This is a genomic window from Dorea sp. YH-dor226 (assembly GCF_039832105.1).
Taxonomy (GTDB): domain Bacteria; phylum Bacillota; class Clostridia; order Lachnospirales; family Lachnospiraceae; genus Dorea_A.
Genome location: NZ_JBDOHS010000002.1, coordinates 173,015 through 230,685, shown reverse-complemented (window position 1 = coordinate 230,685; position 57,671 = coordinate 173,015). Strand labels below are relative to the sequence as shown.

Annotated in this window: 47 protein-coding genes and 2 tRNA genes (2 of these 49 running past the window's edge); 43 read left to right on the top strand and 6 right to left on the bottom strand. The window is 43.4% G+C overall.

All coding sequences use genetic code 11. The annotated features are described in order from the left end of the window. Both nifJ and ABE547_RS02900 read left to right on the top strand, forming a co-directional pair. A protein-coding gene (gene nifJ, locus ABE547_RS02905; protein WP_347377364.1) for a pyruvate:ferredoxin (flavodoxin) oxidoreductase crosses the window boundary here: on the top strand, nt 1-3,287 show its 3' portion. The gene continues 250 nt to the left of window position 1, outside the view; the window shows 3,287 of its 3,537 coding nt (coding positions 251-3,537); its start codon lies beyond the left edge, outside the window; the stop codon is at nt 3,285-3,287. 134 nt (nt 3,288-3,421) lie between these two features. After that, nucleotides 3,422-4,894, top strand: a complete 1,473-nt coding sequence (locus tag ABE547_RS02900; protein ID WP_347377363.1) for a sodium-dependent transporter — start codon at nt 3,422-3,424, stop codon at nt 4,892-4,894. Between the two features lie 41 nt (nt 4,895-4,935). Here the strand turns inward: ABE547_RS02900 and ABE547_RS02895 are convergent, their stop codons facing one another. After that, nucleotides 4,936-5,385: a hypothetical protein gene (locus ABE547_RS02895; protein ID WP_347377362.1), complete on the bottom strand. Its 450-nt coding sequence runs from the start codon at nt 5,383-5,385 to the stop codon at nt 4,936-4,938. Nucleotides 5,386-5,535: 150 nt separating this feature from the next. Between ABE547_RS02895 and ABE547_RS02890 the strand changes: the two genes are divergently transcribed. Both ABE547_RS02890 and ABE547_RS02885 read left to right on the top strand, forming a co-directional pair. Next, nucleotides 5,536-5,709, top strand: coding sequence for a hypothetical protein (locus tag ABE547_RS02890; protein WP_347377361.1), 174 nt, complete (start codon nt 5,536-5,538; stop codon nt 5,707-5,709). 124 nt (nt 5,710-5,833) lie between these two features. Further along, nucleotides 5,834-7,219, top strand: coding sequence for an alanine/glycine:cation symporter family protein (locus ABE547_RS02885; protein WP_347377360.1), 1,386 nt, complete (start codon nt 5,834-5,836; stop codon nt 7,217-7,219). A gap of 95 nt (nt 7,220-7,314) precedes the next feature. On the opposite strand, the gene ABE547_RS02880 is transcribed toward ABE547_RS02885, so the two are convergent. Continuing rightward, nucleotides 7,315-7,845, bottom strand: coding sequence for an ECF transporter S component (locus tag ABE547_RS02880; RefSeq protein ID WP_347377359.1), 531 nt, complete (start codon nt 7,843-7,845; stop codon nt 7,315-7,317). Between the two features lie 122 nt (nt 7,846-7,967). After that, the gene (locus ABE547_RS02875; protein WP_347377358.1) at nt 7,968-8,855 is read right to left on the bottom strand and encodes an AraC family transcriptional regulator; all 888 of its coding nucleotides are present in this window, start codon (nt 8,853-8,855) and stop codon (nt 7,968-7,970) included. A gap of 141 nt (nt 8,856-8,996) precedes the next feature. Here ABE547_RS02875 and ABE547_RS02870 point away from each other — a divergent pair, with 141 nt between their 5' ends. From ABE547_RS02870 to htpG, 20 genes are all read left to right on the top strand, one after another. Continuing rightward, the gene (locus ABE547_RS02870; protein WP_347377357.1) at nt 8,997-10,163 is read left to right on the top strand and encodes a galactokinase; all 1,167 of its coding nucleotides are present in this window, start codon (nt 8,997-8,999) and stop codon (nt 10,161-10,163) included. A 28-nt stretch (nt 10,164-10,191) separates the two neighbouring features. After that, complete coding sequence (gene galT, locus ABE547_RS02865; RefSeq protein ID WP_347377356.1) at nt 10,192-11,682, top strand: UDP-glucose--hexose-1-phosphate uridylyltransferase; 1,491 nt, start codon at nt 10,192-10,194, stop codon at nt 11,680-11,682. Nucleotides 11,683-12,040: 358 nt separating this feature from the next. Continuing rightward, nucleotides 12,041-12,781 carry a TVP38/TMEM64 family protein gene (locus tag ABE547_RS02860; protein WP_347377355.1) on the top strand — a complete coding sequence of 247 codons (741 nt, stop codon included), beginning with the start codon at nt 12,041-12,043 and terminating at the stop codon, nt 12,779-12,781. Beyond that, nucleotides 12,756-14,108, top strand: coding sequence for a TIGR04283 family arsenosugar biosynthesis glycosyltransferase (locus ABE547_RS02855; protein ID WP_347377354.1), 1,353 nt, complete (start codon nt 12,756-12,758; stop codon nt 14,106-14,108). The genes ABE547_RS02860 and ABE547_RS02855 overlap by 26 nt, the downstream gene beginning before the upstream one ends. A 23-nt stretch (nt 14,109-14,131) precedes the next feature. After that, nucleotides 14,132-15,145 carry an aminoglycoside phosphotransferase family protein gene (locus tag ABE547_RS02850; RefSeq protein ID WP_347377353.1) on the top strand — a complete coding sequence of 338 codons (1,014 nt, stop codon included), beginning with the start codon at nt 14,132-14,134 and terminating at the stop codon, nt 15,143-15,145. Nucleotides 15,146-15,236: 91 nt separating this feature from the next. After that, nucleotides 15,237-16,223, top strand: a complete 987-nt coding sequence (locus ABE547_RS02845; RefSeq protein WP_347377352.1) for a rhodanese-like domain-containing protein — start codon at nt 15,237-15,239, stop codon at nt 16,221-16,223. A gap of 25 nt (nt 16,224-16,248) precedes the next feature. Beyond that, nucleotides 16,249-16,959 (top strand): TVP38/TMEM64 family protein, encoded by a 711-nt coding sequence (locus ABE547_RS02840; protein WP_347377351.1) that lies wholly within the window; start codon nt 16,249-16,251, stop codon nt 16,957-16,959. Nucleotides 16,960-16,981: 22 nt separating this feature from the next. Then, nucleotides 16,982-18,235 (top strand): ABC transporter substrate-binding protein, encoded by a 1,254-nt coding sequence (locus tag ABE547_RS02835; protein ID WP_347377350.1) that lies wholly within the window; start codon nt 16,982-16,984, stop codon nt 18,233-18,235. Then, a complete protein-coding gene (locus ABE547_RS02830; RefSeq protein ID WP_347377349.1) occupies nt 18,235-19,104 on the top strand; it encodes an ABC transporter permease subunit in 870 nt (289 codons plus the stop codon). The genes ABE547_RS02835 and ABE547_RS02830 overlap by 1 nt, the downstream gene beginning before the upstream one ends. After that, nucleotides 19,101-19,913: an ABC transporter permease subunit gene (locus tag ABE547_RS02825; RefSeq protein ID WP_347377348.1), complete on the top strand. Its 813-nt coding sequence runs from the start codon at nt 19,101-19,103 to the stop codon at nt 19,911-19,913. Before ABE547_RS02830 ends, ABE547_RS02825 begins: the two co-directional genes overlap by 4 nt. A 17-nt stretch (nt 19,914-19,930) precedes the next feature. Beyond that, nucleotides 19,931-20,947: an ABC transporter ATP-binding protein gene (locus tag ABE547_RS02820; RefSeq protein WP_347377347.1), complete on the top strand. Its 1,017-nt coding sequence runs from the start codon at nt 19,931-19,933 to the stop codon at nt 20,945-20,947. Then, complete coding sequence (locus ABE547_RS02815; protein WP_347377346.1) at nt 20,944-21,840, top strand: nucleoside hydrolase; 897 nt, start codon at nt 20,944-20,946, stop codon at nt 21,838-21,840. Before ABE547_RS02820 ends, ABE547_RS02815 begins: the two co-directional genes overlap by 4 nt. A 386-nt stretch (nt 21,841-22,226) precedes the next feature. Next, nucleotides 22,227-23,561 carry an aspartate--tRNA(Asn) ligase gene (aspS, locus tag ABE547_RS02810; RefSeq protein WP_347377345.1) on the top strand — a complete coding sequence of 445 codons (1,335 nt, stop codon included), beginning with the start codon at nt 22,227-22,229 and terminating at the stop codon, nt 23,559-23,561. A gap of 32 nt (nt 23,562-23,593) precedes the next feature. Beyond that, nucleotides 23,594-23,887, top strand: coding sequence for an Asp-tRNA(Asn)/Glu-tRNA(Gln) amidotransferase subunit GatC (gene gatC / locus ABE547_RS02805; protein ID WP_347377344.1), 294 nt, complete (start codon nt 23,594-23,596; stop codon nt 23,885-23,887). A gap of 14 nt (nt 23,888-23,901) precedes the next feature. Further along, on the top strand, nt 23,902-25,371 hold the full coding sequence (gatA, locus tag ABE547_RS02800) for an Asp-tRNA(Asn)/Glu-tRNA(Gln) amidotransferase subunit GatA (RefSeq protein WP_347377343.1): 1,470 nt from the start codon (nt 23,902-23,904) through the stop codon (nt 25,369-25,371). 2 nt (nt 25,372-25,373) lie between these two features. Beyond that, entirely contained in the window at nt 25,374-26,807 is a 1,434-nt protein-coding gene (gene gatB, locus ABE547_RS02795) for an Asp-tRNA(Asn)/Glu-tRNA(Gln) amidotransferase subunit GatB (RefSeq protein WP_347377342.1), read from the top strand. Nucleotides 26,808-26,932: 125 nt separating this feature from the next. After that, a complete protein-coding gene (locus ABE547_RS02790) occupies nt 26,933-28,345 on the top strand; it encodes an amidophosphoribosyltransferase (RefSeq protein WP_347377341.1) in 1,413 nt (470 codons plus the stop codon). Nucleotides 28,346-28,579: 234 nt separating this feature from the next. Further along, complete coding sequence (locus ABE547_RS02785; RefSeq protein ID WP_347377340.1) at nt 28,580-29,284, top strand: ABC transporter ATP-binding protein; 705 nt, start codon at nt 28,580-28,582, stop codon at nt 29,282-29,284. Between the two features lie 9 nt (nt 29,285-29,293). Further along, on the top strand, nt 29,294-32,596 hold the full coding sequence (locus ABE547_RS02780) for an FtsX-like permease family protein (protein ID WP_347377339.1): 3,303 nt from the start codon (nt 29,294-29,296) through the stop codon (nt 32,594-32,596). Nucleotides 32,597-32,767: 171 nt separating this feature from the next. Next, entirely contained in the window at nt 32,768-34,819 is a 2,052-nt protein-coding gene (gene htpG / locus ABE547_RS02775; RefSeq protein WP_347377338.1) for a molecular chaperone HtpG, read from the top strand. Between the two features lie 68 nt (nt 34,820-34,887). Here the strand turns inward: htpG and ABE547_RS02770 are convergent, their stop codons facing one another. Next, nucleotides 34,888-35,361, bottom strand: coding sequence for a DUF5721 family protein (locus tag ABE547_RS02770; RefSeq protein ID WP_347377337.1), 474 nt, complete (start codon nt 35,359-35,361; stop codon nt 34,888-34,890). A gap of 138 nt (nt 35,362-35,499) precedes the next feature. Between ABE547_RS02770 and ABE547_RS02765 the strand changes: the two genes are divergently transcribed. From ABE547_RS02765 to ABE547_RS02710, 12 genes are all read left to right on the top strand, one after another. Beyond that, nucleotides 35,500-36,285: a GDSL-type esterase/lipase family protein gene (locus ABE547_RS02765; protein ID WP_347377336.1), complete on the top strand. Its 786-nt coding sequence runs from the start codon at nt 35,500-35,502 to the stop codon at nt 36,283-36,285. Continuing rightward, the gene (locus ABE547_RS02760) at nt 36,285-36,770 is read left to right on the top strand and encodes a DUF4358 domain-containing protein (protein ID WP_347377335.1); all 486 of its coding nucleotides are present in this window, start codon (nt 36,285-36,287) and stop codon (nt 36,768-36,770) included. Before ABE547_RS02765 ends, ABE547_RS02760 begins: the two co-directional genes overlap by 1 nt. Before the next feature lie 17 nt (nt 36,771-36,787). After that, nucleotides 36,788-38,194 carry an MBOAT family O-acyltransferase gene (locus ABE547_RS02755; RefSeq protein WP_347377334.1) on the top strand — a complete coding sequence of 469 codons (1,407 nt, stop codon included), beginning with the start codon at nt 36,788-36,790 and terminating at the stop codon, nt 38,192-38,194. An 8-nt stretch (nt 38,195-38,202) separates the two neighbouring features. Continuing rightward, the gene (locus ABE547_RS02750) at nt 38,203-39,381 is read left to right on the top strand and encodes a DHHW family protein (RefSeq protein ID WP_347377333.1); all 1,179 of its coding nucleotides are present in this window, start codon (nt 38,203-38,205) and stop codon (nt 39,379-39,381) included. Continuing rightward, entirely contained in the window at nt 39,365-40,111 is a 747-nt protein-coding gene (locus tag ABE547_RS02745; protein ID WP_347377332.1) for a pseudouridine synthase, read from the top strand. Before ABE547_RS02750 ends, ABE547_RS02745 begins: the two co-directional genes overlap by 17 nt. Next, nucleotides 40,059-42,035, top strand: coding sequence for an NAD-dependent DNA ligase LigA (ligA, locus tag ABE547_RS02740; protein WP_347377331.1), 1,977 nt, complete (start codon nt 40,059-40,061; stop codon nt 42,033-42,035). The genes ABE547_RS02745 and ligA overlap by 53 nt, the downstream gene beginning before the upstream one ends. Before the next feature lie 15 nt (nt 42,036-42,050). Then, nucleotides 42,051-43,481, top strand: a complete 1,431-nt coding sequence (gene clpX / locus ABE547_RS02735) for an ATP-dependent Clp protease ATP-binding subunit ClpX (protein WP_347377330.1) — start codon at nt 42,051-42,053, stop codon at nt 43,479-43,481. A gap of 96 nt (nt 43,482-43,577) precedes the next feature. Beyond that, nucleotides 43,578-44,936 (top strand): sodium:proton antiporter, encoded by a 1,359-nt coding sequence (locus ABE547_RS02730; RefSeq protein WP_347377329.1) that lies wholly within the window; start codon nt 43,578-43,580, stop codon nt 44,934-44,936. A gap of 12 nt (nt 44,937-44,948) precedes the next feature. Next, complete coding sequence (locus tag ABE547_RS02725; RefSeq protein WP_347377328.1) at nt 44,949-45,992, top strand: cytidylate kinase-like family protein; 1,044 nt, start codon at nt 44,949-44,951, stop codon at nt 45,990-45,992. Nucleotides 45,993-46,051: 59 nt separating this feature from the next. Then, the gene (locus tag ABE547_RS02720) at nt 46,052-47,755 is read left to right on the top strand and encodes a S8 family peptidase (protein ID WP_347377327.1); all 1,704 of its coding nucleotides are present in this window, start codon (nt 46,052-46,054) and stop codon (nt 47,753-47,755) included. Between the two features lie 26 nt (nt 47,756-47,781). Further along, nucleotides 47,782-48,072, top strand: coding sequence for a hypothetical protein (locus ABE547_RS02715; RefSeq protein ID WP_347377326.1), 291 nt, complete (start codon nt 47,782-47,784; stop codon nt 48,070-48,072). After that, nucleotides 48,073-48,552, top strand: coding sequence for a signal peptidase II (locus ABE547_RS02710; protein WP_347377325.1), 480 nt, complete (start codon nt 48,073-48,075; stop codon nt 48,550-48,552). A gap of 82 nt (nt 48,553-48,634) precedes the next feature. Here the strand turns inward: ABE547_RS02710 and ABE547_RS02705 are convergent. Both ABE547_RS02705 and ABE547_RS02700 read right to left on the bottom strand, forming a co-directional pair. Next, nucleotides 48,635-48,705 (bottom strand) — tRNA-Gly (locus ABE547_RS02705). Nucleotides 48,706-48,715: 10 nt separating this feature from the next. Then, nucleotides 48,716-48,790 (bottom strand) — tRNA-Pro (locus ABE547_RS02700). Between the two features lie 217 nt (nt 48,791-49,007). Here ABE547_RS02700 and ABE547_RS02695 point away from each other — a divergent pair. From ABE547_RS02695 to ABE547_RS02665, 7 genes are all read left to right on the top strand, one after another. After that, the gene (locus ABE547_RS02695; RefSeq protein ID WP_347377324.1) at nt 49,008-49,922 is read left to right on the top strand and encodes a C39 family peptidase; all 915 of its coding nucleotides are present in this window, start codon (nt 49,008-49,010) and stop codon (nt 49,920-49,922) included. Nucleotides 49,923-49,943: 21 nt separating this feature from the next. Further along, nucleotides 49,944-51,155, top strand: a complete 1,212-nt coding sequence (locus tag ABE547_RS02690; RefSeq protein ID WP_347377436.1) for an aminotransferase class I/II-fold pyridoxal phosphate-dependent enzyme — start codon at nt 49,944-49,946, stop codon at nt 51,153-51,155. Nucleotides 51,156-51,250: 95 nt separating this feature from the next. Next, on the top strand, nt 51,251-52,417 hold the full coding sequence (locus ABE547_RS02685) for an FprA family A-type flavoprotein (protein ID WP_347377323.1): 1,167 nt from the start codon (nt 51,251-51,253) through the stop codon (nt 52,415-52,417). Nucleotides 52,418-53,036: 619 nt separating this feature from the next. Further along, the gene (locus tag ABE547_RS02680; protein WP_347377322.1) at nt 53,037-53,486 is read left to right on the top strand and encodes an Hsp20/alpha crystallin family protein; all 450 of its coding nucleotides are present in this window, start codon (nt 53,037-53,039) and stop codon (nt 53,484-53,486) included. A 115-nt stretch (nt 53,487-53,601) separates the two neighbouring features. Then, nucleotides 53,602-54,621, top strand: a complete 1,020-nt coding sequence (locus tag ABE547_RS02675; RefSeq protein WP_347377321.1) for a J domain-containing protein — start codon at nt 53,602-53,604, stop codon at nt 54,619-54,621. Nucleotides 54,622-54,732: 111 nt separating this feature from the next. Continuing rightward, nucleotides 54,733-57,327, top strand: a complete 2,595-nt coding sequence (clpB, locus tag ABE547_RS02670) for an ATP-dependent chaperone ClpB (protein WP_347377320.1) — start codon at nt 54,733-54,735, stop codon at nt 57,325-57,327. Next, nucleotides 57,318-57,671: the start of a DNA polymerase IV gene (locus ABE547_RS02665; RefSeq protein WP_347377319.1), read on the top strand. Its footprint extends 855 nt past the window's final position; 354 of the gene's 1,209 nt are visible here — the first part of the coding sequence; it begins with the start codon at nt 57,318-57,320; its stop codon lies off the right edge, out of view. Before clpB ends, ABE547_RS02665 begins: the two co-directional genes overlap by 10 nt.

Below are 57,671 nucleotides of genomic sequence, written 5' to 3'. Positions count from 1 at the left end.
TTACAGCATCTCAGGGATTATTGTTGATGATTCCTAACTTATATAAAGTAGCAGGTGAACAGCTTCCGGGAGTATTCAACGTATCAGCTCGTGCACTTGCAAGCCATGCATTGTCAATTTTCGGAGATCATTCGGATGTATATGCATGTCGTCAGACAGGTGCTGCTATGCTCTGTGAATCCAGTGTGCAGGAAGTTATGGACCTGACACCGGTTGCTCACTGTGCAGCATTAAAAGGAAAACTTCCATTTATCAATTTCTTTGACGGATTCCGTACATCTCACGAGATTCAGAAGATTGAAACATGGGATTATGAAGATCTGAAAGATCTGGTAGATATGGATGCAATTGATGAATTCAGAAACCACGCTCTGAATCCAAATCATCCATGCCAGAGAGGTTCCGCTCAGAATCCGGACATCTTCTTCCAGGCAAGAGAAGCATGTAACCCATATTACGATGCTATGCCGGCTATCGTTCAGGAATACATGGACAAAGTAAATGCTAAGATCGGAACAGATTATAAGCTGTTCAACTATTATGGAGCACCGGACGCTGAGAAAGTAATCGTTGCTATGGGTTCTGTATGTGATACAATCGAAGAGACTATTGATTACCTGACAGCAGCAGGAGAAAAAGTTGGTGTTGTTAAAGTTCGTCTTTACAGACCGTTCTGTGCACAGGCACTGATCGATGTAATTCCGGATACTGTAAAATACATCAATGTACTTGACAGAACAAAAGAACCAGGAGCTCAGGGAGAGCCATTATATCTGGACGTTGTTTCTGCACTGAAAGGATCTAAGTTTGACGCTGTTCCGGTTAACTGTGGACGTTACGGATTAGGTTCCAAAGATACAACACCTGCACAGATCGTTGCAGTATTCAACAATGTTGATAAGGAAAGATTTACGATCGGTATTGAAGATGATGTAACAAATCTTTCACTGGAAGTTGGCGCACCTCTCGTTACTACACCGGAAGGAACAATCAACTGTAAGTTCTGGGGTCTTGGAGCAGACGGTACTGTTGGTGCAAACAAGAACTCTATCAAGATTATTGGTGACAATACAGATATGTATGCACAGGCTTACTTCGATTATGACTCTAAGAAGTCTGGTGGTGTTACAATGTCTCACCTGCGTTTCGGTAAGAAGCCAATCAAGTCTACTTACCTGATTCACAAAGCAAACTTTGTAGCATGTCACAATCCTTCTTATGTAAATAAATATAATATGGTTCAGGAATTGGTTGACGGCGGTACATTCCTTCTGAACTGCCCATGGGACATGGAAGGTCTGGAGAAACATTTACCTGGACAGGTTAAGGCATTTATCGCTGACCACAACATCAAATTCTATACAATTGACGGTATCAAGATTGGTAAAGAGATCGGACTTGGCGGACGTATCAATACAGTGCTTCAGTCTGCATTCTTCAAACTTGCTGCTATCATTCCGGAAGAAGAAGCAATTGATCTGATGAAGAAAGCTGCAAAGGCTACTTACGGAAGAAAAGGTGACAAGATCGTACAGATGAACTACGACGCAATCGATGCTGGTGCAAAACAGGTGGTTGAAGTAGAAGTACCGGAATCCTGGAAGTCCTGCACAGACGAAGGTTTATTTGCACCGGAAGTTAAGGGTGGAAAAGATGATGTCGTAGCATTTGTTAAGAATATTCAGGCAAAGGTTAATGCACAGGAAGGTAACTCACTTCCGGTATCTGCATTCAATGATTATGTAGATGGTTCTACACCGTCTGGTACTGCAGCATACGAGAAACGTGGTATCGCAGTAGATATCCCGGTATGGAAATCTGAGAACTGTATCCAGTGTAACCGTTGTGCATATGTATGTCCGCACGCAGTTATCCGTCCGGTAGCATTGACAGAAGAAGAGCTTGCTAAGGCTCCGGAAGGAACACAGGCAATTCCTATGATCGGTATGCCGGGACTGAAGTTTACAATGACTGTATCAGCTCTTGACTGTACAGGATGTGGTTCTTGTGCAAATGTCTGCCCGGGCAAGAAGGGTGAGAAAGCTCTTGTTATGGAAAATCTGGAAGCTAATGCAGCATCTCAGGATGTCTTTGATTTCGGAAGAGAGATCGAGGTAAAACCGGAAGTTGTTGCGAAGTTCAAACCAGAAACTGTTAAGGGAAGTCAGTTCAAACAGCCATTGTTAGAGTTCTCAGGAGCATGTGCCGGCTGTGGTGAAACACCTTACGCTAAATTAATTACACAGTTATTCGGTGACAGAATGTACATTGCAAATGCAACAGGATGTTCTTCTATCTGGGGTAACTCTTCACCGTCTACACCATATACCGTAAACGGAAAGGGACAGGGTCCTGCATGGGCAAACTCCTTATTCGAAGATAATGCTGAGTTTGGTTATGGTATGTTACTTGCTCAGAAAGCAATCAGAAAGAGATTAAAAGAGCAGGTAGAGACTGTTGCAGCATCTGATGCAGCTCCGGCAGAAGTAAAAGCAGCATGCCAGGAATATCTGGATACATTCAACTGTGGTGTTATGAATGGAGATGCTACAGATAAATTAGTTGCAGCATTAGAAGGATGCGATTGTGATACATGCAGAGATATCGTTAAGAATAAAGACTTCCTCGCTAAGAAATCCCAGTGGATCTTCGGTGGTGACGGATGGGCTTATGATATCGGATTCGGTGGTGTTGACCACGTATTAGCAAGTGGTGAAGATATTAACATCATGGTATTCGATACAGAGGTTTACTCTAACACAGGTGGACAGTCTTCTAAGGCTACTAAGACTGGTGCAACAGCTCAGTTTGCAGCAGGCGGAAAAGAGACGAAGAAGAAAGACCTTGCAGGTATTGCAATGAGCTATGGTTATGTATACGTAGCACAGATTGCTATGGGTGCTGACTTCAATCAGACTGTTAAAGCAATTGCAGAGGCAGAGGCTTATCCGGGACCATCACTTATCATTGCTTATGCTCCATGTATTAACCATGGTATCAAGAAAGGTATGAGCAAAGCTCAGACTGAAGAAGCATTGGCAGTAGAATGTGGATACTGGAACAACTTCAGATTCAATCCTGCAGCAGAAGGCGGCAAGTTTACACTTGACAGCAAAGAGCCTAAACAGGAAGATTACCAGGCATTCCTTGACGGAGAAGTTCGTTATAATGCACTGAAGAGAGCTAATCCGGAAAAAGCAGCTAAGCTGTTTGCTAGAAACGAAGCAGAAGCAATGGAAAGATATGCATATCTGAAGAAGCTGGTAACTCTGTACGGAGAAGAATAAGAATCAGTTTTAGGAAAATAAAAGGGCGGTTGCGAAAGCAGCCGCTCTTTTTTTTCGTGCGTAATTATTCCTTGCCATCTTACATCTATATGAGTATACTTGTTGTTATATGATGTGAAAAGAGAGGGTAATACATGAAAAGAGAGAATTTTGGCTCACGTCTGGGATTTATTCTTGTTTCTGCAGGATGTGCAATTGGAATTGGAAATGTATGGAAGTTCCCATATATGTGTGGAGAGTTCGGAGGAGCGGCATTTATATTGATTTATTTGCTTTTTTTAATAGTTTTGGGGATTCCCGTTCTGGTCTGTGAATTTGCAGTAGGTCGCGCAAGTCGTCACAGTGTTGCTGCGGCATTTGAAACACTGGAACCGGAGGGCACCCATTGGCATATTACGAAATGGATTGGCATTATAGGAAGTTATCTTCTTATGATGTTTTATACAACGGTTGGCGGATGGATGATGTATTATTGTTTTCGCAGTGTCAGAGGTGACTTTGTCGGAGCGGATGCAGGTCAGGTGGCGAAAGCTTTTTCGGAAATGCTGGATAATCTTCCAACCATGGCTTTTTGGACCACTCTTATCTGTGTAATTGGCTTTGTGGTTTGTCTGTTTGGAATTCAAAAAGGGATAGAACGTGTTTCGAAGGGGATGATGTCAGCTCTTCTGGTGATTATGGTTGTGCTGGCAGTTCACTCTGTTTTTATGGATGGTGCAGTAGAAGGAATCCGCTTTTACCTGGTGCCGGACTTTTCAAGAATGTTGGAAATCGGCATTGGCAATGTGGTATTTGGAGCAATGAGTCAGGCGTTTTTTACGCTTTCTATTGGTATTGGAGCAATGCTGATCTTTGGAAGTTATATGGATGATTCCAGAAGTCTGACTGGCGAGGCAATCAGTATTACGGCACTAGACACATTTGTTGCATTGATGGCAGGGTTTATTATTATTCCTGCGTGTTTTTCGTTTGGAATAGAGCCGGGAGCAGGACCGAGTCTGATATTTATCACTATTCCGAATATTTTTGCGCAGATACCAGGAGGCCGGATCTGGGGAGCTTTATTTTTCCTGTTTTTGACATTTGCGGCTTTTTCAACGATTGTCGCAGTGTTTGAGAATATTATTTCGTTTGATATGGATCTGTTTCAGTGGTCCAGAAAAAAGAGTACATTTGTGAGTGCGATTCTGATTATTTTGCTTAGTATGCCATGTGTACTGGGCTTCAATGTATTAGCCGGATTTGAGCCACTGGGAAACGGTTCGAATATCATGGATCTGGAAGATTTTATAGTATCCAATAATCTTCTTCCTTTGGGAAGCCTGGGGTATGTATTATTCTGTACCGGAAAAAATGGCTGGGGATGGGAACCGTTTCTGAAAGAGGTCAATACCGGAAAGGGAATCCGATTTCCAGCGTTGATGAGAGGGTATACTGCATATATATTGCCACTGATTATTATTGTGATATATTTGAAGGGGTATTATGATAAGTTTGCCGGTATGGGAAAAATGACAATGAGTATCTGGATGGCAATCGCCGTATTTCTTTTGGGATTTGTGCTGTGTTGTGCATGGTTATCGGGGAAAAGAAAATCTGATAAGTAGAAAGGACTGGTGTAATAGTTGCGAGATTATTACACCAGTTTTTATGATATTTTTTCTTCGATTTGGTCAACTCGTTGTTCCAGATGTGATATTCGACGTTCCAGAAGAGGAATCGTATCAGCATCGAGTTTTATAGTTCTCATTGTTGCTTCCAGACGATCCAGGCGTTCTTCAATACGAGCAAAGTGAAGATTAGTTTTTTCCTGTACCAGATCTACTTCTTTCAGGATTGTGTTTAAAAGATATTGATTATTTGCTTCAAAACGTTCGTCCAGGAAATCCTTGAGCCGAAAATCCTGTTCGGCAAATTTCTGATCAAATCTGGCGTCCTGCTCGGCAAACTTTTGATCGAATCTGGCGTCCTGCCCGGCAAACTTCTGATCGAATCTGATTTCCTGCTCGGCAAACTTCTGATCGAACCTGGCCTCTTGCTCAGCAAACTTCTGATCGAGTAGAACGGTAAGGGATTGTAATAGTTCGTTGTTGGTCATTGTATCACCTCCTGCTATTATTGATTGTGTAAAAAAATTATATCAGGAAGTATACAGTGTTTCAACTGTAAAATTAAATTCTAAACATTCTGTCAATTCTGAGCTTATTCAAGATTTTCATAACTCCATTGCTTTATGTAATCTAAAAATTTGAGTGTAGCAGGAGATCTTGGAAATGTGATCAAAGGGGAACTGGCAGGACGTGAAAACGACGATGAGATCATTGTATTCGAGACGGCTGGAGTGGCAACACAGGATCTGGTGGCTGCAAGAGAGATTTATGATAAAGCAGTGGAAGCAGGCGTAGGAATTCAGTGGGGTTAATAGCTGTACAGCAATAGCAGGTTATGTTATTATGTTCTTATATTTTGTCTGAGCTGTGTCTTTCATTGAAGGAGAGCAGGAATATCATGTTTGGGAATGATGAAAAAGGAGTATAAGAGATAAGATGACAATACTAATTGAAAAAATATATGCATTATTGTGGGGAGATATTGTATCGATTCCACTTCCGGGAGGCGAAAGTCTGGGACTTTCGCTTCTGGTTATTTTACTGATACCGACAGGGATTTATTTTACGGTTCGTACCAGATGTCTTCCGATTCGACTGTTCCCGGATATGGTCAGGTCTCTGACAGGGAAAAAGCAGCAGAACAGTGCCCTCTCATCGCTGCAGACGTTGATTGTGTCGACGGCTACAAGGGTTGGAATGGGAAATCTGGTTGGAGTTGTTGCAGCAATATCCGCCGGAGGGGCAGGTGCAGTCTTCTGGATGTGGCTGACAGCACTTCTGGGATCATCGACGGCATTTGTTGAGGCGACGCTTGCACAGCTGCATAAAGAAGAAGATCCGTTATATGGAGGTTACCATGGAGGACCGGCTTATTATATTCATCATTATGCAGAACAGAAGAAGGGAAAAAAGCTGAAACATTCTGTGCTTGCAGTTTTATTTGCGGTGTCCGGTCTGATCTGTTGGTGCGGAATCAGTCAGGTGATCAGCAATTCTGTTACTTCTGCGTTCGCCAATGCATTTCAGATTCCACCGATTTATACGACAGTTCTTCTGGTGATTCTGGCAGCAATTATTGTATTGCGAAAAGATGCTACGGTGAAAGTACTGGATATTATGGTTCCGGTTATGGCGGGATGTTATTTTCTGATTACGCTGTTTATTATTGTGACGAATTTTTCACATCTTCCGGTTGTATTCGAAAGAATATTTTCAGAGGCTTTCGGAATCCGACAGGCGGTGGCAGGGGGATTCGGAGCGGTGATCATGAACGGAGTGAAGCGTGGATTGTTTTCCAATGAAGCGGGCTCCGGATCAGCGCCCTGTGCGGCAGCAGCGGCTCAGAGTGATCATCCGGTGGAAATTGGCCTGGTTCAGGCACTTGGAGTTTTTATCGATACAATTGTGATCTGCAGCTGTACAGCAATGATCATGCTTCTGGTTCCGGAAAATGTGACAGATGGACTTGCAGGAATGGATCTTTTGCAGGCAGCCCTACAGTACCATCTTGGGAATTTTGGAGTTATTTTTATTGCAATTACATTAGGATTATTCAGTTTTTCCACATTTATAGGGATTTTGTTTTATGCCAGATCAAATGTTGCTTATCTGTTTGGCAACAAATGGAGTTTCCAGACAGCTTATAAAATTCTTGCGCTGATTATGCTATTTGTCGGAGGACTTGCAGCTTATACAGTTGTATGGGATCTGGGAGATGTAGGAATCGGGCTTATGACAATTTTTAATCTGATTGCCCTGTATGCAATGTCCGGACAGGCGCTTCAGGCCCTGAAAGATTATGAATCGAGTAAAAAAATATAGAGGAAACGGAAAAGGGACTGCCGTAAAAGACAGATGTTGTTTTTTACGGCAGTCCCTTCTTCCGGGGATTCAAACGTATTGTAAAGAAGAATCTTTTATTGATGAACTTCATATGCTGTACGTCGGATATCAGGGATCGAAATCAGTGCAGGATAGAGTATGCAGGCAATGATCAGACCACCGACTCCCTGGATGATATTGGCAGGGATACTTGCCGCAGCGCCTGAAACACCGTACATAAAGGATTCGCACAGGAAATATCCGCCGGCAACCAGAATGATATCTGTTACGCCGCCAAGAATCACTGCAGTATAACGGCTTTTTGATGTTTTACCGATCCTCTGGTAGATGACTCCTGCAATCAGAGCAATCAGACCCTTGATCACAAGTGTGATAGGTACATAGATAAAATATCCGCCGATCAGATCAGCAAGGGCCGATCCGATTCCGCCTGCAACCATCCCCCATACAGGTCCAAGGATCACACCGGACAAGATGACAACTGCGTCACCTGGATGAATATATCCGTTGGTTCCTGGGGTCGGGATCCGTATAGACATGGTTGCAACACAGGCAAGTGCTGCAAACAGTGCAGTCATTATAATTTTCTTTAAGTTCGTATTCATGGTTCATTCCTCTTTTCTGTTAAGTAATTCTGTAATTGAGGATACTTTACAATAATTCTGGAATGAGATAAAGGGCCAATTATGTGGAAAATGACCAGTCCAGTTTTTGGGAAAAGATATTGTTATGGAGATAAATGATTTTTACGATACTGACTGGGAGAACAGCCCATGTATCTTTTGAATATCTGTCCATAGTAAGCAGGGGTGGAAAACCCGACCGTATCAGCGATTTTTGTGATACTATCTCCACTCATCAGCAGTGGAAGACTGTTCTGGATCCGAAGCGAAAGCAGATAATCGAATATCGTCATTTTCATGTGTTTTTTAAAGAACCTGCAGCATTCGCTTTTGCAGATATTTACATGGTCCGCAATATCGTCCAGACAGAGATCTTCCATGGAATGCTCCTGAACGTAAGACATAATACTGCGGAGACGGTCCAGGTGTTTTGAATCAGGAGAGACATCAGAAGGGATGGAGGAGTAATAGTGATAAAGATTCTGCCAGACAGAAGTAAGAAGCATGTGAATCCGGAGTTCATAATCCACCGGAGGATTCAGCGATAATTGATAAATGGTCTGAATCTGTTCAAGGACATTCTGCTGCCAGGGTGTCTTTGGATCCAGTTTCAGGGAAGCCCAGGACGCATTGGAAGTGATAAAATCCATATATTTTGTCTGAATCAGACTGTTTTCATAGCCATAGATAAAGCGGGGATGGAAAGTGACAGAGATGTAGTTGCAGTCCTGACTGTCCAGCATATATCCTGAGTGCAGGGCATTGCAGTTACAGAACAGTCCTTCACCGGCGGAAAGTATATATTTTTTGTCATTTACACAGTATTCCATCTGTCCGGATATGAACCAGGTCAGTTCAATCTCCGGATGCCAGTGCCACATAAAAGAACCCTGCTCATAAAACTGAATCGCTTCGGGACTGATATGGACAGGAAATGAATAATTCCCATGCTGTTTGTTTTCTTTCTGGTTTTTTTCTATGTTGATCTGCATAATATCCTCCCAATATGATAATCTCAATATTCTTATAAATCTGTCCAATATATTTATTGCTGTATGATTATGTTCTCATTATAATCATAAATTAGATGATATGTATATGCAAGGGAAATTCATTGAATGGAGGATAAAAAAGTGAAAGATCAGTTGATTCAGAAATTTGTGGAACTGTATGGAAACGGCGGTGAGATATCTGCTTATTTTGCACCGGGAAGAGTGAATCTGATTGGAGAACACACAGATTATAATGGCGGACATGTATTTCCGTGTGCACTGACACTTGGAACTTATGGAATCGTAAGAAAAAGGGAAGACCGAAAGCTGAGATTTTATTCTGTGAATTTTGAAAAAGCCGGGATCATTGCATCGAGTCTGGATGAACTGGTGCCGGAAAAAAAGGCGGGATGGACCAATTATCCTAAGGGAGTGATGTGGGCATTTGAAAAAAGAGGATATCACATACCTGCAGGAATGGATATTCTGATCTGTGGAAATATTCCGAATGGATCGGGACTGTCATCATCTGCATCTCTGGAAGTCCTTACAGGAATCATTCTGAGAGATACATTTGGGTTTGATGAAGTTTCCATGGTAGATATTGCCCTGATCGGTCAGGACTCTGAGAATAATTTTAACGGATGTAATTGTGGAATCATGGATCAGTTTGCAAGCGCTATGGGTAAGAAAGATCATGCAATCTTCCTGGATACCAATACCCTGCATTATGAATATGCTCCGGTTATCCTGAATGATGCAAAGATTGTAATTGCCAACAGCAAAGTAAAGCACAGTCTGGTGAATTCTGCGTATAACGACAGACGAAATGAATGTGAGACTGCCCTGAAGGAACTGAAGGAAGTAACAGAGATTCAGACACTTGGAGATCTTACAGAAGAGGAGTTTGAGACTTATAAACAGGCAATTAAGGATCCGGTAAGAAGAAAACGTGCAAAGCATGCAGTGTATGAGAATCAGAGAACACTGCGGGCGGTAGAAGCGCTTAAGAATCAGGACATAGAGCTGTTTGGACAGCTCATGAATGCATCACATACATCACTCAGAGATGATTATGAAGTTTCCTGTAAGGAGATTGATATTCTGGTTGATCTTGCGCAGGCAATGCCGCATGTATTGGGCTCCAGAATTACGGGCGGTGGATTCGGCGGATGCACCGTCAGCATTGTAAAGAATGATACGGTAGAAAGGTTCGTAGATGAGATAGGAAAAGCCTATGAAGAAAAAGTCGGACACAAAGCAGAATTTTATGTCGTAGATATCGGCGATGGAGCAAAAGCAATCTAAAACATCGAAGAAAAGGGAGATCGAAACAATGTTATATGAAAATATTAAAAAACTGGTAACCTATGGAATCCAGACCGGACTGACTCCGGAATGCGAACGCATATACACGACGAACCTTCTGCTCGAATTATTTGGGGAAGAAGATTATGAAGATGTTGATATCGATGAAACACAGATTGATCTTGAACCAGTACTCGCTGCACTGTTGGATGAAGCAGTGGAGAGAGGAATCATCGAGAACAGTATTGGATACCGTGATCTTTTTGACACAAAGATCATGAACTGTCTGGTGCCAAGACCTGCGCAGGTGCAGGAAACATTTGCAAAAAAATATGAAATTTCTCCGGAAGAAGCAACGAATTATTTTTATAAGTTGAGTCAGGACAGCGATTATATCCGCCGTTACCGAGTGAAAAAAGACATGAAATGGAAAGTAGATTCGGATTACGGCAAAATTGATATCACGATCAATCTCTCAAAACCGGAAAAAGATCCGAAAGCAATCGCTGCTGCAAGAAATGCAAAAGCAAGCAGCTATCCAAAATGTCTTCTGTGTATGGAAAATGAAGGATATGCGGGCAGACTGAATCATCCGGCAAGAGAAAATCACCGCATTATTCCGATTACGATCAATGACAGCAAATGGGGATTTCAGTATTCACCTTATGTATATTACAATGAGCATTGTATCGTGTTTAACGGGCAGCATGTTCCTATGAAGATTGAAGAAGCAACATTTGTGAAGCTCTTTGATTTTGTGAAAATGTTTCCGCACTATTTTCTGGGATCCAATGCCGATCTTCCGATTGTCGGTGGATCTATCTTAAGCCATGATCATTTTCAGGGAGGACATTATACCTTTGCGATGGCTGAGGCCTCGATGGAAAAGCAGGTGACGATTCCCGGATATGAAGATGTGGAAGCCGGAATTGTAAAATGGCCATTGTCTGTTTTGCGCATCAGAAGTAAAGATGAAAAACGACTGATCAGTCTGGCGGACCATGTACTGAATACATGGAGGGGATACACGGATGAAGATGCATATATCTTCGCGGAGACAGACGGGGAACCACACAACACGATTACTCCGATTGCAAGGAAAAAGGGAGAGATGTATGAGCTGGATCTGACCCTTCGCAATAATATCACAACAGAAGAACATCCTCTGGGGGTTTATCATCCACATGCACAGTACCATAATATCAAAAAGGAAAATATCGGTCTGATCGAGGTTATGGGACTTGCAGTGCTGCCGGCAAGATTGAAAGAAGAACTGGAAATTCTGGCAGAGTATCTGGTAGGAAAGAAGGATATCAGAAGTAATGAAAAGATTGAAAAACATGCAGAGTGGGCAGAAGCATTTCTTCCGAAATATCCGAAGATCACAGAAGAAAATGTTATGGATATATTGAAAGAAGAAGTTGGAATTACATTCGTACATGTATTGGAGGATGCCGGAGTATATAAGTGCACACCGGAGGGAAGAGAAGCGTTTATGCGATTTATAAACACCTTATAATCAAAGGATATATCAAAACAGAGAAGGATGTATCGGCAAAAAGCCGGCATCCTTTTTTCTTTTAAAAAATCGCTATAGTTTCACCATATATTGTTAAATGAGTATTACAACAGGAAGAATGACATCCGTCACGGTGAATTTTGAGGATATTGATAATGTGGAGATTGAAGCAAAAGGTCTTGAAGTTACATATAATTCGATGCAGTATTATTGAGTGTTTTTATCATCTTTACCCTTCCGCTTCTGATTCTGGTGATTGGTCTCATTTACTGAAAAAAGGATATAAACTTATAGGCTTTATCGATAACAAGCGGTAGTTATTGAAAATAGCTATTGGAAGGAATGGAAGGAAAATGATATGATAAGCATCAGAAATTCAGAAAATTGGTGCGAGAAAATGAAGAATAAAAAATTGTGGATTTTTATTGGAATTCTGCTGATTGTAATTGTTCTGAACAGGGTCTTCGGATGGTCTTCCTATCTGGGCGATATGGACAATCTTGAATTTCTGGAAAGAATAGTAGAGCAGAATCTGGCTATGGCGGCAATCATATATATTGTGCTGACGATTGTTGGATGCGTGGTGCTGGCACTTCCGGGAATTACTTTTGCAGTTATTGCAGGGGTATTATTCGGACCGGTATGGGGAACTGTTTTTTGCTCGGCGGCAACGACGATCGGAGCGATTCTGGCCTTTTTCATGGGGAGATTTTTTCTGAAAGACAGTATCAGACCACTGGCAATGAAGAATCGTTATCTGAAAAAATGGCTGTTTGATGAATCCGGGAAAAATGAGATATTTGTATTAATGATCACCAGGCTTGTCCCGGTTTTTCCTTATAATCTTCAAAACTTTGCTTATGGAGTCACCGATATCGATGCAGGAACCTATGCGTTGTTTTCAATGTTATTTATGCTTCCGGGAACGGCAATGTACACGATCGGTGCAGCAGGACTGGCGGATTCGGAAAACAGAGTTCTCTATATCGGGATTGCTCTTTTTATGGCAGCTGCGGTAATCGGAATCGGATTTTATTTGAAAAAACATTATATAAAAGAAGGAAAGACAGAGAATGACGGTACGGAAAAAGAAGCATAATCAGGCGGTGATTGTATTTACGAGAATCCCTCTTCCGGGACAGACCAAGACAAGAATGATGCCGTATCTTGATGCAGAGCAGTGTGCGAGACTGCATACGAATTTTCTGAAAGATATTGCAGTCGCATGCAGACGATCTGCGGCTGATGTATTTGTCTATTATACACCGGAAAGACCGGCGGGAATTCTGGAAGAGATCTTTGAATATGCAAAAGGATTCGAAGTGCAGAAGGGAGACGACCTTGGACAACGGATGTATGTGGCGATTCGGGACATACTTGAAAAGGGGTATGAAAAGTGTGTGCTGATCGGTACGGACATTCCGGAGATTCAGGCAAAATATCTGAAAGAGGCTTTTGCGGCACTGGATCATTATGATGTGGTATTCGGACCGACTGCGGACGGAGGATATTATCTGACGGGAATGAAAAAACCTCTCGCGGAAACTTTTGAAAAACAAAGCTACGGACATGGAAGTGTTCTGGAAAATACGATTGCAAGTCTTGAAAGCAAGGGGATTACGGCGGGGTTAATTACAGAGCTGGAGGATATGGATACCAGGGAAGATCTTACTGCATATCGGAATCGTATGAGAACAGAACGAAATCTACAGTATACTTATACAGGAAAGTATCTGATGCGAACCGGCAGGATATCCATAATTATTCCGGTATACAATGAAGAAAAAACAGTGGGAAGGCTAAAAGAACAATTGCGAGGGCTTAAAAATCACTGTGAGATTCTGTTTGTAGACGGAGGAAGTACAGATCGGACTCTTGAGAAGCTGGGTACAGAATACAGAGTCATTCATGCACCGAAAGGAAGAGCCAATCAGATGAATGCCGGAGCAAAAGCAAGTAGCGGGGACATCCTGTTTTTTTTACATTGTGACAGTGAACTGCCGCTGCATCCACTGGAAGAGATCCGACAAGTCATGAAAGATCACAGAGTCGGGTGTTTTGGGGTGGCATTCCAGTCACATAACTTTTTTATGTTTACCTGCAGGCTTGCTTCTAACTGGAGGGCAAAACATAGGAAGATCATGTTTGGGGATCAGGGGATTTTTATTGACAGAGATCTGTTCTTTGAAGTTGGAATGTTTCCGGATATGCCAATCATGGAAGATTATCAGTTTTCATTGAGTTTAAAAAAGAGAAAAGAGAAAACAGGGATTACAAAGCACCGGATCTACTCATCAGATCGGAGATTTGAGGGAGGAAGTTTCAAAAAATTAGCTGTTATGGCAAAAATGCACTGGCTTCGCCTGCAGTACAGGAAGCATGTGTCAGCGGAAAAAATTGCACGGCAGTATCCGGATATCAGATAGATAGAGAAAGAAGGAAAGAACGGATGGACAGAATAAAGGGTTTATATGAATATGTCAGAGGGAAAAGATATCGTGAGGCGCTGGGCCTTCCGGACCAGGTATGTGAGGAGTACCGGCTTCTTGCACAGGGCGAATATAACATCAATTACCTGTTTGTGCATCCGGTCACAGGTCAAAGGCTTCTGCTCCGGGTTAATTGTGGAAGCCAGATGCATCTGGAAGACCAGATCGAGTATGAAGGCTATGCGTTAAGGCTTCTGGAAAAGACCGGAAGGACACCAAAAGTTTTATATGTGGATGGAGAAAAAGAAATACTGGATTACGGGATACTGGTTATGGAATATCTTCCGGGACACAGTCTGGATTATCGAACTGAGCTGGAACGGGCAGCAGGGTGTCTGGCAGACATTCACAGTATGAAACTTGATGGAGACAATCGTCTGCTACGTCCGAAGGATCCTCTGCGCGCAATTCTGGAAGAGTGTGAAGAAATGGTCAGAGTCTATATGGAATCAGCGCTTGCGGATGAAGAAAAAAAATCGACTCTGCGGCAGTTGCTGGAATATGGATGGGAAAAAATAGAAAGAGTAGATTGCCGGCCTGTTTATCGCTGCTGTATTAATACAGAGCTGAATTCTACAAATTTTCTGATAAATGCTGAGGGAGAAAGAGATTACCTGATAGACTGGGAAAAACCTTTGTATGGAGATCCGGCACAGGATCTCGGGCATTTTATTGCACCAACAACAACGTTCTGGAAGACGGATGTGATCTTGACGGTTCCTGAGATGGAACGATTTCTGGATGGATATATTGAAAAGGTGAATGGGAGATATCCAACGGAGGGATTGAAGGAAAGAGCGCTTTTGTATGCGCAGATCAATTGTCTGCGCGGAGTTACATGGTGTGCAATGGCATGGGTACAGTACCAGCAGCCGGATAAGCTTATTGTTAATGAATCAACGAGACAGAAACTGGATCAGTATCTGGAAGACGAGTTCCTTTCGATGATACAGGAGTTTATTACCCATAGATAATATCTATAACACACATAGATGCAAACAATTAGACTGACAGGGGATACGATGATAGAATAGAATGAACAAATTGATTAAACTGGGAGGTAAAATGATGAGAAGAATGAAGAAATATGCTGCACTGTTTCTTGCGATGGTTATGATAGCCGGCATTGCGGGCTGTGAATCCAAGAAAGAAGAAGCTCCTAAGGAAGAAGTGGAAGAAACAACAGAAACAGAAGAGCAGGAAGAAGAAACGGATGAAGAGGAAGTTGCAGATGAGTTTACCGGAGAGTATGTTGTTAACACTGATTATGTAATCGAACATATGAACAGTGAAGATGTGATTCTCGTAGATGCCCGTGGAGAAGAGGCAGCTGCAGAAGAAACGGTAGAAGGTGCGATCGCAACAACATGGCAGTATCTTGCAACCTGTGAAGACGGTGCTCCCGGCGATGCAAACTGGGGATGTATCCTGGATACAGAACGCCTCGGTCAGAGACTGGGTGAACTTGGTCTGGATAAAGAGAAAGAGATTATCTTATTTGCAGCTGCAGATGAAGGCTGGGGAGATGATGGCCGTATTGCATGGGAACTTCTCGCTGCCGGTTATGAAGATGTAAAGATCGTGAATGGTGGATTTCAGGGCCTGAAAGCAGCCGGTGCCAAGATGCAGCAGGGGGCTTCACAGCCACAGCCATGTGAGATTACAGTTGATGCAATTGATGAAACACATGTCATCAATACAGATGAACTTCAGGAAAATTATGACAGTTATAAAGTAGTGGATGTTCGTGCAGACGAAGAATATAACGGAGAGATTCTGTACGGAGAAGCGAATGGAGGACATCTTCCGGGAGCGGTTCACATCCGTTTTACAGATCTGTTTCAGGAGGATTCTACATTAAAGACGAATGCTGAACTTACACAGATGTTTGAAGATGCGGGACTGTCTCAGGACGATCAGATTGTAACCTATTGCACAGGAGGAATCCGTTCTGCGTATATGCAGCTTGTCATGGAAATGTGTGGTTTTGAGCAGGTGAAGAATTATGATGAATCCTTCTACAGATGGGCAGCAGTCGGAGAACTTGAATAACGGCGGGATCAGATGGAGATAAGAAATGGAAGAGAATACGAATAAAAAGTCATGGACGGGGAAAATTATTGTAATTGTATTAATTGTAGCTGCGATTGGTGCATATTATTTTATCCCGTCTGTCAATCGGACGATGAATAATATTGTAAAAATGTTCGCAAGCGGAGATTTTACGGTGGTAAGAGAATTTGTTGCATCTTATGGCGTGTATGCAGTTCTGGTATCATTTGCATTGATGATCTTACAGTCAATAGCGGCACCGCTTCCGGCTTTTTTGATTACTTTTGCCAATGCAAGTCTGTTCGGATGGTGGAAAGGAGCAATCCTGTCCTGGTCAAGTGCCATGGCAGGGGCCGCAGTCTGTTTCTTTATTGCAAGAATCCTGGGACGTGATGTGGTGGAAAAGCTTACCAGTAAGGCTGGGCTGGAACAGATTGATGAGTTCTTTGACAAACACGGTCAGCTCAGCATATTAATAGCAAGGCTTCTTCCCTTTATTTCCTTTGATATTGTAAGTTATGCGGCAGGCCTTACATCGATGTCGTTCGGGAGCTTTTTCCTTGCGACGGGAATCGGTCAGCTTCCGGCAACAATCGTATACTCCTATGTGGGAGGAATGCTGACAGGTGGAGCGAAGATGCTGGTATCGGCATTGTTCATCCTGTTTGCACTTGCAGCTCTGATCGTTCTTCTGAAACAGGTTTATTCAGAGCGGCAGAAGAAAAAAGCGAAATAATACTTACGGGGAGAAGATACGTATGAAAAGAAGAATAATATCTGTTGTTTTAGCTGCATTGATGACGTTGTCGCTTGCAGCGTGTGGAAGCAAAAGCGAGGATGCTTCCGGAAATGATGACAGCAATAGTGAAAAATCGATAGAAGAAATGAGTTTCGATGAATTGAAAGAAGCTGCAAAGGGATCTACGGTGACCTTTTATGGCTGGGGTGGAGATGAAAAGCTGAATGAATGGCTGGATGATGTATTTGCACCTCAGATGAAAGAAAAGTATGATATTACGATGGAAAGAGTACCGATGGACATTGATCAGATCTTAAGTCAGTTGTCTGGTGAAATACAGGCCGGTGAGGAAGACGGAAGCATCGATATGATCTGGATCAACGGAGAAAATTTCCAGTCTGCGAAGGAAAATAATATGCTTTATGGACCGTTTACAGACAGGCTTCCGAATTTTAATGATTATATTGATACTGAGTCTGAAGATGTTACGCTGGATTTTGCGTATCCGATCGAGGGCTATGAAGCGCCTTACGGGAAGGCCCAGATGGTTCTGGTTGGAGATACTGCTGTGACATCTGAATTTCCAAAGAGTGCGGAAGAACTTCTGGAATTCGTAAAAAAATATCCGGGCAAAGTTACCTATCCGGCCCTTCCGGATTTTACGGGGAGTGTGTTTGTTCGAAGCATTATCTATGAAATCTGTGGCTATGAACAGTTCCTTAACATGGAAGCTGACAAAGAGACCGTGAAAGAAGCAGTGGAACCGGCTATGGAATACCTGAGACAACTGAATCCTTATCTGTGGAATGAAGGAAAGACTTTCCCGGATTCGTCCACGACTCTTGATAATATGTTTGCAGATGGAGAAGTGATATTAAATGTAACGTATGATGCCTTTGCGACAGCTGTGAAGATTGAGGAAGGCACTTACACGGAAACAACTCAGACATTCCAGTTTGATAAAGGTACGATTGGCAATACGAACTTTATGGCAATTGCGGCAAATTCTCAGAATAAAGCCGGAGCAATGGTTGCCATCAATGAAATGATGTCACCGGAGATTCAGGCGGACAGATACAACACACTGAAAGTACTGCCGGTTGTTGATTATGATAAGCTTTCGGACGAACAGAAAGAAGAATTTGATAAAGTAGACCTGGGAAAAGGCACGATTCCGCAGGATGAGCTTCTGGCGAAACGTCTTCCGGAAATGCCGGCCGAACTGGTTCCGATCATTGAAGAAATCTGGGAAGAAGAGGTCGTTGGCAAATAATGCGAAAGAGACTGACACCATATCTGTTGTTAGTTCCGCAAATAATACTTACATTATTGTTTTTTATAGGATTATGTACTGGAATCATCCAAAGTCTGGGGGTGATTCCAGCATTTGATTTAACGGAACCAACACTGCAGTATTATAAAGAAGTATTGACCAGACCGGATATGTTAACATCCGTTTTTTTCAGTTTATATATTGCATTCACCTCGGCATTGCTGGCAACAGTGGCGGGGGTTTTTCTGTGTATGCTTCTGGTAATGAGTGATAAGGCGAAAGGTCTGATGATGAGGATCGTTCAATTGCCGATTACAGTGCCCCATGTTGTTGTGGCTTTGTTTGTAATCAATATTCTGTCACAGAATGGATTTCTGGCAAGATGTGCATATGCACTTGGTATGATCCGGGATCAGAAGGATTTTCCTGTGTTTATCTATGATACGCATGGAATGGGAATTATCCTGGCATATCTGTGGAAGGAGATTCCTTTTATTGTGTATTTTACGATTGCGTTGATGGCCAATATCAATAATAATCTTGGAGAAGCAGCCGTGAATCTTGGCGCGGGAAGATGGACTGCGTTTCGGAAAGTTACACTTCCCCTGTGCAGAAATACAATTCTGAGCGGATTCCTGATCATATTTGTATTTGCCCTGGGGGCCTATGAACTGCCTCTGCTCCTGGGAGCAACGTCGCCAAAAGCGCTTCCGATTCTGGCATATATACAATATATTCATCCTGACCTCAGGCACCGTCCGTATGCGATGGCTCTGAATGGAATCATTATTATGATATCCCTGCTCTGTGCAGTGGCTTATTTTATATTGATGAAGAAAAATATAAAGGGGCTGTCTGATAAAAAATGAAAACAAGAAATAATAGGATGATAAAAATTATATTGATGTTTTTTGCACTGCTGATTGTTGTTCCTGTGGTATGGATGATCATCTGGGCATTTACAGAGCGATGGGCATGGCCGGACATTCTTCCGCAGGTATTTTCATTCCGTGCAGTAGAGGGAATACTCAGAAAATCCACCCGGCTGGGGCAGATGATGCTTTCGAGTGTATTCATCTCACTGGCGGTGGCGGCATTGGCAGTTGTTATAGGAACAATGACTGCAAGGGCACTGGTGCTGTATCAATTTAAGGGGAGGGACGTTTTGTATTTCTGTTCCATCCTGCCATTTATGGTTCCGGTGACGGTATTTGCCATGGGAATTCAGGTTACGTTTATTAAACTTGGATGGAATAATACGGTTTGGGGAGTTATATGTGCACATCTGGTCTGTTCTCTTCCGTATGCGGTCCGGCTTCTGATGGATGGGACGGAGGCGTTGGGAGATGGACTGGAAGAACAGGCAAGAGTGCTTGGAGCTTCTGAAGGTCAGGCGTTTTTCAGAGTTACTCTTCCGCTTCTGGTGCCGGTTCTTCTGTCAGCATTCAGCATGGCTTATATCGTATCTTTCAGCCAGTATTTTCTGACGCTGCTGATTGGTGGCGGGCAGGTAAAAACTTTTACAATCGTAATGGTTCCGTATCTGCAGGGAGGAGACAGAAATATTGCATGTGTTTACAGTGTGATTTTTCTTGGGATTACTCTGGTGTTGTTTGGAATATTTGAATGGACTGCGGGAAAAGTCAGCAAAAATAACAGTACAGAATTTTATTCATAGAACAGTTAGGAGAAAGCATGAGCCTTAAAATAGAGAATTTGAGTATAAAACTGCAGAAAGAGGAGATTCTTCATGACGTCAGTCTGGAGATCAAAGAAGGAGAATTTGTCTCACTCCTTGGTGCATCTGGCTGTGGAAAAACTACATTGCTGAAAAGTATTGCAGGACTGCTGGAGACAGAAGACGGGTCGATCAGTATAGACGGGCAGAAGATGGATCATGTGGCACCGGAAAAACGGGGGACGGTCATCGTATTTCAGGATCTGAGATTATTTCCGCATATGACAGTAGAAAAAAACATATCCTTTGCCCTGCAATTGAAGAAAGTGCCGAAAAAAGAACAAAAAAAACGTGTGGAAAAGCTTCTTGAAGATGTTCAGCTGTCCGGTTACGGAGATCGACGTATGAAGGAGATGTCGGGAGGGCAGCTTCAAAGAGTGGCTCTTGCAAGAGCTTTGGCGGCAGAGCCAAAAGTACTGCTTCTGGATGAACCATTTTCCGGATTGGATGAGAAACTGAGAATGGAGATGGGAGCTCTGGTAAAAAGGCTGCATCAGGAATGGAAGCTTACAACGATTCTGGTGACACACGATAAGAGAGAAGCACTTCAGATGTCAGACAGGATCGCACTTATGAGTGGGGGGAGAATCCTGCAATATGCATCTCCGGAAGAGATTTTCTATCATCCGAAGACAAAAGCGGTTGCGGAATATTTCGGAAAAACGAATTATCTTCGGGGAAATGCTGTGCAAGGGATATTCCGGTGTGGACTTGGCAGCTGGAAGACAGATATGCCGGATGGAACATATGATGCCATGATACGTCCTTTCAGTATTCGGTTGGTCGATGCGGGAGAATGTGGTACGATTGAAAAAATAGAATTTATGGGTGAGACGGCTGAGATCAGTATCAAGACTTCAGAGAGTCTGGTGATCTGTTCGGTATCCGGGAATGAAAGACGTGTAAGAAATCTGAAGATCGGGGATCATGCAGGAATTGCCGTGAACGAGAAAGAGGTGGTTTATTTTCAATGAAACATATTGTATATGATTGTGATAATACGTTTGGTGTAAGGAATTGTGATGTGGATGACGGGCTTGCACTGCTGTATCTGCTTGGATGTAAGGATGCGATCGTTCATGGGATTACATCGACATTTGGAAACAGTAATATTGAGACGGTTCATCAGACGATTCAAAAGATGTTAAAGGAAATCGGAAGGGAAGATATTACTTTGAAAAGAGGCGGAAACTGTGCGGGTGCTTATCAGAGCGAGGCTGCGGATTATCTTGCCGATATGGCGCGTAAGTACCAAGGAGAGCTGTCGATTCTGGCGACGGGTTCTCTGACGAATATAAGAGGTGCTTATCTTCAGGATTCGAAGTTTTTTGAAAATGTAAAAGAGATCGTGCTGATGGGTGGGATTACGGAGCCGCTGATTTTTGAAAAAAAGGTGATGAATGAGCTCAATTTTTCCTGTGACCCGCTTGCGTCTCTTACGGTTCTGGAAAAGGGCAGACGTGTTTCTGTTATCACAGGGAACAATTGTCTGAAAGTGCTCTTTACGAAAGAAGAATATAAAAAAGAACTGTTTACAAGTGACAGAGATATTGCGAAATATATTCGGGAACGCACAGATTACTGGTTTGGCTATAACCAGGAGGATTATGGAATCCAGGGATTTTATAACTGGGATGTTACGGCTGCAGTCTATCTGATGCATCCGGAGCTGTTTGCTGATGTGAAAGACAGATATGATTTTTCGGGGGAGGATCTGAAGACGGGATATCTGCGTGCGTCCGGGAACGGGAGACAGGAATGTAATCTTCCTGTGATTCTGGAAGAACAGGCCTTTAAAAGGAATATATATGATACCTGGATGAATGTGGAGATGCCAAAGAGATCAAATATGGATTCTACGGTGTGAAAAAATGGTTTAAATATAAAAAAATGAAAATTTTCCCTTGCAAACAAAAAACACATGTGCTAACATATATTAAAAATTTCAATTTATCAAAGTAAAGCGATGAAAGAGACTCTGTTCTTTGGAACTTGACAGGAATGAGGCGTCACCGACTGAGAGCGCCACTTGAGGAATAAGAACAATAGGGAACACTCCGGAGCAGACTGATTGAACTTAAGTAGGTCAGTACGTTGGCGCACGTTACGCGCAAGAGAGGAACCCGATGCTGGGTTCAATGCGGGTGGTACCGCGGATAGCGAAGATGATATCCGTCCCGGAATACGTATGTATTCCGGGACGGTTCTTTTTTTGCCAGCTATTCGTCCCGGGAAGAAAAGGAGGAAAACAGCATGGATTATTTAACAGGCGTTCAGCCAAAAGAAACACTGGAAATCAGCGAATTGATGGAACAGACAGTACAGGGATCAATAGTTAAGGTAAACGGTGCGGTTCATACGATCCGCGATATGGGTACCGTGGCATTTGTGATCCTGAGAAAAAGAGAAGGACTTCTTCAGTGTGTATATGAAGAAGGAACTGCAGATTTTGATCTGAAAGAGATTCAGGAAGCGGCAACGATAGAGGTAGAAGGTGTTCTGGAGGCAAATGAGAAAGCACCAAACGGAATTGAAGTCCGTATGGAAAAACTGAGGATATTAAGTGAGCCGGCAGATGAGATGATGCCGCTTGCAATATCCAAATGGAAGTTAAATACGTCTCTTGAGGCAAAATTGAATTATCGCTCTATTTCTCTTAGAAATATCAGAGAACGTGCAAAGTTCAGAATACAGGAAGGACTTACCAGAGCATTCCGGGATTTTCTGTACAGCCAGGGATTTACGGAGATCCATACACCGAAGATCGGTGCAAAAGGAGCTGAGGGCGGAGCGAATATTTTTAAACTGGAATATTTTCACAGACCGGCAGTACTGGCACAGAGCCCACAGTTTTATAAACAGATGATGGTAGGCGTATTTGACAGAGTGTTCGAGACTGCGCCGGTATTCCGTGCTGAAAAACATAACACAAAACGCCATCTGAATGAATACACCAGCCTTGATTTCGAGATGGGATATATTGATGGTTTTGAAGATATCATGGCGATGGAAACAGGATTTCTGCAGTATGCGATGGAGCTTCTGGATAAGGAGTATGCAAAAGAGTTAAAGATCCTCGGAGTGACACTTCCGAAGGTGGATCAGATTCCGGCAGTTCCGTTTAAAGAGATTAAAGAACTGGTAGCTGAAAAGTATGGTCATAAAATGAGAAACCCATTTGACCTGGAGCCGGAAGAAGAAGTACTGATCGGACGTTATGCAAAAGAAGAGTGGGACAGTGACTTTGTATTTGTGACACATTATCCGTCCAAAAAGCGTCCGTTTTATGCAATGGATGATCCGGAGGATACCAGATATACGTTAAGTTTTGATCTGTTGTTCCGGGGGCTTGAGATTACAACCGGCGGACAGCGTATTCATGACTATAAGATGCTGACAGAGAAGATTGCGGCAAGGGGCATGTCAGAAGAGGGCATGGAGCAGTATCTGGCGACCTTCAAACATGGGATGCCGCCTCACGGAGGTCTGGGAATCGGTCTGGAACGTCTGACAATGCAGCTGATCGGGGAAGATAATGTAAGAGAGACAACATTGTTCCCAAGAGACCTGAGCAGATTGGAGCCTTAGTAGAGAGAGAAGGAAATCAGGAGGAAAAAAGAATGGCAAATAAAATATCAGATGAGACCATTGAATATGTAGGTATTCTTGCAAAACTGGAACTGTCCGGTCAGGAAAAAGAGGATGCCAAGGCTGACATGGAAAAGATGCTGGATTATATTGATACACTAAATGAACTGGATACGGAGGGGATTGAACCAATGTCCCATGTATTTCCGGTCCACAATGTATTTCGGGAGGATGTAGTGGCGAATGGAGATGGAAGTGCAGACACCCTTGCCAATGCACCACTTCAGAAAGACCAGAGCTTTAAAGTACCGAAGACGATTGGATAGGAGGAAATGGCAGTATGGATATCACAAGCTTAACGGCGGTAGAGCTGGGGAAAAAGATCAAAGCAAAAGAAATATCTGTAGTGGATGCCGTGAAAGCCTCCATTGCACAGATAGAAAAAGTAGAAAAAGATGTGCACAGCTTTGTGACGATCGATAAAGAAGGAGCGTTGAAGCGTGCAGAAGAAGTGCAGAAACAGATTGATGCCGGAATTCTTACCGGTCCGCTTGCAGGTGTTCCGGTTGCGATCAAGGACAATATGTGTACCAGAGATATGCTGACGACCTGCAGTTCCAGAATACTGGAAAACTTCAGACCGACATTCACTTCAGAAGCGGTGCTGAATCTGGAAAAGGCAGGCGCTGTCATCATTGGCAAGACGAATATGGATGAATTTGCCATGGGAAGTACCACGGAGACATCTTACTATGGTGCAACGAAGAACCCATGGAATCTGAATCATGTTCCGGGTGGATCTTCCGGTGGTTCCTGCGCAGCGGTTGCAGCAGAAGAATGCCCGTACGCACTGGGATCTGATACAGGTGGTTCCATTCGTCAGCCAAGCTCCTTCTGTGGAGTTGTCGGCATTAAGCCGACGTACGGAACGGTATCCCGTTATGGTCTGGTCGCTTATGGATCTTCTCTGGATCAGATCGGACCGATTGCGAAAGATGTTACAGACTGCGCAACGATTCTGGAGGCGATTGCATCTTATGATCTAAAAGACAGTACATCCATTGCGCGGGAAACTTATGGATTTACAAGTGCACTGAAAAGTGACGTGAAGGGGATGCGGATCGGAATTCCGAGAAGCTACTTTGGTGATGGCCTGGATGCAGAAGTAAGAGAGTCTATCCTGAATGCAGTAAAGGTGCTGGAAGGAAAAGGAGCAATCGTAGAAGAATTTGATCTGAATCTGGTGAAATATGCGATTCCTGCGTATTATGTCATCGCATCTGCAGAAGCAAGCTCTAATCTTGCACGATTTGACGGTGTCAAGTACGGATATCGTACGGAAGAATATGAAGGACTTCATAATATGTATAAAAAGACACGTTCCGAAGGTTTCGGACCGGAAGTAAAGAGAAGAATTATGCTCGGATCATTCGTTCTGAGCTCCGGATACTATGATGCATATTATCTGAAGGCACTTCGGACGAAGGCACTGATCAAGCAGGAATTTGATCGGGCATTTGAAAAATATGATGTGATCATTGCTCCGGCAGCACCGACAACAGCTCCTGAGATTGGAAAGAGCTTAAGTGATCCGATTAAAATGTATCTGGGAGATATTTATACGATATCCGTGAACCTTGCGGGCCTTCCGGGAATCACGATCCCGGTCGGGAAGGATACGAAGGGACTGCCGGTTGGTATGCAGATCATCGGAAACTGTTTTGAGGAAAATAAGATTATCCGCGCAGCATATACATTTGAACAGACAAAGACATATGAAAGACCAGAGATCGCAAAGGAGGCAAGATAATCATGGCAAAGCAATATGAAACCGTTATCGGACTGGAAGTCCATGTGGAACTTGCAACTAAGACGAAAATATTCTGTTCCTGCAGTACGGAATTCGGAGGTGCGCCAAATACACACACCTGTCCGGTATGTACCGGTATGCCCGGATCTCTTCCCGTGTTAAACAAACAGGTAGTAGAATATGCAATGGCGATAGGTCTGGCAACGAATTGTGATATTACAAAGGTATGTAAATTTGACAGAAAAAATTATTTCTATCCGGACAATCCGCAGAATTACCAGATTTCACAGCTGTATCTGCCGATTGCCAGAAATGGATATGTAGAGATTGAAGTCGGAGATACCAGAAAGAAGGTTCGCATCCATGAAATGCATATGGAAGAGGATGCGGGCAAACTGATTCATGATGAATGGGATGATACTTCTCTGGTTGACTACAACCGAAGCGGTGTACCATTGGTTGAGATCGTGTCAGAACCGGATATGCGCTCCGCGGATGAGGTAATCGCATATCTGGAAAAACTACGCACGATTATCCAGTATCTTGGCGCTTCCGACTGTAAGCTTCAGGAAGGATCGATGCGAGCAGATGTAAACCTGTCCGTCAGAGAAGCAGGAACAAAAGAATTCGGGACCCGTACAGAGATGAAGAACCTGAACTCTTTCAAGGCGATTGCAAGAGCCATCGAAGGAGAGCGCGAACGCCAGATTGAGCTGATTGAGGCCGGAAAAGCGGTTATTCAGGAGACCAGAAGATGGGATGATAACAAAGAATCATCACATGCGATGCGTTCCAAGGAGGACGCACAGGATTATCGCTATTTCCCGGAACCGGATCTTGTACCGATCGTGATCAGTGATGAATGGATTGAAAAGATCAGATCCCGGCAGCCGGAATTCCGTGATGAGAAGCTTCAGCGTTACAAAAAGGAATTTGATATTCCGCAATACGATGCAGAGATTATCACGGAATCAAAACATATGGCGGATATTTTTGAGAAAACGACTGCCATCTGTGGAAAGCCCAAAAAGGTATCCAACTGGCTCATGGTGGAGACGATGCGTCTCTTAAAAGAACAGGGAATGGAGCCGGAAGATATCAGATTTTCGCCGGAGAATCTTGCAAAGCTGATTGAACTTACAGAAGCAGGAACGGTCAACAGTTCCGTAGCAAAAGAGGTGTTTGAGCAGATTTTTGCAAAAGATGTAGATCCGGATCAGTATGTGGAAGAACACGGGTTGAAAACAGTGAATGATGAAGGTGCACTGGAGGCTGTTCTGGAGAAAGTAATTGCAGATAATCCACAGGCAGTTGCAGATTACAGAGGAGGAAAAGAAAAGGCACTTGGCGCACTGGTGGGTCAGACGATGAAGGCCATGAAAGGAAAGGCAAATCCAGGAATGGTAAATCAAAAATTAAAAGAAATGTTAAAATAAGAAGAGCATTTCGCAGAGTGTACGCAGACTTCTGGACATATGGTTACAATCTGTGCTACAATTTGGGATGCAAAAACATTTTGGGAAATAAAAATAAAACAAGACAATAGAAAAGGAGATGTCATATGGGAGGTTTTTTTGGTGTAGCATCAAAGGAAGACTGTGTACTTGAACTTTTTTATGGTGTGGATTATCATTCTCATCTAGGAACAAGGCGCGGAGGAATGGCAACATATGGAGAAGGGGGATTCAATCGAGCAATCCATAATATTGAAAATACTCCGTTTCGTACTAAGTTTGATCGGGATGTAGGGGAAATGAAGGGAAATCTTGGAATCGGATGTATCTCTGATTTTGAGCCTCAGCCGCTGTTGATCCGTTCAAAACTTGGAAGTTTTGCAATTACAACTGTTGGAAAGGTCAATAATTACGATGAACTGCTGAAGCAGTTGTATGACAGCGCACATTCTCATTTTCAGGAGATGACGAATGGGCAGATTAACATTACAGAGCTGATTGCTGCTTTGATCTGTGAAAAAGATTCCATTCTGGAAGGTATCAAATATGTACAGGAACTGGTGGACGGCTCTATGACACTATTGATTCTGACGCAGGAGGGAATCTATGCTGCCAGAGACCGTTACGGAAGAACACCGCTTGTGATCGGCCGTAAGGATCATGCATACTGTGTTTCTTTTGAAAGTCATGCATATATTAATCTTGGATATGTTGATTACAAGGAACTGGGACCGGCAGAGATTGTATTTGTTACTCCGGAAGGTGTTGAGACGCTGAGTGCTCCGAAGGAAGAGATGAAGATCTGCTCTTTCCTGTGGGTATACTATGGATATCCGACTTCTTCCTATGAGGGAGTCAATGTGGAAGAGATGCGTTATCGATGCGGAAGTATGCTGGCAAAAAGAGATGGAGATTCTGTTCATCCGGATATTGTTGCAGGTGTTCCGGATTCCGGAATTGCACATGCGATCGGATATGCCAATGAATCGGGTATCCCGTATGCAAGACCGTTTATCAAATATACGCCTACATGGCCGCGTTCTTTTATGCCGACCAATCAGAATCAGAGGAATCTGATTGCGCGTATGAAACTGATTCCGGTACATGCATTGATTGAGGATAAGAAACTCCTGTTGATTGATGATTCTATCGTACGTGGAACACAGCTTCGCGAGACGACAGAATTCCTGTATCAGAGCGGAGCCAAGGAAGTACATGTTCGTCCTGCATGCCCACCGATCATGTATGGATGTAAGTACCTGAACTTTTCACGTTCCAAGTCAGAGATGGAGCTGATCGCCAGACAGATGATCAGAAAACGCGAAGGAGACGATGTATCAAAGGAAGTGCTTGAGGAATATGCAAATCCGTGCAGCTGTAAATATGCGCAGATGATAGAGGATATCCGCAAACAGCAGAATTTCACGACGCTGCGATACCACAGACTGGATGATCTGCTTGCTTCTATCGGCATTGAACCTTGTAAAGTATGTACATATTGCTTCAACGGCAAAGAATGATAAAATCAGACCACGAATCTATAAGAGCCCGGGAGATGGACAGAATGCTGTCTGTCTCCCGGGCTCTTATAGATTCGGGCCAGATTCCTTTCCACAGTTTACGATACTTGAAACAGAAGGGATAGCGCAGGCGGAACTTTAGAATAATTTAATTATTAAGTTTCCTTATTCGTCTGTTATACGTGTTATAATATAAAGAAATAATGGCGGGATGTATATACGAAAGGAGCAAATATGAGTGGATTTGTTACCCTGGAGGGTGTGAAAAAGATATATCGGATGGGCGAAGTTGAGATTATGGCTGCGGCAGGTATTGATTTTGAGATTCAAAAGGGAGAGTTTGCTGTGGTAGTAGGGCCAAGTGGTGCCGGTAAGACTACGGTGCTGAATATTCTGGGCGGCATGGATACCGCATCAGAAGGAAAAGTGATCGTAGACGGAGAAGATATTGCCGGGTATTCGCAGAAGCAGTTAACGGCCTATCGGAGAGATGATATTGGTTTTGTGTTCCAGTTCTATAATCTGATTCCCAATCTGACCGCGCTGGAGAATGTAGAACTGGCGCTTCAGATCTGTAAAAATCCGATGGATGCTGCACAGGTCATGGAAGAGGTTGGACTGGGAGATCGACTGGACAATTTTCCGGCACAGCTGTCAGGCGGAGAGCAGCAGAGAGTATCGATTGCAAGAGCACTTGCGAAAAATCCGAAACTTCTTCTCTGTGATGAGCCGACAGGAGCGCTGGATTATAATACCGGAAAATCAATCTTAAAGCTTTTGCAGGATACCTGCAGAGAAAAAGGAATGACGGTCATTCTGATCACACATAATTCGGCAATTGCACCGATGGCAGATAGAGTGATCAAGATTAAAAATGGAAAAGTATCCAGGATTATCCGAAATGAACATCCGGTATCTGTTGAGACAATAGAATGGTAGGAACGAAAGATGAAGAAAAAAGTAACGCGTAAAGATTTTTATATGGAGATCAGGAGAAGTCCGGGGCGCTTTCTGTCCATTCTTTTTATTGTTGCGCTGGGAGTGGCATTTTTTTCCGGAATCCGGGCGGCAGAACCATCCATGAGGATTACCGGAGATGCGTATTTTGACGGCGACAGCCTGATGGATATCAAAGCACTCAGTACTTATGGGGTAACAGAGGATGACGTAAAGGCAATAGAAGAGGTAGAAGGAGTTGCAGATGCCGAGGGGGCCTACAGTGCGGATTTTCTGTACAATGTAGAAGATGAGCAGACGGTACTGCATGTCATGTCTTTACAGGAACAGATGAATGAAGTCACGGTCAGTGAAGGAAGACTCCCTGAGAAAGTGGGAGAATGTCTGGCGGATGATGAATCGGATTATCAGATCGGAGATGTGATCACACTGGAGAGCGGGACAGATGATCCGGTGTCAGATACTTTAAAAACAGAAAAACTTAAGGTGGTCGGAAGAGGAAACAGCCCCTGCTACATATCTTACGGACGAGGAAGTACAACGATCGGTACCGGTAATATAGATGCGTTTCTTATCGTTCCGGAGAGCACCTTTGATCTGGATGTGTATACAGAAGTATACGTCCGGGTGGAAGGAGCGGAAAAGCTGCTTGCTTTTTCGGACGAATATGAAGACTGCGTGGAAGAGGTAATGGATCATATAGAAGCCATTACGGATGAAAGAGCATCTGTACGCAGGCAGGAGATTGTGGATGAGGCAAATGAAAAGCTTGCAGATGCCAGAAAAGAACTGGAAGATGGAAAGCAGGAAGCTGAAAAAGAGTTAAATGATGCAGCGCAGGAACTTGCAGATGCTAAGAAGCAGCTGGATGATGCAAAGCAGAAGATCAGTGACGGCAGGCAACAGATTGCAGATGCAAAATCTACTCTGGCAGAAAAACAACAGGAACTGGATGCGGCAAAAGCGCTGTATCAGTCCGGAGTGCAGCAGCTTGCAGAAGGACGTATGGCATACGAATCAGGACTGGCACAGTTTGAAGCGGGAAAGGCACAGGCGGAGGCACAGATCAAAGAAGGTGAAGTGGGACTTGAGCTGATGCGTCAGAGTCTGGATGCTTCTTGGATAGAATATGAGCAGCTTCTTGCCATGATTCCTGAAAGTCCGCAGGAGGGAACACCGGAATACGAAAAATGGAAAGAGGACAATCAGGAACTGCTGATGCAGGCAGAACAGATGAAAGCAGCTCTGGATGCACAGGAGCAGATCTATCAGGAGCAGACGGCGAATCTGGAGGCAGCAAAACAGCAGCTTCTGGAGACACAGAAGATGCTTGATAGTACAAAGGCGCAGTTGGATGCGAGTGAAGCAGAGCTTATGCAGGCTGATCAGAAGCTGCAAGACGGGCAGGCTCAGATTCAGTCCGGATGGAAGGAAATACAGGACAGCGAAAAGGAACTGGCAGACGGAGAAGCTGAGATTGCGAAGAATGAAGCGAAGCTTGCAGATGCCAGAACAGAATATGAAGAGGGAAAGGCAGAAGCGGAAGCTGAGATTGCAGACGGAGAAGCCGAGATTGCAGATGCAGAAGAAGAAATTGCCAAAATTGAATCTCCGAAATGGTATGTATATGACAGAAGTACCTTGACAGAGTATAACGGACTTGGAGAAAATGCAGAACGAATCGGAGCGATAGGAAGAGTATTTCCGGTCATCTTCTTCCTGGTGGCAGCGCTGATCAGCCTGACCAGTATGACCCGTATGGTGGAAGAGCAGAGAATCTCTATCGGAACAATGAAGGCTCTTGGATATGGTAAATTTACGATTGCTGCGAAATATCTGGGATACGCACTTCTTGCAACGGTTGGTGGAAGTGTCTTTGGCGTATTGGTGGGTGAAAAGATTCTGCCATATATTATCATATATGCATATGGGATTCTATACCGGCATATTCCGAAGATTCTGGTGCCGTATGACTGGACATATGCAGCAATGGCATCGGTAGCGGCAATCGCATGCACAACAATCGCAACACTTCTGGCGTGTTATCGGGAGCTGGGGGCTCAGCCGGCCGTACTGATGCGTCCGCCGGCGCCCAAAAAAGGAAAACGCGTTTTCCTTGAGCATATTTCATTTGTCTGGAAACATCTGAACTTTACATGGAAGTCGACGGTTCGTAATCTGATGCGTTATAAAAAACGGTTCTTTATGACGATTTTTGGAATCAGTGGATGTATGGCACTGATGCTGGTTGGATTTGGACTGCGTGATTCGGTATATGAGATTGCAGATCTCCAGTATGCAGAAATTCAGGTGTACGATGGAAGTATCTACCTGCAGGAAGACCTGACGGAGGAAGACAGAGAACATCTGATACAGTACCTCGAAGAAGATGATGATCTGGCCCGGTTCATGGAAGCGGATATGAAGAAAATCACGCTTGCCAATGGGAAGAAAGAAAGAGATACTTATCAGTGTATCTTAAGTTCTTCTGAGAATGCAGATGATTATGTTCATTTTCGGGATCGAAAAACAAAAGAGGTGTATCATCTGTCAGACGACGGAGTGATTATCAGTGAAAAAACGGCAAAACTTCTGGATGCCAAAGTGGGCGATACCATTTGTATCAGGGATAAAGAGAATGGAAATAAGGAGGTAAGGATCGATCATATCTGCGAGAACTACATGGGACATTACATGTACATGACTCCGAAGTATTACGAGAAAGTGTACGGGGAGAAACCGGAGTATAACAGCGTATTCTTTGCAGTAGACGACTCTTACTCCAAGGAAGACCTGGAAGATGCAGGACAGGATATACTTGCACAGGAGGAAGTCTTAAGTGTCGGCTATATGCATGACATTGAAAAACAGCTGGATGATATGCTCGGAAGTCTGAATCTGGTAATCGTAGTACTGATTATATCTGCCGGAATGCTGGCATTTGTTGTACTCTATAATCTGAATACGATCAATATTGCAGAAAGAAAGAGAGAACTGGCAACCTTACGGGTGCTTGGCTTTTATAATCCGGAAGTTGCAGGTTATGTGTATCGTGAAAATATCCTGCTGACACTGATCGGTGCGCTGGTCGGTGTAGGACTGGGCAGGGTCCTGCATCTGTTCATCATTCAGACTGTGGAAGTGGATGCGGCAATGTTTGGAAGGAATATTAATTTCCCGAGTTACATATACAGTCTGTTGTTTACGATAGCATTTTCCATGATCGTAAACGGAATTATGTATTTTAAAATCAAGAAAATCGATATGGTGGAATCACTAAAAAGTATCGAATAAAAGGAAATGCGATTTAATAAAAAGTTTATAAATTTCACAGAATTGTTAGCACTCTTTTTGAAAGAGTGCTAATTTCCTATTGACTTTTATTTTTTTCGGTATTATCATATCTTTTGAACAAAACGAAGACTTTAATGTAAATAAAAAATATAATAAACAGGAGTGGTAAAAATGGAAGCAAAAAAAGGTAGTTTGTCAATCAGCAGTGAGAACATATTTCCGATCATAAAGAAATGGGTGTATTCTGATCACGATATTTTCGCCCGTGAGATGGTATCGAACGGATGTGATGCGATCACGAAGTTAAAGAAGCTGGATATGATGGGAGAATTTCAGCTTCCGGATGGTTATAAGCCAGCCATCCGGATTGAAGTGAATCCGGAAGAAAAGACGTTGAAATTTACGGATAACGGACTTGGTATGACAGCAGATGAAGTAGAAGAGTATATTACACAGATTGCTTTTTCAGGTGCGACACAGTTTCTTGAAAAATATAAAGACAAGACAACAGAAGATGATATGATCGGTCATTTTGGTCTGGGATTCTATTCCGCGTTCATGGTTGCGGATGAAGTTCACATCGATACTCTTTCTTATAAAGAAGGCGCAACGCCGGTACACTGGGTAAGCAATGGCGGTACCGAATATGAGATGGAAGATGGCGATAAGGACACGGTAGGCTCCACTATGACATTGTACCTGAACGAGGACAGCCTGGAATTTGCAAATGAGTATCGGATGAGAGAAGTAATTGATAAATACTGTTCTTTCATGCCGGTAGAGATCTTCCTTAGCAAAGCGAATGCAGAGCCTGAGTATGAGACGATTGATGAAGCAGAGCTGAAAGAAGATGATGTGGTCGTTGAGCATATTCATGAAGAAGCAAAGATGGAAGAAAAAGAAAATGAAAACGGCGAGAAGGAAATGGTAGAAGTTGAGCCTGCCAAAGAGAAGGTTAAGATCGAAAAACGTCCGGTTTCATTGAGTGATATACATCCGCTGTGGACAAAGCATCCAAATGAATGCTCGGATGAAGATTATAAGGAATTCTATAGAAAGGTATTTATGGATTATAAGGAGCCATTGTTCTGGATCCATCTGAACATGGATTATCCGTTTAACTTAAAGGGTATTCTGTATTTCCCGAGAATCAATACCGAATACGATTCCATAGAAGGAACGATCAAGCTGTATAATAATCAGGTATTTATTGCCGATAATATTAAGGAAGTCATTCCGGAGTACCTGATGGTATTAAAAGGAGTCATTGACTGTCCGGATCTTCCGCTGAACGTATCCAGAAGTGCGCTTCAGAATGATGGATTTGTAAATAAGATCTCCGAGTATATTTCCAAAAAGGTTGCAGATAAACTTGCCGGAATGTGCAAGACAAAGAGAGAAGAATATGAAAAATACTGGGACAGCATCAGTCCGTTCATCAAATTCGGCTGCCTGAAAGATGAAAAATTCTGTGACAAGATGAAAGATGCAATATTGTTTAAGAATCTGGATCACAAATATCTGACTCTGAAGGACTGCATTGAAGAAAACGGCGGGGAAGTTGTAGAACCGAATGAAAATAAAGATGAAGAAAATACAGATGAGAACAATGTAGAAGAGATTAAAACAACCATTTATTATGTAACTGATGAGGTTCAGCAGAGCCAGTATATCAATATGTTCAGGAACCAGGGACAGGATGCGGTTATTCTGGGACACAATATCGATTCTCCGTTTATCACTCAGCTGGAACAGCGCAATCCAAAGATCCGTTTCCAGAGGATTGACGCCGATGTTACCGAGCATGTAAAAGAGGAAGTGGCAGAGGAAGAGAAGGAAGAGTTTAAGAAAACATCAGACAGCCTGATTGAGATCTTCCGCAAAGAACTTGGCAATGAAAAACTGGATGTTAAGATTGAGAAATTAAAAGATAATAACGTTGCTTCTATGATGACGTTGTCTGAGCAAAATCGCCGTATGCAGGAAATGATGAAAATGTACGGCATGAGCGACATGGATATGGGTGGAGAAAGTACACTGATCCTGAATGCGAACCATCCGCTGGTAAAATATGTAGCAGAGCATAAGGAAGGAGAAAATACAGGACTGATCTGCAAGCAGCTGTATGACCTTGCAATGCTGGCGCATAAACCGCTGAATCCGGGTGAAATGACGGCATTTGTAAACAGAAGCAATGAGATTATGATGCTTCTTGCAAAATAATAATTGAAATAAAAAATGAGTAACTGTACAGATACAGTTGCTCATTTTTTTATGGATTGCAGTGAATATCAGAAATCTGTGCGCATAAAGCGAAGTAGTTCTTCGACATAAGAATCCCATTCCCGTTCCAGGGTTTTGTCCAGTGTAAACGTATGCATGGAGGTTCCGGTAATACATTGAAGGGTATTCCCGTCATAATGAAAGTTCAGATACAGTCCCTGGATATCTTCCGGACGATATCCGGTGAGTCCCTTTTGAAGAAGAAATTCCGGAACTGAAGATGGTGGAAGAGCCAGAACAATTTTAAAGTTCAGAGGGGTACGTTTGCCGCGAATGATACTCAGACAAAATTCTCGTACATGTTTCCAGAGTGAGTAGGTATTTTCCGGAGGATCATCAAAAAAGTCCTTCTGCAGAAATCCATCGATTGAGAATCTGTTAAAGGTGGTGATATTGCCTTCAATAAACAGAAATGAGTCAAAGGTTTCCCGAAGCAGCAGATGAGCCATGCAGTTTTTTGCGGATAACGTATATACATTCATATGGATAACTCCTTTTCTGATAGATAAATCATTGGACAGTAGTAATAGTATAACATATATTTGACTTTTATAGGGGAAAACAGTAAAATAAACTTATATGTGCAAATGAGGAGATATTGAGATTAAGTGAACGATAAAATGAAAAAAAAGATAGAAAAACTGGAAGAAAAGGATAATGTGCTTCGAATTGCTGTGACCCTGGTTATCGCACTTCTGGCAATCGGAATTATTGTTGTGGCTGTAAAGCTTATGAATCCGAAAGTGGATACGGACCAGGGGATGGCATTCCTGAAAAAAATGGATAAGAAAGATGTGGCGACAGTAGAAAAGAAGGTGCAGGCCCTGGAAGATGAGGAGCGGGCGGCAGATGAGGAATGGGCCAATCGTCCGGTGAAAGAAAAGTTTGCAGGTGCGTTCATCATCGGGGATTCCATTACACAGGGGCTGTATGAATATGGAGTTCTGGATCAGGCTAATGTCATGGCAGATCGAGGAACGGAAGTGTCAAAAAATAACAGCAATAAGATTGAGGAACATATAGAAAAAGCAAAAGAGCTGAATCCGCAGGTGCTGTTTCTGGCATATGGAATGAATGATGTGGAAGCAGTGCGCGGAGATGCAGATGCATTTCAGGATAACTATTGTCCGATCATTGAGGATCTGAAAAAATCGCTGCCGGATACGAAGATCTATATTAACAGCATCCTTCCGGCGGCGCAGTCCGCAATTGACAGGAATGAATGGTATGGAAATATTCCGGAATTTAATCAGAAACTGAAAGAATTGTGTGAAAAGGAGAGAGTAACATTTATCGATAATACAGATCTTGTGAAAAGTGAGTATTATGCGGATGACGGAATACACATGGCACCGGCTTTTTATACGGCCTGGGTGAATCGTATGGCGGAGGTCGCAGAATTATAATGAAAAGAAGAAAAATAGATCTGATCAACATATTAAAATATGGAATGGTTCTCGTATTTGTTGTCTATATTATATTTCTTGTGTCAAGGCAGGGCGGTAATGATGTGACGGTAAAGACGATCAGCGAGAATATCCTGAAAGTGGCGAAAACGGAAGGAATGACGAAAGGAACAACGCAGGACCTGAAGAAATATTACGGTTTGAATTCCAATGATTTTGACGGTGTTATGCTTTATATTCCGGACGATGTCATGAGTGTAAATGAAATTCTTGTGGTAAAGCTGAAGGATCGGTCACAGGCGGAAGAAGTGGAAAAAGCGGTAGAAAACCGAAGAAAGACACAGAAAAACAGTTTTGAAGGCTATGGTGTACAACAGACGAAGCTGATTAATTCTTCTGTGATGGTGAGCAGAGGATATTATGTTCTGTTTACAATTTCGGAAGATGCAGATGCAATCTATGAAGCGTTTAAGAAAAGTATATAAAGAGGAATCTAAAAGAGATGTTATTTAGCAGTATTGTATTTTTATTTACATTTTTGCCGATTATTTTAATATTATATTACATTGCGCCGGGACGAATCAAAAACCTGGTGCTGCTGCTGGGGAGCCTTTTGTTTTATGCATGGGGAGAACCGGTCTATATATTTCTGATGATTTTCTCTATTATTTTCAATTATGTCAGTGGATTGGATATTGCAAGAAATCTGAGGAACAAACATGCGAAAAAGAGGAGCCTTATATTTAATATTGCGGTGAATCTGTGCGTGCTGGGATTTTTTAAATATGAGGGCTTTGTATTGGATTCGCTGAATGCGGTGTTTCCCTTCCATATTTCTTATCAGGAATTACCGCTTCCGATCGGAATCTCATTTTATACATTTCAGATATTGTCATACATTATAGATGTTTACAGAGAAAATGTAAAGGTACAGAAGAACTTTATGGATTTTGCATTGTATGTAACAATGTTTCCGCAGTTGATTGCCGGACCGATCGTAAAATATGCAGAGATAGAGAAACAGCTGCATGTCCGCAGGACGTCGTGGAATAAGTTCGGAGACGGCGCAATGTTCTTCATCCGGGGACTTTCCAAAAAGGTATTGCTTGCCAATACCGTGGGGATGGTGTTTACGGAAGTGACAACACTTCCTGCGGGGCAGATTTCTGTCCTGAGCGCATGGCTTGGATGTGCGGCATACACGTTCCAGATCTATTTTGACTTCAGTGGTTATTCGGATATGGCTGTCGGTCTGGGTAAGATGTTCGGATTTGAATTTGAGAAAAACTTTGATTATCCTTATATTTCTGCAAGTATTACAGAATTCTGGCGCAGATGGCATATCTCACTGAGTACCTGGTTCAAAGAGTATCTGTACATTCCGCTGGGCGGCAACCGTGTGTCGGTCGGAAAACATATCAGAAATCTGCTGATTGTATGGTTCCTGACAGGATTATGGCATGGGGCTGCATGGAATTTTGTGGCATGGGGATTATATTATGGAGTGATACTGATCATTGAAAAATATCTGCTGGCACCGGTTCTTGAGAAACTTCCGAGGTTTTTTGGTCATCTTTACAGTCTGTTGCTTGTAATGATCGGATGGGTTTTATTCTTCAGTCCGTCGTTTGGAAGTGCGGCAGGATACATAGGGATGATGTTCGGAGCAGGAGCACATGGAATCGTTGACCGGGAGAGTCTTTATCTCCTCACGACGAATCTGGTCCTGTGGGTGATACTGATCATTGGTTCCACACCTGTGGTACATAAAAAATATGAAGCTGTTGTCTGCAGAAAAGGGCAGGAGAAGGTAATTGTGAACTGTATGATATATGCGGTTCTGTTTATTCTGTGTGTTGCGTATCTGGTGACGGAAACATATAACCCATTTCTGTATTTCAGATTTTAGGAGATCTTATGAGCGAGTCAAAAAAAGCGAAAAGAAAACTGCATAGAAGGAAGCTGGCCGCCTTACTTTTTTTAATTATGCTGGGAATTATCTGTCTGTTCAATCTTGTTTCCGGGGATAAGGAATACTCGGAAAAGGAAAATCGTATGCTGCAGCAGAGGCCTCAATTTACTTTGGCGGGAATTGAAAGTGGACGTCTGATGGAACAGTATGAAAGTTATCTGTCTGATCAGTTTGTGGGAAGAAATTTTTGGGTGTCTTTGAAAACTCGTATAGATCTTCTGGCGGGGAAAAGAGAGTCCAATGGTGTTTTTAAAGGAAAGAATCACTATCTGCTGGAGGATATTGCATCGCCGGATCAGGAACAGATGGCGCAAAATATTGAGGCGATAGAGTCGTTTGAAAATAAATACCAGGATATTCCAATGTATATGATGCTGGTTCCGAATGCGGCAAATATAGAATCGGGAAAACTTCCCGGATTTGCGGTCACAGAAGATCAGAATCAGATATTCCGGAATATTCAAAAGGAACTGGGAGATTATATTAACTGGGTGGATGTGACAAAAACTCTGAAAAAGCATAAGTCAGAAGATATTTATTATCATACCGATCATCACTGGACGACGCTTGGAGCTTTTTATGCTTTTCAGGAACTTGCTTCTTCCATGAAGCTGGATACTTCAAAGGTATCTGAATGGAAATCTTATGCAGTTACCAGTGAGTTTAACGGTACGTTGTCTGCGACAAGCGGATATGAGACCGGATATGAAGAGCCCATCTATATCTATGCTCCTGAGAATATCGAGGATGCTCCGGAGGTAGTTGTTAATTATGTGAATGAGAAGAAAAAAACGGCTACATTGTATGATTCTTCCAAGCTGGAAGAAAAGGATAAGTACGCGATGTTTCTGGGCGGTAATTATCCGATGATTGATATTCGTACAACGGCAGATACAACGGACCGGCTTCTTCTGATCAAGGATTCATATGCAAACTGTCTGGTCCCGTTTCTTGTGCCGTATTACAGAGAGATCATCATTATCGATCCGAGGTACTATTATGGGGACATTACAGAGGTAATGGAAAGTAATAAGATAACGAGTGTTCTGTTCTTATATAATGGAAATACGTTTGTAGAAGATAATAGTATCAACGGGGTGCTTGAAAATGATGCGACTGAATAAATATATCAGTGATGCCGGCGTATGTTCCAGAAGAGAAGCAGATCGGCTGATCGAAAGTGGAAGAGTGACTGTAGACGGCAGGAAAGCAGTTCAGGGAATGAAGGTTGGCCCGGAGCAGGAAGTCAGGATCGGAAAAAAGAAGATTGTATGCAGGGAAGAAAAGACAGTCCTGGCGGTGTATAAGCCTGCCGGGATTGTTTGCACAGAAGACAAAAGGGAGAAAAGGAATATCATCCGTTTCCTGAATTATCCGGTCAGGGTTACTTATGCAGGCAGGCTTGATAAAGATTCCGAGGGACTTCTGATCATGACGAATGACGGGGATCTGATTAATGGAATGATGCGGGCGAGGTATTGCCACGAAAAAGAATATAAAGTAACCGTAGACAGACCTGTTACCGATTCTTTTCTGGAAAATATGCGAAAAGGTGTCAGGATTACCGACAGAGAAAAACATCTGGATGCGATTACCAGACCATGTGATGTAGAAAAAGTAGGAACCTATACATTTTCCATCGTTCTTACACAGGGACTGAATCGCCAGATCCGGAGAATGTGTGAGGCACTGGGATATAAAGTGACCAGGTTAAAGAGAACCAGGATCATGAATGTAGAACTGGGAGCAATGAAACCGGGAGAACGCAGAGAATTAACGAAACAGGAGTTGATAGAATTATATGAGCGATTGGAAAAAGGCCAGAATGCAGGAACTGGTAGAATTACTGAATAGGGCAGGTCGGGCATACTATCAGGATGCAGAAGAAATCATGAGTAATTATGAGTATGACCGGTTGTATGATGAACTTCAGGAGTTGGAAAGGGAGCTGGGGATCACACTTTCCAACAGTCCAACGGTCAATGTGGGATATGAGGTGCTCAGTGAGCTTCCGAAGGAACGCCATGAGAGGCCTATGTTGTCTCTGGATAAAACCAAGGATGTAGAAGATCTGAAAAAGTTTGTAGGGGATCAGAAAGCTTTGATGTCATGGAAGATGGATGGACTGACGATCGTTCTGACTTACCGTGAAGGGAAGCTTTATAAAGCAGTTACAAGAGGAAACGGAGAAGTCGGAGAAGTAATTACCAACAATGCAAGAGTATTCAGAAATATCCCTCTTCAGATTGCATACCAGGGAGAATTGATCCTGCGGGGAGAAGCGGTGATCGGATATCGTGACTTTGAGAAGATCAATGAAGAGATTGAAGATGTAGATGCAAAATATAAAAATCCAAGAAACCTGTGCAGCGGTTCTGTGCGTCAGCTGAATAATGAGATTACGGCCAGACGAAATGTAAAGTTTTATGCATTTACGCTGGTGCAGGCAGAAGATGTAGATTTTCACAATTCCAGAGAGTGTCAGATGAACTGGTTAAAGGAGCAGGGATTTGAGATCGTGGAATTTCATATGGTGACAAAAGACACAGTAGAGCAGGAAGTTATTAATTTTTCAAAAAAAATTGAAAAAAATGATTTTCCATCGGATGGACTTGTGTTAGTATATGATGATATAGCGTATGGACAGTCTCTGGGCAGGACTTCAAAATTTCCACGGGATTCTTATGCTTTTAAATGGGCAGATGAAGTTCGTCAGACGAAGCTTCTGGAGATCGAGTGGAGTCCGTCAAGAACAGGACTGATCAATCCGGTCGCTATATTTGAACCGGTGGAACTGGAAGGAACAACGGTGAGCCGCGCCAGTGTGCATAATATCAGTATTATGGAAGAACTGGAACTGGGAATTGGAGATACCATAGAAGTTTATAAGGCTAATATGATTATTCCGCAGATTGCTCAGAACCTGACAAGAAGCGGTGTGAAGGATATTCCGGAAAAATGTCCGGTCTGTCAGGGCCAGACACAGATTCGCAAAGTCAGCAATGCAAAGTCTCTGTATTGCCTCAATCCGGAATGTCAGGCAAAGCATGTCAAGTCATTTGCCTTGTTTGTGAGCAGAGATGCGCTTAATATAGAAGGACTGTCAGAGGCAACCCTGGAGAAGTTCATTTCAAGAGGATATATCCGGACATTTGCAGATATCTTCCACCTGGATCAGTATCAGGAAGAGATTCAGAAGATGGAAGGATTCGGGGAAAAATCATATAAAAATCTGATGGACAGTATCGAAAAGGCAAGGACAACAACGCTGCCAAGAGTCATCTATGCATTGGGAATTGCCAATATCGGACTTGCAAATGCAAAAGTCATCTGTCGGGAATTCCGGTATGATGTGGAAGCAATGCTGCGTGCAGATGAAGAAGAGTTAAGCCAAATTGCGGGAATTGGCGGAGTGATCGCAAAAGCGTATGTTGATTATTTTGCAGATGAAGTACATGTGGAACGTTTTCGCAGACTTCTTGCAGAACTTGTGATCCCGGATGAGGAAAAAGAAACAAAGCAGCAGATCTTTGCTGGAGTAAATTTTGTAATTACCGGAAGCGTTACGCATTTTGCCAATCGGGGTGAAGTCAAAGAGCTGATAGAGAGTCTGGGAGGAAAGGTTACAGGTTCGGTAACTTCAAAGACGAATTATCTGATCAATAATGACGTAACGTCAACATCATCTAAGAATAAAAAGGCCAATGAACTGGGAATTCCCATCATATCGGAAGAAACATTTCTTTCCATGGTGAATCGTGAGGGAAAATTACAATAGAAAGAAGGAGAAAAAATGTCTGAACACGATAACAGAGACGATCAGGAAATCGAAAAAGTGAAAGATGCTGAAGTTCAAGTGGAAGACAAGAAACAGAATAATGACGATGATTATGAAAAAGTTTGTTTTATCTGTCATCGACCGGAAAGTGTTGCCGGAAAGATGATCGATCTTCCTAATCATATCTCTGTGTGCAGTGACTGTATGCAGAAAAGTTTTGATATCATGTCTAACGGACAGATGGATTTCAGCCAGTTGATGAACATACCTGGAATACAGGTGTTTAATATGGCAGATATGGAACAGAACATTCCGAAGCCCCAGAAGATTAAGAAGAAAAAAGAAGGAGAAGAGAGAAAGCCGCTGGTGGATATCAGGCATCTTCCGGCTCCGCATAAGATCAAAGCGAAACTGGATGAATACGTTGTTGGACAGGAATATGCCAAAAAGGCAATCTCTGTTGCAGTATATAATCACTATAAGCGTGTTGCGACAGATACGATGGATGATATAGAGATTGAAAAATCCAATATGCTGATGATAGGACCTACAGGTTCCGGTAAGACATATCTTGTTAAGACGCTTGCAAGGCTTCTGGATGTGCCGCTTGCAATCACCGATGCGACTTCTCTTACAGAAGCCGGATATATTGGTGATGACATTGAAAGTGTAGTGTCCAAGCTTCTTGCGGCTGCGGACAATGATGTAGAAAAAGCAGAACAGGGAATCATCTTTATCGATGAGATTGATAAGATCGCTAAAAAGAAAAACTCCAGTCAGAGAGATGTCAGCGGTGAATCTGTACAGCAGGGAATGCTGAAGCTTCTGGAAGGAAGTGACGTAGAGGTTCCGGTCGGAGCCAACAGCAAAAATGCGATGGTTCCTCTGACTACCGTAAATACCAGAAACATTTTGTTTATCTGTGGAGGTGCATTCCCGGATCTGGAGGGTATCATCAAGGAACGTCTTACGAAGCAGTCGATGATCGGTTTTGGAGCAGATCTGAAGGACAAGTATGATAAAGATAAGAATATTCTGCAGAAAGTTACAACAGAGGATCTTCGTAATTTTGGAATGATTCCGGAATTTCTGGGACGACTTCCGATCGTATTTACCCTGCAGGGAATGAATGAGGAGATGCTGATCAAGATCCTGAAGGAGCCTAAGAACGCGATATTAAAGCAATATCAGAAGCTTTTGGCTCTGGATGAGGTGAAGCTGGAATTTGACGACGGTGCACTGGAGGCGATCGCAAAGAAAGCCATGAAGAAAGATACCGGTGCAAGAGCGCTTCGTGCGATCATAGAGGAATTCATGCTGGATATTATGTATGAGATCCCGAAGGATGACAGTATCGGTGAGGTGATTATCACCAGAGAATACATAGAAGGAACCGGGGGGCCGGTGATCCTGCTGCGTGGGCAGGAAGTACCAAGGCTTTCGTAGTATTTTGGTAACAGTTCAGTTACTGGCGGTTCGATGATGAACCGTGGGGCTGGGCTGTTATCGTTTGTCTGGAGAGAGAAAACAGGAGGGTAAAACATGGAAGAGATTACATCAGTGATCATCTGGCTCTGCATTCCATTTGCAGGGCTTTTGCTCAGTATTGCGGTAATGCCGCTGGTAATCCCAAAGTTGTGGGAAAAGTACCAGCCATTGATCGTGGCAGCCTGGTCGATTTTATTTATCGTGCCGTTTGCTGTGAAGTATGGAATTCCTTTGGCTGCTGAGACAGTACTGGAGTGTGTAGTAAATGACTATCTGACATTTATCGTACTATTATTTGGCCTGTTCTGCGTTGCAGGTAATATTACGCTGGAAGGAGAGTTCGCCGGTTCTCCGAGGATCAATACAGGATTACTGGCAATCGGAACATTGCTTTCAAGCGTGATCGGAACAACCGGAGCAAGTATGCTTCTGGTACGTCCATTTATTAAGATGAATTCCTGGCGCAGAAGAAAACGACATATTATGATATTTTTTATCTTTTTAATATCCAATATGGGAGGCTGTCTGACTCCGATCGGAGATCCGCCGCTTCTGATGGGATTCATGAGAGGGATTCCTTTTTTCTGGAGTATGCATCTATTTAAGATACTGGTATTCAATATGGTAATCTTATTGTTTGTGTTCTATCATCTGGATATGCGTGCGTATCGGAAGGATATTGCACGTGGTCTGAAGCCGGATATCAGCAGACCGGGAACCAATTTCCACATTGACGGACTGCATAATCTGATCTTTGTGGCAATGATCGTGGGAGCTGTGATATTAAGCGGTGTGCTTCCTGGAATGGAAGCGTTTCAAAATGCCGACGGAACCGTAAAAGGGATTCATATATTGGGAGAAGTAACACTGGGATATCCATCGCTGATCGAGATTTTTATCATATTACTGGCAGCATTCCTGTCATTTCGGACGACCAATGCGAATATCCGTGTGAGAAACCATTTTACCTGGGGAGCGATTCAGGAGGTTGCAGTTCTTTTTATAGGTATCTTTATCACAATGCAGCCTGCATTGATGCTTCTGAAAGCAAAAGGGGCGGATCTTGGAATTACTGAGCCTTATCAGATGTTCTGGACTACGGGAGCGTTGTCGAGCTTCCTGGATAATACGCCGACATATCTGGTATTTTTAACGACTGCCGGAGCATTGGGTTACAAGAGTGGAATGTCAACAGTTGTGGGAACTGTTCCTGTGCATCTGCTGACAGCAATCTCATGCGGGGCAGTATTTATGGGTGCGAATACGTATATCGGAAATGCACCGAACTTCATGGTAAAGTCGATATCGGATGAAAACGGTATCCGTATGCCTTCGTTTTTTGGATATATATTGTGGTCAATGGTTTGTCTGGTTCCGGTATTTGTTCTGGACACACTGATATTCTTTCGATAAGGAGGCGGGGAAATGCAGGAAAATGGTAAAAAATGTCTGGAACTTGCAGAGCGTATCTATGATCTGGACATTGAAGTATATGAATGTGTCGGATCTTCGCTTGGACGTACATTTACGCAGGACAGAAGAACATGTGTGGAAAATCTGGCGGGCCTTATGAGCACCAGACCGCAGGGACATCTGCTGCGAAGCGAACTTGCGATGATCAGTAATATGGCAAGGACGATCCGCAACCCACAGGAAAAGTCGCGTATCATGAAAAAATATGATGATATTCTGAAGGAAGTGGAGAGTCTTCCGACCAGTTTTGGACAGGTTGAGATTGTTGATCAGAAACGTGCGAAATTAAATACAGCAAACTTAAGACAGAAGTTTTCGAAAGATGACCATCTGATCATCTGTATCGGACGTACACAGGGCAGTGCGGGGAATGATATCGGGTTCGCGCTGGCGGATGCACTGCGTATCAATTATTATGATGTAGAGATATTTGCAGAAGTACTCAGGCGTCTGGAGGCAGAGAAAGATTCGGTGAAGGATATCTCCGATTATGGGACGGGAATCATACAGAACAAGTATCAGAGAGGTTTTAATACCGCAAAAAGTCTGAAGGACAGGATCCGGGAATTTGACCGGTATCATGGTCTTACCAGAGAAGATGCAATATTTTTTAATCAGAGTGATCTGTTGTGTAAAATGGCAAAAGAAGAAGATTTTATTGTAATGGGAAGATGTGCGGATGTAATTCTTGCCAATAATCGTATTCCACATATCAGTATCTTTATTACAGCACCATTTGAGCAAAGAGTACATCGTATTATGGAAGTCAATAACATTGACTATAAAAAAGCCTGGAAGCTGTTAAAGAGACAGGATCGTATGCATGCGAAGTATTATCATCATTTTACGGGGCTTAAGTGGGGAGACGCCATGAATTATGACATCTGCTTCAACAGTGCAAGCTATGGAATTGAAGAGTCGGTAGATATTATTGAGCGTATGCTGAATCAGCATGTGGATCACCCGAAGCAGGCAAAAGATAAAATGAACGAATAAGAGAATAGAAGAAAAGGAATCCCTCATATACTGAAGTGATGAGTATATGAGGGATTTTTATGGCCGAAAATGAATGCAGAGACAAGATCCTGTCACAGGAATTCTGGGATTTCCTGATTCCGTTATACAGGGAAGAAGAGCTGGAAGGGATACAACCGGAGAGATTCTGTATACAGGAAATGGATTTTGGATATAAAACAGCATATGTTGACAGTCGGATACTTGACCCGCTTACGATCGAAAGATACTGGTATAATTCAATTCCACAGTGCTATGTGCCTCTGGATATGCAGCCTCTTTCGCATGCCGGAATAATAAGGCTGCAGAATTATCCGACGTTTCAGCTGCTTGGTCAGGGGATCATGATAGGATTTGTGGATACAGGGATCGATTACAGAAACCGGGTGTTTCGTAATCTGGATGGAACGACAAGGATCGCAGGAATATGGGATCAGACCTTACAGGAGGGGACGCCTCCCGCGGAAATATTGTATGGAAGCGCATACACAGAGTCTATGATCAATGAAGCATTGCAGCTGGATAATCCGCTTGAGATGGTTCCGAGCACAGATGAAAACGGGCACGGAACTTATATTGCAAGTGTGGCGGCCGGAGGAGCGGATATTGAAAATCAGTTTATTGGGGCAGCACCGGAAGCGACAATTGCAGTTGTCAAATTAAAGCCGGCAAAAAAATATCTGAAAGAATTCTATGCGATTCACGAGGATGCATTGTGCTTTCAGGAAAATGATGTGATGACAGCACTGAAGTACCTGAATATGCTGGCAAGGGAAAGAAAGATGCCGCTTGTCGTATGTGTGGCGCTGGGAACGAATTTTGGAGGGCATAATGGAACATCGCTTTTGTCAACGATTCTGGATCGTTATTCTATGATTATGAATCGAAGCGTTGTGATCGGAACCGGGAACGAAGCTGCCCTCCGGCATCATTACCACCACCAGTTCAGAGATCTTAAGGATGTGGATTCAGTGGAGATCAGAGTCGGAGACGGGGTATCGGGATTTGTGGCAGAACTTTGGAGTACGCTTCCGACGGTGGTGACAGTATCTGTCGTATCTCCTTCCGGAGAAAGGACAGGAAATATTCCGTTTCGCCTGGGAGCAAGATATCAATATCTTTTTTCGTTTGAAAGAACAATGCTTACGATAGAATCAAGACTTTTGCAGGAAAATAATGATTCTCAGCTTGTATTTATACGTTTTGAAAATGTAGTGTCCGGTATCTGGAAGATTGAAGTGACTCCATTGTTGAATGAAGACGGTGATTTTCATATCTGGCTTCCGATCAAAGGGTTCCTGGAAGGAGAGGTGTATTTTCTTGAGGCAGATCCCGATCATACCATAACAGAGCCCGGAAGCTGCAGGGCAGCAATGACAGCGGCTTACTATAACAGCTTCGAGAATGGAGTTGATATTAATTCCGGCAGAGGGTATACTAGAGATGGACTTATAAAACCGGATTTTGCAGTGCCGGGAGTAGAGATTACAGGAGTACGCCCGGACGGCAGGTTTACAGATCGTACCGGATCCAGTGGTGCAACAGCGATTGCAGCGGGTGGTGCGGCTCTCATGATGAATTGGATTCTGGTTCAGCCGCAAACGGTAAGCGTCAGTTCCAGTCAGGTGAGAAATATCATTATCATGGGTGCGGACAGGAGGCCGGAGGCTGAGTATCCGAATCGTGAATGGGGATATGGAACCATGAATCTGTATCGTTCGCTGGATATCCTGCGGCAGCTGTAAAACAGAAGAATAAGGAGAGGACAGATATGGCAGATTTTTTTGAAGGTTTAGGAAAAAGATTGTCTGATGTGGCATCAGATATTGGAAAGAAAACAGGTGATACTCTGGAAATCCAGAAAATAAAGGGAGATATCCGGTCACTGAAAAGGGCCAATGAGAGAGACCTGATTGATATCGGAAGAATGATATACGAAAAATTTCAGGCCGGTGCAGTGTCAGATATGGACTGTGTTGATCTTTGTGAAGAAATAGAAAAGAGAGATACAGAGATAGAAAAGCAGGAAGCAATGATTGCCAGAATCCAGGGAGAAGAGTAGATGCGCCGTACGTGGACACTGCAGATGGCAGCAGTGTTATTTGCTGTGGATATGATCGTAAAGCAGTATGTGGAGGATACTTTGGATGCGGGAACGCAAAAAGACCTGGGAGATACCGGACTGGTGCTTCGGAAAATATATAATGAGGGATTTATGCTGAATTTTCTGGATCAGTATCCAAAAGTCGTGAAAAATGTTACGATTGCATCCGGAGTCAGTGTTCTTGCAGAGGATATATGCTGGTTTTCCAGAAAAGGGCACTGGACGGAAAAAGCCGGAATGACACTGGTCAGTGCAGGTGCAGCAAGCAATATCTTTGACAGACTGGTGCGGGGCAGAGTGGTTGATTATATCGGGTGGAAATCCGGACCCGGGCGTCTGGCGGATGTGACTGCAAATCTGGGAGATACATATCTGGCGGCCGGAATGCTTGTAATGGCAGGAAAGAAGCTGCTGGAACCCCGCTGTAAAAAGAAATGAATAAAAAGGATTGTTGAAAAATATATCTGTCAAGATATGCAACAATCCTTTTTTATTGATTCCTGTAAATGAGCAGCAAAAAAGCGGGTGATGGGAATCGAACCCACGTATCCAGCTTGGAAGGCTGGTGTTCTACCATTGAACTACACCCGCATAAATCATATCGGGGTGACAGGATTCGAACCTGCGGCCTCCTGGTCCCAAACCAGGCGCTCTAGCCAAACTGAGCCACACCCCGTTATTTTTTTGTTTTTATCTGTCCTGCGAACGAATTAAATAATAACATCTTTCAGGGAAAAATGCAACCCCTAATTTAAAAAAAATGTAAAAATTGTTAAAAAATTAGCACTAAGACAATCTTTAGGAAACCTTAAGTTGTAACAGGAACGGACGTGTTGTATAATAAACAGCGTAAATTTTACGAAATAAGTCGATTTTTCAGGGGATGAATATAAATGGAGCCAAAGAAGAAAGAAACATTTTCAAAGAGAAGAAGAAAGCAACAGCTGTATCAGAGACTTGTAATCTGTGGAGTGGTGGTATTGCTTTTGGGAATTGTGGGGGTAGGAAGCAGTCTGCCGCAGATAGGAAAAGGAACAGAGAATGCAGTCCGGACATCGAAGGATGCAGACAGCCGGAAAAGTGAAACAGTAAAATATGAAGGGGAGAGTATAGAAGAGAAGCAGAAAGAATCGCAGAATAAAGAAGAAACTCAGGAAGAGAAAGTGGAGCGTGTCCGGGAGCAGGCAGAACAGGCACAATATCCGGCAGGAGTGATTGAACTGTTGGATAAGAACCCGGAGACAGTAAGCTTTGTAGAAGACTATGAAGAAAAAAAAGATACGCCATGTGCGGAATCAATCGGTGAACTGCCGCAGGATGGTTCGATTCCGTTACTGCTCCAGTGGGATGAAAGATGGGGCTATGCTCCATATGGAACGAGTATTGTGGCAGTCAGTGGATGCGGCCCTACCTGCATGGCAATGGTGGCATCCGGTCTGAATCAGGATCCTTCCATCACTCCGGATAAGGTGGCGGCTTACGGAACACAGAATGGATATGTGGATGAAGAGAACAATACATACTGGGCATTTATGAAAGAGGCCGGTGCAACCTGGAATCTTAACTGTTATGAGGGGAATCTGAATGAGGAGCAGGTGAGTGCGGAACTGACAGCAGGACATCCGATCATCTGCAGTGTAGCTCCCGGAGATTTTACAAAGATCGGACACTTTATTGTCCTGACCGAATATGAAAATGGGAGTGTAGCAGTAAATGATCCGTTTAGCCAGACCAACAGTGATAAAATGTGGGTATTTGCAGATATTAAGGATCAGATCAAGGCAATGTGGATATATTCAAAACCATAGGATACAGGAGGATACATGATGATAAAATATGATTTTACGACGATTCTGGATCGTCATGGAAAAGATGCGCTTGCGGTAGATGGAATCGGGAAGAAAGAAGGATTTGCGCCAGACCCGCCGAAAGAAGGATTTGATGTCATACCGATGTGGGTTGCAGATATGAATTTTCCGACGGTTCCGACCGTACAGAAGGCGATCAGGGATAGAGTGGAACATCCGGCTTTCGGATATTTTGATGCGCCAGAGGAATATTATGATTCTATTATCCGGTGGCATAAGATCCGCAACAATGTGGTAGGGCTTCTGCCGGAATATATCGGATATGAGAATGGTGTTCTCGGATGTGTGATATCGACGCTGACTGCCTATGCCGCACCGGGAGATGCAGTGCTTCTTCACAGTCCGACGTATGTTGGATTTACCAAGAGTATCACCAACAACGGATACCGAATCGTACACAGTCCGCTGAAAAAAGATGAAAAAGGAATCTGGAGAATGGATTACGAGGATATGGACGCAAAATTAAAGGCCAATCAGATCCATGTGGCTGTATTCTGCAGTCCGCATAATCCATGTGGAAGAGTATGGGAAAGATGGGAAATCGAGAAGGCAATGGAGGTGTATAAGAATAATGACTGTGTAGTGATCTCTGATGAGATATGGTCAGATCTGATTCTGAAAGGGCACCAGCATATTCCAACCCAGTCGGTCAGCCCGGATGCACGCAACCGAACGGTTGCAGTCTATGCGCCGAGTAAGACATTTAATCTGGCAGGCCTGGTGGGAAGCTACCATATTATCTTTAACAAGTGTCTCAGAGACCGGGTACGTGCAAAGAGCAGCAAATCGCATTATAATACGATGAATGTACTTTCCATGCATGCACTGATCGGAGCATATCAGGCAGAAGGATATGAATGGGTCAATGAACTGTGTCAGGTTCTTTCGGCCAATGTGGATTATGCATACAGACATATTGTGGAAAACTATCGTGGGATAAAGTTGTGCAAGCCACAGGGGACTTATATGCTGTTTCTCGATTGTGAAGATTGGTGTATAGAGCATAATCTGTCAATGGACGAGCTGCTCAAAGCAGGATGGAACGTCGGAGTCGCATGGCAGGATGGCAGAATGTTCCAGGAGCCATACGGCATCCGCATGAATCTTGCACTGCCTCTTGTCAGAGTAAAGGAGGCTTTTGAAAGACTGGATAAATATGTCTTCCATGTATAGAAAAAAGCACATGATATTGCGCCGGATGGGGTTGTTGCTGGTAGAAAATCATGATAAACTATTCTACAGTGAAAATGAAAAGGAGATAATGCAAAATGGATATTACGAACGATATCAAGTACGTAGGCGTAAATGACCATGAAATTGATCTGTTTGAAGGTCAGTACATTGTTCCAAATGGCATGGCATATAACTCATATGTGATCATGGATGAGAAGACGGCTGTCATGGATACGGTGGATGCACGTTTTAAACAGGAATGGCTGGAGAATATAAAAACATATCTTGGTGACAGAGAACCGGATTATCTGATTGTTCAGCATATGGAACCGGATCATTCCGCGAATATTGCTGCTTTTATGGAAGTGTATGGGCATACAACGATTGTTGCAAGTGCCAAAGCATTTGCTATGATGAAGCAGTTCTTTGGAACCGCGTTTGAAGACAGAAGTATGGTAATCAAAGAGGGAGATACGCTTTCTCTCGGAACACATACGCTTCAGTTTGTTGCAGCTCCGATGGTTCACTGGCCGGAGGTTATGGTGACTTATGATTCCTGTGATAAAGTGTTGTTTTCTGCAGATGCTTTTGGAAAATTCGGAGCGTTGGATGCAGAAGAAGACTGGGCATGCGAGGCACGTCGCTATTATATCGGAATCGTTGGCAAATATGGAATGCAGGCACAGAAGCTTCTTCAGAAAGCTTCCGCGCTGGAGATTCAGACGATCTGTCCGCTTCACGGACCGGTATTGACAGAGAATCTTGAATATTATCTTGGTCTCTATCAGACATGGTCTTCTTATGAACCGGAATCTGAAGGTGTTGTGATCGCATATACGTCCGTATATGGAAATACCAAAAAAGCAGTGGAACTTCTGGAGCAGGAACTTCTTGCAAAAGGATGTCCGAAGGTTGCAGTTCATGATCTGGCTCGTACAGATATGGCAGAAGCCGTGGAAGACGCATTTCGTTATAATAAGCTGGTACTTGCTACGACAACCTATAATGCAGATATCTTCCCGTTCATGAGAGAATTTATCAATCATCTGACGGAGAGAAATTATCAGAACCGTATGGTTGCTTTTATGGAAAATGGTTCCTGGGCACCGACCGCTGCAAAAGTCATGGGTGGTATGCTGGAAGGAAGCAAAAAACTGACTGTTGCAGAGACAACTGTACGTATCCTGTCCGCACTGAATGATGAGAGCAGAGCACAGGTGACTGCACTGGCAGAAGAACTCTGCCGTGATTATAAGGCTTAAGACGCTGACAGATATCATAGATCCTGTCAGAAGAGATAAGAGAATAAAACGAGACTGTCGCACGAAGGCGCAAAGTGCCCGGTCTCAACTATAAAAGAAATCTGCCTACATAACATTTGTATGCCGTTCGCCGTAACGTCATCACTCCGTGTTATGTGACGGATTTCTTTTTTTATTATCTTCTTATCTTCCGGTTGAGTTTCCTTTTGGGACATAAAGCCAACTGGTCTGGATCTTAGAGTATAATTATAAAAGTTATGTCGCATCAGATTTTGAAAATGACTTGAAAGAAGAATTTTGTAAATGCGGTCAACCCAAAATGGTATTTAAGATGATCTGGAAGAGGATTTTTGCATATGCGGTCAATTGAGAAAGGCATCCGAGATGACTCGATAGAGATTTTTGGATATTGAAGTCATCTGAAAAAGATTATAAAGATTGTAAAAAATAAAAAATATTAGCACTCTGTGCTTGACAGTGCTAATAATAAGTGTTATAGTACAACTAGAACAAATGAGGAGAAATAGATTTGTAATCCTTTTGTTCATGTACACAACACCTCGGATTCTCCGATAGTGCTAATAATTATTTAATTTATCATTGAAGGGAGATATGACTTATGATGATGCCTAGTATTTTTGGAGAAAATTTGTTTGATGAATTTATGGATGATTTTGCATTTCCGGTATTTCGGGACGCGGACAGAGCTTTATATGGCAAGCGTGCAAAAAATCTCATGAAGACGGATGTGAAGGAAACTGACGATGAGTATGAGGTTGATATGGATCTGCCTGGATTTAAGAAAGATGAGATTACCATACAGCTGAAAGACGGATATCTGACAGTCAGTGCGGCGAAAGGGTTGGATAAAGATGAGAAGAATCAGGAAGGAAGATATGTAAGGCGTGAACGCTACGCCGGAAATGTAAGCCGAAGCTTTTATGTAGGAGAGAATCTTACAGAAAAAGATATTCGTGCAAAGTATGAGAATGGTATTCTTTCATTTAAATTGCCGAAAGATGAAAAGAAAAAAGTGGAAGAAAATAAATATATCTCTATTGAGGGATAAGATTCCGGAGAAAAGAAGTACCCCGCAGGCGCGTTCTTGCGGGGTGTTTTCCACTTCCGGTCAATATAGAATAAAATGAGAATAACGGGAACAGGAAAAGAAAGGAGGGAAAGGAATGGCACGGAAACGAGACTATTATGAAGTTTTAGGTGTAAGCAGAGATGCGGATGAGGCTGCAGTTAAAAAAGCTTACCGAAAGATTGCAAAAAAGTATCATCCGGATACCAATACTGACAATGAGCAGGCTGCTGAAAAATTCAAAGAAGCAACCGAGGCATATACGATACTGACAGACCCGGAAAAGAGAAAGCTGTATGACAGGTATGGCCATGCGGCGTTTGATGCCGGTGCCGGAGGTGCGGGAACCTACGGAGACGCGGGAGCGTACGGATATGGAGAAAATGGAAGGTCAGGTGCATATCGATATACCGGGCCGGACGGAATGTATCATGAATATCACTTTGAAGGCGGAGATATGGATGACATCCTGAAAAATTTCTTTGGAAAAGATTTTTCGGGAGGCGGATTTGGAAACAATGATTATGGAAACGGCGGATTCTATAGACAGGGATTCAGACAGAACGGATCGGATCTGAAGGCGGAGATATCAGTAAGCTTTGATGAAGCGGTGTTCGGCTGCGAAAAGGTAGTGAACCTGTCAGGAGAAAACTTCCGGACCGGAACAGGAAAAGCATTAAAAGTGCATATTCCTGCAGGGATTGATACCGGAAAGAGTATTCGACTGCGCGGAAAAGGAATGCCGGGAACCGGCGGCGGAAAACCGGGAGATCTGCTGCTTAAGGTAACGGTAGGAAGCCGGCCGGGATATGAACGAAAGGGGCAGGATGTCTATACAACGATAAATATACCGTTTTCCATGGCAGTGCTTGGCGGTGAGACACTTGTGCCGACGTTGTACGGAAATGTGATGTGCAAGATACAGCCGGGAACACAGTCGGGAACAAGGATACGATTGAAGGGGAAAGGAATTGTGTCCATGAAGAATCCGAATGAACGGGGAGATCAGTATGTAACGGTGCAGATACAGGTGCCGAAGAACCTGAGTGAAGAGGCGAAGAGAAAGCTTCGGGAGTTTGAAAAAGAATGTGGCGGTTCTGCAAAGGGGGTAGCATAATTTTTCTTATTCATTTTCAGAAAATTAGCACTCACCACTTGACAGTGCTAACAAAACGATGTATTGTTATATCGTAAATAGAACACAATGATATCAAAGGAGGTTGTCTATATGAATATAAATAAATTTACGCAAAAATCATTACAGGCTGTTCAGGACTGTGAGCGCATTGCAATGGACTATGGCAACCAGGAGATTGCACAGGAGCACCTGCTTTATGCGTTGCTGACTCAGGATGACAGTCTGATCGCGAAACTGATGGAAAAAATGGGACTCGACAAGAATATCGTGATCAATCGTGTGGAGGAAGCGATTCGGAAGCGCCCGAAGGTCCAGGGAGGTCAGCAGTATGTTGGTCAGGATCTGAATAATGCTCTGGTACATGCGGAAGATGAGGCAAAACAGATGGGGGATGAATATGTTTCGGTAGAACATCTCTTCCTCTCCATCTTGAAATACGCGAGCAGAGAGATGAAAACGATATTCCGGGAAATGGGAATCAGCCGCGAGGGATTCCTGCAGGCATTATCCACGGTTCGTGGCAATCAGCGGGTCACCAGTGATAATCCGGAAGCGACCTATGATACCCTGAATAAATACGGAATTGATCTGGTAGAACGTGCCAGAGACCAGAAGCTGGATCCGGTGATCGGCCGTGATTCAGAGATTCGTAATATCATACGGATACTTTCCCGTAAGACAAAGAATAATCCGGTTCTGATCGGAGAGCCCGGCGTCGGAAAAACCGCGGTTGTGGAAGGTCTGGCTCAGCGTATCGTGCGCGGAGATGTGCCGGAAGGACTGAAGGAAAAGACGATCTTTTCCCTGGATATGGGCGCCCTGGTAGCAGGTGCGAAGTATAGGGGTGAATTTGAAGAGCGTCTGAAAGCAGTTCTGGAAGAAGTGAAAAACAGCGCTGGAAGAATTATCCTGTTTATTGATGAACTGCATACGATTGTTGGTGCGGGAAAGACGGACGGTGCCATGGATGCAGGAAATATGCTCAAGCCAATGCTGGCAAGAGGAGAGCTTCACTGTATCGGGGCGACTACACTGGACGAATACCGAAAATATATTGAAAAAGATGCAGCACTGGAGCGTCGGTTCCAGCCGGTTCAGGTAGATGAGCCGACGGTGGAAGATTCCATTTCTATTCTGCGTGGTCTGAAAGAGCGGTATGAGGTGTTCCATGGGGTGAAGATTACCGATGGGGCACTGGTAGCAGCCGCGACATTGTCAGATCGATATATCTCAGACCGTTTCCTTCCGGATAAAGCGATCGACCTGGTAGATGAGGCATGTGCACTGGTTAAGACGGAGCTTGATTCCATGCCGGCAGAGATGGATGAGCTGCAGCGCAAGATCATGCAGCTTGAGATTGAAGAGGCGGCACTGAAGAAGGAGGACGACCGTCTGAGCAAAGAAAGGCTGGAACATCTGCAGCAGGAGCTGGCAGAACTCCGAGAAGAATTTGCCGGAAAGAAAGCACAGTGGGACAATGAAAAAGTCGGAATTGAACGTGTTCAGAAGCTGCGTGAAGAGATAGAACAGGTGAACAAAGAGATTGAAAAAGCACAGCATTCCTATGATCTGGAAAAGGCGGCAGAGCTGCAGTACGGAAGACTTCCGCAACTGCAGAAACAGCTGGAGGCAGAAGAGGATAAGGTAAAGGATGAAGATCTGTCACTGGTACATGAAAGTGTAACGGATGATGAGATCGGGCGGATCGTATCCCGCTGGACGGGAATTCCGGTTGCAAAGCTGAATGAAAGCGAGCGGAGCAAGACACTTCATCTGGCAGAAGAGCTTCATAAGCGGGTCATTGGGCAGGATGAAGGTGTCGAGCTGGTAACGGAAGCGATCATTCGATCCAAAGCCGGTATCAAAGATCCGACAAAGCCGATCGGTTCCTTCCTCTTCCTCGGACCAACCGGTGTGGGTAAGACAGAGCTTGCAAAAGCACTGGCAGCAAGCCTTTTTGACGATGAAAACAATATGGTGCGTATCGATATGAGTGAGTACATGGAGAAGTATTCCGTGTCCCGGCTGATCGGAGCGCCTCCGGGATATGTCGGATATGATGAAGGTGGACAGCTGACGGAAGCAGTCAGAAGAAAACCGTATTCTGTTGTATTATTTGATGAGATTGAAAAAGCACATCCGGATGTATTCAACGTATTGCTTCAGGTACTGGATGACGGGCGAATCACCGATTCGCAGGGCCGGACGGTAGATTTTAAGAATACGATCCTGATCATGACTTCCAATATCGGCTCTTCTTATCTGCTTGATGGAATTGATGACTGCGGCAATATCAGTGAAGCAAGTCAGAAGGCGGTCATGGAAGATCTTCGGGCACACTTCCGACCGGAATTCCTGAACCGTCTGGATGAGACGATTATGTTCAAACCATTGACGAAAGACAATATTTATGACATTATTGACTTATTAATAGCAGATGTCAATAAACGTCTTGCCGATAAGGAGATCTCGGTATTCCTGACAGACGCCGCAAAGAATTATGTGGTGGAAGGCGGTTATGATCCGACCTACGGAGCAAGGCCTCTGAAACGTTACCTGCAGAAGCATGTAGAGACACTGGCCGCAAAGCTGATGCTTCAGGGAGATGTAGGAGCAGAAGATATGATCGTAATAGACGTGGAAGACGGAAAGCTTGTAGCAAGGAGTCAGAGCGTGTGTCAATAATATTTCATATCGATGTTAATTCCGCTTATCTTAGCTGGACGGCAGTAGAACAATTGAAACACGGAGCCGAAGTGGACATCCGTACCATACCTGCGATTATCGGCGGGGACCAGAAGTCCCGCCATGGTGTGGTGCTGGCGAAGTCCATTCCGGCGAAAAAATACGGCATTCACACGGGGGAACCTGTTGTGAATGCTTTTCGTAAGTGTCCGAATCTTCGGATGGAGCCGCCGGATCATAAGCTGTACCATCAATACAGTGAGAAGCTGATGGATTTCCTTCGAAGCTATACAGACCGGATCGAACAGGTAAGCGTGGATGAGTGCTATATGGATTTTACCGGG

Excerpts from the sequence above, each read along its gene's own strand:
- ABE547_RS02895 (WP_347377362.1), bottom strand. The coding sequence starts at position 5,385 with ATGACCAACAACGAACTATTACAATCCCTTACCGTTCTACTCGATCAG.
- ABE547_RS02750 (WP_347377333.1), top strand. The coding sequence starts at position 38,203 with ATGAGCGAGTCAAAAAAAGCGAAAAGAAAACTGCATAGAAGGAAGCTG.
- ABE547_RS02780 (WP_347377339.1), top strand. The coding sequence starts at position 29,294 with ATGAAGAAAAAAGTAACGCGTAAAGATTTTTATATGGAGATCAGGAGA.
- clpB (WP_347377320.1), top strand. The coding sequence starts at position 54,733 with ATGAATATAAATAAATTTACGCAAAAATCATTACAGGCTGTTCAGGAC.
- htpG (WP_347377338.1), top strand. The coding sequence starts at position 32,768 with ATGGAAGCAAAAAAAGGTAGTTTGTCAATCAGCAGTGAGAACATATTT.
- ABE547_RS02710 (WP_347377325.1), top strand. The coding sequence starts at position 48,073 with ATGCGCCGTACGTGGACACTGCAGATGGCAGCAGTGTTATTTGCTGTG.
- ligA (WP_347377331.1), top strand. The coding sequence starts at position 40,059 with ATGAGCGATTGGAAAAAGGCCAGAATGCAGGAACTGGTAGAATTACTG.
- ABE547_RS02855 (WP_347377354.1), top strand. The coding sequence starts at position 12,756 with ATGACGGTACGGAAAAAGAAGCATAATCAGGCGGTGATTGTATTTACG.
- ABE547_RS02695 (WP_347377324.1), top strand. The coding sequence starts at position 49,008 with ATGGAGCCAAAGAAGAAAGAAACATTTTCAAAGAGAAGAAGAAAGCAA.
- ABE547_RS02785 (WP_347377340.1), top strand. The coding sequence starts at position 28,580 with ATGAGTGGATTTGTTACCCTGGAGGGTGTGAAAAAGATATATCGGATG.
- ABE547_RS02730 (WP_347377329.1), top strand. The coding sequence starts at position 43,578 with ATGGAAGAGATTACATCAGTGATCATCTGGCTCTGCATTCCATTTGCA.
- ABE547_RS02850 (WP_347377353.1), top strand. The coding sequence starts at position 14,132 with ATGGACAGAATAAAGGGTTTATATGAATATGTCAGAGGGAAAAGATAT.
- ABE547_RS02835 (WP_347377350.1), top strand. The coding sequence starts at position 16,982 with ATGAAAAGAAGAATAATATCTGTTGTTTTAGCTGCATTGATGACGTTG.
- ABE547_RS02675 (WP_347377321.1), top strand. The coding sequence starts at position 53,602 with ATGGCACGGAAACGAGACTATTATGAAGTTTTAGGTGTAAGCAGAGAT.
- ABE547_RS02825 (WP_347377348.1), top strand. The coding sequence starts at position 19,101 with ATGAAAACAAGAAATAATAGGATGATAAAAATTATATTGATGTTTTTT.
- ABE547_RS02680 (WP_347377322.1), top strand. The coding sequence starts at position 53,037 with ATGATGATGCCTAGTATTTTTGGAGAAAATTTGTTTGATGAATTTATG.
- ABE547_RS02715 (WP_347377326.1), top strand. The coding sequence starts at position 47,782 with ATGGCAGATTTTTTTGAAGGTTTAGGAAAAAGATTGTCTGATGTGGCA.
- ABE547_RS02820 (WP_347377347.1), top strand. The coding sequence starts at position 19,931 with ATGAGCCTTAAAATAGAGAATTTGAGTATAAAACTGCAGAAAGAGGAG.
- ABE547_RS02725 (WP_347377328.1), top strand. The coding sequence starts at position 44,949 with ATGCAGGAAAATGGTAAAAAATGTCTGGAACTTGCAGAGCGTATCTAT.
- ABE547_RS02875 (WP_347377358.1), bottom strand. The coding sequence starts at position 8,855 with ATGCAGATCAACATAGAAAAAAACCAGAAAGAAAACAAACAGCATGGG.
- galT (WP_347377356.1), top strand. The coding sequence starts at position 10,192 with ATGTTATATGAAAATATTAAAAAACTGGTAACCTATGGAATCCAGACC.
- ABE547_RS02840 (WP_347377351.1), top strand. The coding sequence starts at position 16,249 with ATGGAAGAGAATACGAATAAAAAGTCATGGACGGGGAAAATTATTGTA.
- aspS (WP_347377345.1), top strand. The coding sequence starts at position 22,227 with ATGGATTATTTAACAGGCGTTCAGCCAAAAGAAACACTGGAAATCAGC.
- gatB (WP_347377342.1), top strand. The coding sequence starts at position 25,374 with ATGGCAAAGCAATATGAAACCGTTATCGGACTGGAAGTCCATGTGGAA.
- ABE547_RS02755 (WP_347377334.1), top strand. The coding sequence starts at position 36,788 with ATGTTATTTAGCAGTATTGTATTTTTATTTACATTTTTGCCGATTATT.
- ABE547_RS02760 (WP_347377335.1), top strand. The coding sequence starts at position 36,285 with ATGAAAAGAAGAAAAATAGATCTGATCAACATATTAAAATATGGAATG.
- ABE547_RS02830 (WP_347377349.1), top strand. The coding sequence starts at position 18,235 with ATGCGAAAGAGACTGACACCATATCTGTTGTTAGTTCCGCAAATAATA.
- ABE547_RS02880 (WP_347377359.1), bottom strand. The coding sequence starts at position 7,845 with ATGAATACGAACTTAAAGAAAATTATAATGACTGCACTGTTTGCAGCA.
- ABE547_RS02745 (WP_347377332.1), top strand. The coding sequence starts at position 39,365 with ATGATGCGACTGAATAAATATATCAGTGATGCCGGCGTATGTTCCAGA.
- ABE547_RS02720 (WP_347377327.1), top strand. The coding sequence starts at position 46,052 with ATGGCCGAAAATGAATGCAGAGACAAGATCCTGTCACAGGAATTCTGG.
- ABE547_RS02885 (WP_347377360.1), top strand. The coding sequence starts at position 5,834 with ATGACAATACTAATTGAAAAAATATATGCATTATTGTGGGGAGATATT.
- ABE547_RS02860 (WP_347377355.1), top strand. The coding sequence starts at position 12,041 with ATGATAAGCATCAGAAATTCAGAAAATTGGTGCGAGAAAATGAAGAAT.
- ABE547_RS02770 (WP_347377337.1), bottom strand. The coding sequence starts at position 35,361 with ATGAATGTATATACGTTATCCGCAAAAAACTGCATGGCTCATCTGCTG.
- ABE547_RS02790 (WP_347377341.1), top strand. The coding sequence starts at position 26,933 with ATGGGAGGTTTTTTTGGTGTAGCATCAAAGGAAGACTGTGTACTTGAA.
- ABE547_RS02765 (WP_347377336.1), top strand. The coding sequence starts at position 35,500 with ATGAAAAAAAAGATAGAAAAACTGGAAGAAAAGGATAATGTGCTTCGA.
- ABE547_RS02815 (WP_347377346.1), top strand. The coding sequence starts at position 20,944 with ATGAAACATATTGTATATGATTGTGATAATACGTTTGGTGTAAGGAAT.
- ABE547_RS02900 (WP_347377363.1), top strand. The coding sequence starts at position 3,422 with ATGAAAAGAGAGAATTTTGGCTCACGTCTGGGATTTATTCTTGTTTCT.
- ABE547_RS02685 (WP_347377323.1), top strand. The coding sequence starts at position 51,251 with ATGGATATTACGAACGATATCAAGTACGTAGGCGTAAATGACCATGAA.
- ABE547_RS02845 (WP_347377352.1), top strand. The coding sequence starts at position 15,237 with ATGATGAGAAGAATGAAGAAATATGCTGCACTGTTTCTTGCGATGGTT.
- gatA (WP_347377343.1), top strand. The coding sequence starts at position 23,902 with ATGGATATCACAAGCTTAACGGCGGTAGAGCTGGGGAAAAAGATCAAA.
- clpX (WP_347377330.1), top strand. The coding sequence starts at position 42,051 with ATGTCTGAACACGATAACAGAGACGATCAGGAAATCGAAAAAGTGAAA.
- gatC (WP_347377344.1), top strand. The coding sequence starts at position 23,594 with ATGGCAAATAAAATATCAGATGAGACCATTGAATATGTAGGTATTCTT.